This window comes from Stenotrophomonas sp. FR010, assembly GCF_047520755.2.
GTDB classification, from domain to species: Bacteria; Pseudomonadota; Gammaproteobacteria; order Xanthomonadales; family Xanthomonadaceae; genus Stenotrophomonas; species Stenotrophomonas sepilia.
Genome location: NZ_JAXBQT020000007.1, coordinates 43520 through 98931, shown reverse-complemented (window position 1 = coordinate 98931; position 55412 = coordinate 43520). Strand labels below are relative to the sequence as shown.

The following is a 55412-nucleotide window of genomic DNA, read 5'->3' as shown; positions in this document are numbered from 1 at the left end:
CGCAACCCGATCCTGCTGGCCCAGGCCGTGATGCAGAAGTCCAGGCACGTGATGATGGTCGGGCAGGGTGCCGAGGCATTCGCGGTGGAGCAGGGCATCGGCCTTGTCGATCCATCCTACTTCCGTACCGACAAGCGCTGGCAGCAACTGCAGCGCGCATTGAAGGAAGAGGCCAGTGGCCAGGCGCACGCCGACCTGGAGACCGCAAGGCACTTCGGCACGGTGGGCGCGGTTGCCCTGGATGCGCAGGGGCAGCTTGCCGCCGGCACCTCCACCGGTGGCATGACCAACAAGCGCTATGGCCGTGTGGGTGATTCGCCGATCATCGGCGCCGGTACCTGGGCCGACGCGGGCTGCGCGGTATCGGGCACCGGCTGGGGCGAGTACTACATCCGGACTGCGGCCGCGCACGAGATCTGTGCGCGCATGCGCTACCAGCGGCAGACGCCGGAGCAGGCCGGCAGGGGCGTGATCAACGAGATGATTCCGAAGATGGGCGGCGACGGCGGCGCGATCGTGCTTGCCGCAGACGGAAAAATGGCCATGCCGTTCAACACCCAGGGCATGTATCGGGGCTGGATCGGCGCCGATGGCGTCCCCCATGTCGCAATTTTCGCCAGCGAGACCCTGTCGGTCGCTGGGCAATAACCTTGCGTATCAATGGGTTTGCGACAACGTGTGAAAAAGATGGAAAAAAGCGTTGACAGCCCCCCGCCTGATCAGCAGAATAAGCGGCTCACCACCACACACCGCAACGCTTCGGCGGCAACGGGTTGGGGTGGTAAGGAGGGATACCCAAGCGGCCAACGGGGGCAGACTGTAAATCTGCTGGCTTACGCCTTCGGTGGTTCGAATCCACCTCCCTCCACCAGTTTCACGTTGTGACATTCCCGGCGCGGGAGTAGTTCAATGGTAGAACCTCAGCCTTCCAAGCTGATGGTGCGGGTTCGATTCCCGTCTCCCGCTCCATTGAATGAACTTTGAATATTATCGAGTTCATGTCATAATGCAAAACTCGGCTCACGTAGCTCAGTCGGTAGAGCACTTCCTTGGTAAGGAAGAGGTCGAAGGTTCGATTCCTTTCGTGAGCACCATCTTAAGCATCACCTCTCAGACGAATTCGAGATAAGCAGCCATGGCCAAGGGTAAGTTCGAGCGCACCAAGCCGCACGTCAACGTCGGCACCATCGGTCACGTCGACCACGGCAAGACCACGCTGACCGCCGCACTGACCAAGATCGGTGCCGAGCGCTTCGGTGGCGAGTTCAAGGACTACTCCTCGATCGACGCCGCGCCGGAAGAAAAGGCGCGTGGCATCACGATCTCGACCGCGCACGTCGAATACGAATCCCCGACCCGTCACTACGCCCACGTTGACTGCCCGGGCCACGCTGACTACGTCAAGAACATGATCACCGGTGCCGCCCAGATGGACGGCGCGATCCTGGTGTGCTCGGCCGCTGACGGCCCGATGCCGCAGACCCGTGAGCACATCCTGCTGTCGCGCCAGGTCGGCGTGCCGTACATCGTCGTGTTCCTGAACAAGGCCGACATGGTGGACGACGCCGAGCTGCTCGAGCTGGTCGAGATGGAAGTGCGCGAGCTGCTGAGCAAGTACGAGTTCCCGGGCGACGACACCCCGATCATCGCCGGTTCGGCCCGTCTGGCGCTGGAAGGCGACCAGAGCGATATCGGCGTGCCGGCCATCCTGAAGCTGGTCGACGCGCTGGACAGCTGGATTCCGGAGCCGGAGCGTGCGATCGACAAGCCGTTCCTGATGCCGGTGGAAGACGTGTTCTCGATCTCGGGCCGCGGTACCGTGGTGACCGGTCGTATCGAGCGCGGCGTGATCAAGGTTGGCGACGAAATCGAAATCGTCGGCATCCGTCCGGTGCAGAAGACCACCGTGACCGGCGTTGAGATGTTCCGCAAGCTGCTGGACCAGGGTCAGGCAGGCGACAACGCTGGCCTGCTGCTGCGCGGCACCAAGCGTGACGACGTCGAGCGTGGCCAGGTGCTGGCCAAGCCGGGCACGATCAAGCCGCACACCAAGTTCGAAGGTGAAGTGTACGTCCTGTCGAAGGATGAGGGCGGTCGCCACACCCCGTTCTTCAACGGCTACCGTCCGCAGTTCTACTTCCGCACCACCGACATCACTGGCGCCGCCAAGCTGCCGGAAGGCGTCGAAATGGTGATGCCGGGTGACAACGTCAAGATGGAAGTCACCCTGATCAACCCGGTGGCCATGGACGAAGGCCTGCGCTTCGCCATCCGCGAAGGTGGCCGTACCGTCGGCGCCGGCGTGGTCTCGAAGATCATCGAGTAAGCCTGCAGTACCGGTGGTTGCATAGCGCCGCCGGTTACGCGAATGGCGGGCCGGGAACCTCGGTCCGCCTTCGCCGTCTAAGGGAAGGCAAGTTTTCAAAGTACGCCAGTAGCTCAATTGGCAGAGCAGCGGTCTCCAAAACCGCAGGTTGGGGGTTCGAGTCCCTCCTGGCGTGCCATCTGCCCACCTTATCCAGCGGCCTGGGCCGCTAAAGCAGACACAGCCGGATGAATAGCAAGATCGAACACTCCAAGGACAACTCCGCCAACGGTGGAGATATCGTCAAGTATGTCGCCGCATCGCTGCTGGTGCTGGCCGGTCTGTTCGTCTGGTTCTGGTTCTCCGCCGACTCCGGTCGCGCCGCCCAGCTGGGTGCGTGGGCGGGTCAGCTGCGTGCATTGGCGGTCGTGGTCGGTCTGGTTGGCGGTATCGGCGTGTTCATGCTGACCGGCAAGGGGCGCGACACCCGCGAATTCCTCTCCGAGTCGCGCTTCGAACTGCGCAAGGTGGTCTGGCCGACGCGCCAGGAAGCCGTCCGCATGACTTGGGTCGTGATCGTCGTGGTGCTCATCCTCAGTCTTCTGCTGGGTGGCTTCGACTTCCTGATCCAGAAACTGACTCAGTGGTTCCTGAGCCGCTAAGGAGAATTGCATGAAGCGTTGGTACGTCGTTCACGCCTATTCGGGCTTCGAGAAGTCGGTGGCGCAGGCTCTGCGCGATCGCATCGTCCGTGACGGCATGGAAGAGCGCTTCGGCGACGTCCTGGTCCCGACCGAGGAAGTGGTCGAGATGCGCGCCGGCCAGAAGCGCCGTTCCGAGCGCAAGTTCTTCCCGGGTTACGTGCTGGTCCAGATCGAGACCCACGAGGAAGCCGGCATTCCGCGCATCGACAACGAAAGCTGGCATCTGGTCAAGGAAACCCCGCGGGTCATGGGCTTCATCGGCGGCACCGCCGATCGTCCGCTGCCGATCGCCGATTCCGAGGCCGAAGCCATCCTGAATCGCGTTCAGGAAGGTGTCGAGAAGCCGCGTCCGAAGGTGCTGTTCGAGCCGGGCCAGATGGTCCGCGTCACCGACGGTCCGTTCAACGATTTCAATGGCGTCGTCGAAGAAGTCAACTACGAGAAGAGCCGTCTGCGCGTCTCGGTGCTGATCTTCGGTCGTGCCACTCCGGTCGAGCTCGAGTTCGGCCAGGTCGAAAAGGCCGTCTGACCTGTCCTGTCGAGTCGAGCCATGCTCGACTCCGGGGTCTGGATGGTGCGGTAGTCGGGCATGGCTCGACTCTCCAAAGGGAACCGGGCCTAGCCCGGTTCCGTTCGTTTACCTGCCGATTCAGGCATGTGAAGAAAAAACCTGTTATAGTGCGCGGCTCCCCGCTGGGGAAGCCAGCAGGACGAGGCCGCCGCAAGGTGGCCTTCAGCATGATTTCAAAACGCGATGCCGGGACGCGTGATTCCCGGTCCGATGGGGAGCCTGTTGTCGAAAGGCGCTAGCACCCGGAGAGCACTCACATGGCAAAGAAAGTTGTCGGTTACATCAAGCTGCAGGTGAAGGCCGGTCAGGCCAACCCCTCGCCGCCGGTCGGTCCTGCGCTGGGTCAGCGTGGCCTGAACATCATGGAATTCTGCAAGGCGTTCAACGCTGCCACGCAGAAGCTCGAGCCGGGTCTGCCGGTTCCGGTGATCATCACGGCCTACTCGGACCGTACGTTCACCTTCATCACCAAGAGCACCCCGGCTACCACCCTGCTGAAGAAGGCCGCTGGCATCTCGTCGGGCTCCAAGCGCCCGAACACCGAGAAGGTCGGCAAGGTCACCCGTAAGCAGCTGGAAGAGATCGCCAAGGCGAAGGAACCGGATCTGACTGCCGCCGACCTGGACGCCGCCGTGCGTACCATCGCTGGCTCTGCCCGTTCCATGGGCCTCGTGGTGGAGGGTTAATAAGATGGCACAGACCAAGCGTGAGAAGGCCATCAAGGCCGCCGTCGTTCCGGGCAAGGCATACGCCTTCGAGGACGCGATCAACATCCTGAAGACCGCCACCAAGGCCAAGTTCGTCGAGTCGATCGACGTCGCTGTGCGCCTGGGCGTCGATGCGAAGAAGTCCGACCAGCAGGTCCGTGGCTCCACCGTGCTGCCGGCCGGTACCGGCAAGTCGGTCCGCGTCGCCGTGTTCGCTCCGGCCGGTGCCAAGGCTGACGAAGCCCTGGCTGCTGGCGCCGACGCCGTCGGTATGGATGACCTGGCCGAGAAGATGCAGGCCGGCGATCTGAACTACGACGTCGTCATCGCGACCCCGGACGCCATGCGCGTCGTCGGTAAGCTGGGCACCGTGCTGGGCCCGCGCGGCCTGATGCCGAACCCGAAGGTCGGCACCGTTTCCCCGAACCCGGGTGAAGCCGTGAAGAACGCCAAGTCGGGTCAGGTCCGTTACCGCACCGACAAGGCCGGCATCATCCACTGCACCATCGGCAAGGCCGACTTCGCCGAAGACGCGCTGAAGTCGAACCTGACCGCGCTGCTGCTGGACCTGATCAAGGCCAAGCCGGCCACCTCGAAGGGCACCTACCTGCAGAAGGTTTCGGTCAGCTCGACGATGGGCCCGGGCGTCACCGTCGACCAGTCGTCGCTGACCCTGAAGTAATTGTTTCAAGCGGTCACGGTGCCCCGGGTGCCGTGACCGTGACATTTGAAGGCATCGCTGGCAGTTCATCACCCGCGGTAGCCGTCAAAGACCGCAGGCGCGGTCGTGGCAATACCGGCGACGGGCATGGAAGCTCGATCTGGCAAGGAGTCGCCGCCGGAGCAGTCAGGAGCGCTTAATCGATTCCCCGGAATCACCCTGCGTAGATGGTGCCCTTCTGGAGTTTTTCTGGTTCACGCACGTCTGGGTTTCCCAGGTTGGCCCACTCCAGGTCTAGAACGGCCCACCCCCGGAACATCATCCCGATGTTCCCGGCGTCCAGGATGGATGCCGCACAGGACCGCACACGGCAGGAGCCGTAAGCGGAGTTCAATAGGAGGAGTGCAATGGCTCTCAATCTGTCCCAGAAGCAAGAAGTAGTCGCCGAGCTGGCAGACGTCGCCGCCAAGGCCCACTCCTTGATCGCAGCCGAATACGCTGGCACCACGGTCGCCCAGATGACCGCGATGCGCAAGCAGGCTCGTGAAACCGGTGTTTTCTTGAAGGTTGTCAAGAACACCCTGGCTTCGCGCGCCGTTGAAGGCACCGAGTTCGCAGTCGCCCAGGACCAGATGGTTGGTCCGCTGCTGTACGCGTTCTCGCTCGAGGAGCCCGGCGCTGCCGGTCGCCTGATCAAGGAAGCCGCCAAGGGCAACGACAAGCTGAAGGCTAAGGTCGTCGCCATCGGTGGTGAAGTGTTCCCGGCGAGCCACGTCGACGTGCTGGCATCGCTGCCGACCCGCGACCAGGCCCTGGCCATGCTGGCCCGCGTCCTGACCGAGCCGGTCACGATGTTTGCCCGCGCCATCAAGGCCGTTGGCGAGAAGCAGGGGGGTGGCGATGTCGCCGCTGACGCTGCCGAGCCGGCCGCCGAGACCGCCTGAGTTTCGACTTACCGTGGTTCCTGACGGAACCTCAATCCAGAAAATCATCCAAAGGTATTAATCATGTCCCTTACCAACGAACAGATCGTCGACGCCATCGCCGAGAAGTCCCTGATGGAAGTGATGGAGCTGGTCAAGGCCATCGAAGAGAAGTTCGGCGTCTCCGCCGCTGCTCCGGTTGCCGTGGCTGCTGCCGCTGGCCCGGCTGCTGCTGTTGAAGAGCAGACCGAATTCGTCGTCACCCTGAAGACTGCCGGCGAGAAGAAGGTCGAAGTCATCAAGGCCGTCCGCGCCATCACCGGCCTGGGCCTGAAGGAAGCGAAGGACCTGGCCGAAGCCGGCGGCGTCCTGAAGGACAACGCTTCGAAGGAAGAAGCCGAGAAGATGAAGAAGGACCTGGAAGCTGCTGGCGCGACTGTCGAAGTCAAGTAAGCAGTTACCTTGCATCGTCACCGATTCGCGGCGATGCAGCCAAGGCTGGGGGCGTAAGCCCCCGGCCTTTGGTCGTTGTTGCGGTGTTGTAGATCCGCACCATGCGTGGATGTGAAAAAAGCAGGAAAAAGCCCAACACGGGCTGCAGTCAAACCCCGGCAGGCCAGCGCCGAGCGCGGCAGCGGGGGAGTGGTAGCAGATGAGTTGGCAGTTGGAAGTAGCGGGAGAAGGCGTGCTGGTGCCGGCAATACCAGCGACTTCCAACTGACAATTTCAAGTTCCCTTCGGATCGTGGGCGCACGATCCGCACAACAAGGTGGAAGACCTCATGACGTCCTATTCGTTCACCGAAAAAAAGCGTATCCGCAAGGATTTCGGCAAGCAGCGCTCGATTCTCGAAGTGCCGTTCCTGCTCGCCATCCAGGTGGATTCCTATCGTGAATTCCTGCAGGAAAACGTCGATCCGGCCAAGCGCACGGACCACGGCCTGCACGCTGCGCTGAAGTCGGTCTTCCCGATCGCCAGCTACAGCGGCAACGCTGCCCTGGAATACGTCGGCTACAAGCTGGGCGAACCGGTCTTCGACGAGCGTGAGTGCCGCCAGCGCGGCATGAGCTACGGCGCCCCGCTGCGCGTGACCGTGCGCCTGGTGATCTACGACCGTGAGTCGTCGACCAAGGCCATCAAGTACGTGAAGGAGCAGGAGGTCTATCTGGGCGAAATCCCGCTGATGACCGAGAACGGCACCTTCATCGTCAACGGCACCGAGCGCGTCATCGTCTCCCAGCTGCACCGCTCGCCGGGCGTGTTCTTCGACCACGACCGTGGCAAGACCCACAGCTCGGGCAAGCTGCTGTACAGCGCCCGCATCATTCCCTACCGCGGCTCCTGGCTGGACTTCGAGTTCGACCCGAAGGACGCGCTGTTCACCCGTATCGACCGCCGCCGCAAGCTGCCGGTGTCGATCCTGCTGCGCGCGCTCGGCTACAGCAACGAAGAGATGCTGGCCGAGTTCTTCGAGATCAACACCTTCCACATCAACCCGGATGAAGGCGTCCAGCTGGAGCTGGTGCCGGAGCGCCTGCGTGGCGAGACCCTGGGCTTCGACCTCGCCGACGGCGACAAGGTCATCGTGGAAGCCGGCAAGCGCATCACCGCGCGTCACATCAAGCAGCTGGAAGCCTCGGGCATTGCCGCCCTGGCCGTGCCGGACGACTACATCGTCGGCCGCATCCTGTCGCACGACGTGGTCGATGCCTCGACCGGCGAACTGCTGGCCCAGGCCAACGACGAGATCACGGACGAGCAGCTGCAGGCCTTCCGCAAGGCCGGTGTGGATGCCGTGGGCACCCTGTGGGTGAACGACCTGGATCGTGGCCCGTACCTGTCCAACACCCTGCGTATCGACCCGACCAAGACCCAGCTGGAAGCCCTGGTCGAGATCTACCGCATGATGCGTCCGGGCGAGCCGCCGACCAAGGATGCCGCGCAGAACCTGTTCCACAACCTGTTCTTCACCTTCGAGCGCTACGACCTGTCCGCGGTCGGCCGCATGAAGTTCAACCGTCGCGTGGGCCGCAAGGAAACCACCGGCGAAGCCGTGCTGTACGACAGCAAGTACTTCGGCGAGCGCAACGACGAAGAGTCCAAGCGCCTGGTCGCTGCCCACGGCGAAAGCTCCGACATCCTGGACGTGATCAAGGTCCTGACCGAGATCCGCAACGGTCGCGGCGTGGTCGACGACATCGATCACCTGGGCAACCGTCGCGTGCGTTCGGTCGGCGAAATGGCCGAGAACGTGTTCCGCGTCGGCCTGGTCCGCGTCGAGCGTGCGGTCAAGGAGCGCCTGTCGATGGCCGAGTCGGAAGGCCTGACCCCGCAGGAACTGATCAACGCCAAGCCGGTCGCCGCTGCCATCAAGGAGTTCTTCGGCTCCTCGCAGCTGTCGCAGTTCATGGACCAGAACAACCCGCTGTCGGAAGTGACCCACAAGCGTCGCGTCTCGGCCCTGGGCCCGGGCGGCCTGACCCGTGAGCGCGCCGGCTTCGAAGTGCGCGACGTGCACCCGACCCATTACGGCCGCGTCTGCACCATCGAAACCCCGGAAGGCCCGAACATCGGCCTGATCAACTCGCTGGCCGTGTACGCCCGCACCAACAAGTACGGTTTCCTCGAGACCCCGTACCGCAAGGTCGTGGACGGCAAGGTCTATGACGAAGTCGAGTTCCTGTCGGCAATTGAAGAGAACGAGTACGTCATTGCGCAGGCCAACGCGCTGACCGACGCCAAGGGCACCCTGACCGAGCAGTTCGTTCCGTGCCGCTTCCAGGGCGAATCGCTGCTGAAGCCGCCGGCGGAAGTCCACTTCATGGACGTTTCGCCGATGCAGACCGTCTCTATCGCGGCCGCGCTGGTTCCGTTCCTGGAGCACGATGACGCGAACCGCGCACTGATGGGCGCCAACATGCAGCGTCAGGCCGTGCCGACCCTGCGTTCGCAGAAGCCGCTGGTCGGCACCGGCATCGAGCGCGCCGTGGCGCGTGACTCGGGTGTGACCGTGAACGCCCGTCGTGGTGGTGAGATCGTGCAGATCGACGCGGCCCGCATCGTGGTCAAGGTCAACGAGGAAGAGATCGTTGGCGCCACCGACGCCGGCGTGGACATCTACAACCTGGTCAAGTACACCCGGTCGAACCAGAACACCTGCATCAACCAGCGTCCGCTGGTCCAGGTGGGTGACGTCATCGCCCGCGGCGACGTGCTGGCCGACGGTCCGTCCACCGACATCGGCGAGCTGGCCCTGGGCCAGAACATGCTGATCGCGTTCATGCCGTGGAACGGCTACAACTTCGAAGACTCCATCCTGCTCTCCGAGCGCGTGGTGGAAGAGGATCGCTACACCACGATCCACATCGAAGAGCTGACCTGCGTCGCGCGTGACACCAAGCTGGGGCCGGAGGAAATCTCCGCCGACATCCCGAACGTCTCCGAGCAGGCGCTGAACCGCCTGGACGAGAGCGGCGTGGTGTACATCGGTGCAGAAGTGCGCGCTGGCGACATCCTGGTCGGCAAGGTCACCCCGAAGGGCGAAAGCCAGCTGACCCCGGAAGAGAAGCTGCTGCGCGCGATCTTCGGCGAGAAGGCTTCGGACGTTAAGGACAGCTCGCTGCGCGTTCCGCCGGGCATGGACGGCACCGTCATCGACGTGCAGGTCTTCACCCGCGACGGCATCGAGAAGGACAAGCGCGCGCGCCAGATCGAAGAGTCCGAAATCAAGCGCGTCAAGAAGGACTTCGATGACCAGTTCCGCATCCTGGAAGCGGCCATCTACATGCGTCTGCGTTCGCAGATCGTGGGCAAGGTGGTCAATGGTGGTGCTGGCCTGAAGAAGGGTGACGTGATCACCGACGCCTTCCTCGACGGCCTGAAGAAGTCTGACTGGTTCGCCCTGCGCATGAAGGACGAGGACGCCTCGGAAGCCATCGAGCGCGCCCAGAAGCAGATCCAGGCGCACGAGAAGGAATTCGAGCGTCGCTTCGCCGACAAGCGCGGCAAGATCACCGCGGGCGACGACCTCGCCCCGGGCGTGCTGAAGATGGTCAAGGTGTTCCTGGCGGTGAAGCGCCGCATCCAGCCGGGTGACAAGATGGCAGGCCGCCACGGCAACAAGGGTGTGGTGTCCAACGTGGTGCCGGTCGAGGACATGCCGTACATGGCCTCGGGCGAGACCGTGGACATCGTGCTGAACCCGCTGGGCGTGCCGTCGCGTATGAACATCGGCCAGATCCTGGAAGTGCACCTGGGCTGGGCCGCCAAGGGTCTGGGTCGCAAGATCCAGGCGATGCTGGAAGCCCAGGCGGCGGTCGCCGACCTGCGCAAGTTCCTGGACGACATCTACAACCACGACGACACCAACGTGGCCAACCGTGTCGACCTGTCGCAGTTCAGCGACGAGGAGCTGCTGCGCCTGGCCCGCAACCTGACCGACGGCGTGCCGATGGCCACCCCGGTGTTCGACGGCGCCACCGAAGCGGAAATCAAGCGCATGCTGGAACTGGCCGACCTGCCGAGCAGTGGCCAGACCCAGCTGTACGACGGCCGCACCGGTGAAGCCTTCGACCGCCATACCACCGTCGGTTACATGCACTACCTGAAGCTGAACCACCTGGTCGACGACAAGATGCACGCCCGTTCGACCGGTCCGTACTCGCTCGTCACCCAGCAGCCGCTGGGCGGCAAGGCGCAGTTCGGCGGCCAGCGCTTCGGTGAAATGGAAGTCTGGGCGCTGGAAGCCTACGGCGCGGCCTACACCCTGCAGGAAATGCTGACGGTGAAGTCCGATGACGTGCAGGGCCGCAACCAGATGTACAAGAACATCGTCGACGGCGAGCACGAGATGGTCGCGGGCATGCCGGAATCCTTCAACGTGCTCGTGAAGGAAATCCGCTCGCTGGCCATCAACATGGAACTGGAAGACAACTGATCCATGCCGGCGCGGCGGTCCGCCGCCGCGCCGCTGGCAGTGAACTGAAAGCCCATCGACACAGCATTCCTCCTTCTGGAGAACACCATGAAAGACCTGCTCAACCTCTTCAACCAGCAGCGCCAGACGCTGGACTTCGACGCGATCAAGATCGCGCTGGCCTCGCCGGACCTGATCCGTTCGTGGTCCTTCGGCGAAGTGAAGAAGCCGGAAACCATCAACTACCGTACCTTCAAGCCGGAACGCGACGGCCTGTTCTGCGCCGCCATCTTCGGCCCGGTGAAGGACTACGAGTGCCTGTGCGGCAAGTACAAGCGCATGAAGCACCGCGGCGTGGTCTGCGAAAAGTGCGGCACCGAAGTGACCCTGGCCAAGGTGCGTCGTGAGCGCATGGGCCACATCGACCTGGCGTCGCCGGTCGCGCACATCTGGTTCCTCAAGTCGCTGCCGTCGCGCATTGGCCTGATGCTGGACATGACCCTGCGCGACATCGAGCGCGTGCTGTACTTCGAAGCGTACGTGGTGACCGAGCCGGGCCTGACCGCCCTGGAGCGCCGCCAGCTGCTGACCGAAGAACAGTACCTGCAGGCCCGCCAGGAGCACGGCGACGACTTCGACGCCGCCATGGGCGCCGAGGCCGTCTACGAACTGCTGCGCACGATCGACCTGCAGTCGGAGATGACCCGCCTGCGCGAGGAGATCGCCGCTACCGGTTCGGAAACCAAGCTCAAGCGCCTCACCAAGCGCATCAAGCTGATCGAAGCCTTCCTGGAATCGGGCAACCGTCCGGAATGGATGGTCATGACCGTGCTGCCGGTGCTGCCGCCGGACCTGCGTCCGCTGGTTCCGCTGGATGGCGGCCGCTTCGCGACCTCCGACCTGAACGACCTGTACCGCCGCGTCATCAACCGCAACAACCGCCTGCGCCGCCTGCTCGAACTGAGCGCGCCGGACATCATCGTGCGCAATGAAAAGCGCATGCTGCAGGAATCGGTCGATGCGCTGCTGGACAACGGCCGTCGCGGCCGTGCCATCACCGGCACCAACAAGCGCCCGCTGAAGTCGCTGGCCGACATGATCAAGGGCAAGCAGGGCCGCTTCCGCCAGAACCTGCTCGGCAAGCGCGTCGACTACTCGGGCCGTTCGGTCATCGTGGTCGGCCCGTACCTGCGCCTGCACCAGTGCGGCCTGCCGAAGAAGATGGCGCTTGAGCTGTTCAAGCCGTTCGTCTTCGCCAAGCTGCAGCGTCGTGGCCTGGCCACCACCATCAAGGCCGCCAAGAAGCTGGTCGAGCGCGAAGAAGCCGAAGTCTGGGACATCCTGGAAGAGGTCATCCGCGAGCATCCGGTGATGCTGAACCGTGCGCCGACCCTGCACCGCCTGGGCATCCAGGCGTTCGAGCCGGTACTGATCGAGGGCAAGGCCATCCAGCTGCACCCGCTGGTCTGCACCGCGTTCAACGCCGACTTCGACGGTGACCAGATGGCCGTCCACGTGCCGCTCTCGCTGGAAGCCCAGCTGGAAGCGCGTGCGCTGATGATGTCGACCAACAACATCCTGTCGCCGGCCAACGGCGAGCCGATCATCGTGCCGTCGCAGGACGTCGTGCTGGGTCTGTACTACATGACCCGCTCGCTGGAGAACAAGAAGGGCGAGGGCATGGCCTTCGCCAACATCGCCGAAGTCAAGCGCGCCTACGACAACCGCGTGGTGGAACTGCACGCCAAGGTCAAGGTCCGCATCACCGAGGTGGTGACCGACGAAGACGGCAACAAGCAGAACAAGACCTCGATCGTGGACACCACGATCGGTCGCGCCCTGCTGGCTGAAATCCTGCCGGAAGGCCTGCCGTTCGCGCTGGCCAATGTCGAGCTGACCAAGAAGAACATCAGCCGCCTGATCAACTCCAGCTACCGCCAGCTCGGCCTGAAGGACACGGTCGTGTTCGCCGACAAGCTGATGTACACCGGCTTCGCCTATGCGACCCGCGCCGGCGTCTCGATCGGCATCGACGACATGCTGATCCCGGACGAGAAGAAGGGCATCCTCACCGAGGCCGAAGCCGAAGTGCTGGAAATCCAGGAGCAGTACCAGTCGGGCCTGGTCACCGCCGGCGAGCGCTACAACAAGGTGGTCGACATCTGGTCGCGCACCAACGAGCGCATCGCCAAGGCGATGATGGACACCATCGGTACCGAGAAGGTCGTCAATGCCAAGGGCGAGACCATCGACCAGAAGTCGATGAACTCGCTGTACATCATGGCCGACTCCGGTGCGCGTGGTTCGCAGGCGCAGATCCGTCAGCTGGCCGGCATGCGTGGCCTGATGGCCCGCCCGGACGGCTCGATCATCGAGACGCCCATCAAGGCGAACTTCCGCGAAGGCCTGAACGTGCAGGAGTACTTCAACTCCACCCACGGTGCCCGTAAGGGTCTGGCCGATACCGCGCTGAAGACCGCGAACTCGGGTTACCTGACCCGTCGCCTGGTCGACGTGGCGCAGGACGTGGTGATCACCGAAGTGGATTGCGGTACCACCGAAGGCCTGATCATGACCCCGATCGTGGAAGGCGGCGACGTGGTCGAGCCGCTGAAGGATCGCGTGCTGGGCCGCGTGGTTGCCGAGGACGTGTTCCTGCCGGGCAACGACGAAGATCCGATCGTCACCCGCAACACCCTGCTGGACGAAGCCTGGGTTGCCAAGCTGGAAGATGCCGGCGTGCAGACCATCAAGGTCCGCTCGACCATCTCCTGTGAATCGGCCTTCGGTGTCTGCTCGCGCTGCTACGGCCGCGACCTGGCGCGTGGCCACCTGGTCAACATCGGTGAAGCGGTCGGCGTCATCGCCGCCCAGTCCATCGGTGAGCCGGGTACCCAGCTGACCATGCGTACGTTCCACATCGGTGGTGCGGCGTCGCGAGCTGCTGCGGTCGACAACATCACCGTCAAGACCACCGGCTCGGTCAAGTTCAGCAACCTCAAGTCCGTGGAGCACGCCAACGGCTCGCTGGTGGCGGTGTCGCGCTCGGGCGAAATCTCGGTGCTCGATGCGCACGGCCGTGAGCGTGAGCGTTACAAGCTGCCGTACGGTGCGACCATCACGTCCAAGGACGGTGATGCGATCAAGGCTGGCCAGACCGTGGCCAACTGGGATCCGCATAACCACCCGATCGTGTCGGAAGTGGCCGGCTTCATCCGCTTCATCGACTTCGTCGACGGCGTCACCGTCATCGAGAAGACCGACGAGCTGACCGGCCTGGCCTCGCGCGAAATCACCGATCCGAAGCGTCGTGGTACCCAGGCCAAGGACCTGCGCCCGATCGTGCGCATCGTCGACGCCAAGGGCAACGACCTGTCGATCCCGGGCACCGACCTGCCGGCGCAGTACCTGCTGCCGCCGCGTTCGATCGTCAACCTGCAGGACGGCGCCCCGGTGGGCGTGGGCGACGTCGTCGCCAAGATCCCGCAGGAAGCGTCGAAGACCCGCGACATCACCGGTGGTCTGCCGCGCGTGGCCGACCTGTTCGAAGCGCGCAAGCCGAAGGATCCGGCGGTGCTGGCCGAGCGTTCGGGCATCATCAGCTTCGGCAAGGACACCAAGGGCAAGCAGCGCCTGATCATCAAGGACACTGATGGTTCGGAGCACGAAGAGCTGATCCCGAAGTACCGCCAGGTCATCGTGTTCGAAGGCGAGCATGTCACCAAGGGTGAAACCATCGTGGACGGCGAGCCGAGCCCGCAGGACATCCTGCGCCTGCTGGGTGTCGAGCCGCTGGCTGCCTACCTGGTCAAGGAAATCCAGGACGTGTACCGCCTGCAGGGCGTGAAGATCAACGACAAGCACATCGAGGTGATCACCCGCCAGATGCTGCGCAAGGTCGAGATCACCGACCAGGGCAGCAGCAAGTTCCTGAACGGCGAACAGGTGGAGCGCCAGCGCGTTATCGAGGAGAATGCGCGCCTGTCGACCCGCAACGAACTGCCGGCGCGCTTCGATCCGGTCCTGCTGGGTATCACCAAGGCCTCGCTGGCGACCGAATCGTTCATCTCGGCGGCCTCCTTCCAGGAGACCACCCGAGTGCTGACCGAGGCTGCCGTCCGCGGTACCAAGGACAACCTGCGTGGCCTGAAGGAAAACGTCATCGTCGGCCGCCTGATTCCGGCCGGTACCGGCCTGTCCTACCACAGTAGCCGCCGTCGCGGCGCTTCCGGTCTCACCGACTCGGAAATGCAGACCCTGGCCGGCACCCCGGCTGCGGTCGAGTCCCCGGTGGTTGAAGCCGAAGCTGAACAGGCCTCGGGCGAAGAATGAGGTATCCGGTCCGGCCGCAAGGCCGGACCACCCCGTCGGTCCATCGATGGGATTGGGAAAGGGCAGGGGAGATCGTCCGCGATCGACCCAGCCAACCTGAACGGGGTACATGGAGGCCCCCCAGTAACGTCCCGGGATCAGGGACGGGCTTGACAGGAGGCGTTTGACTGCTTTCCTTGCAGGTTGCTACAATCGTCTGTCTCAGCAGGCCAAAATTTCGGCCTGCTTTAACATTTCCGCATCTCTGGCCGGATTTTCCGGCCACCAATCAGAAGAACCTACTGATGGCGACGATCAACCAGCTGGTCCGCAAGCCGCGGCAAGCGACCACCTACAAGAGTGCCTCGCCGGCGCTCGACAAGTGCCCGCAGCGCCGTGGCGTCTGCACCCGTGTCTACACCACCACTCCGAAGAAGCCGAACTCGGCTCTGCGCAAGGTTGCCAAGGTCCGCCTGACTAACCAGGAAGAAGTGATTTCCTACATCGGTGGTGAAGGCCACAACCTGCAGGAGCACTCCGTGGTCCTGATCCGCGGCGGTCGCGTCAAGGACCTGCCGGGTGTGCGTTACCACACCGTTCGTGGCTCGCTCGACGCCGCCGGCGTTGCCAAGCGTCGCCAGGCCCGTTCCAAGTACGGCGCCAAGCGTCCGAAGGCATAAGGAGAGAGCACTATGTCGCGTAAGGGTAATACTCCGCAGCGTTCCGTCCTGCCCGATCCGAAGCACGGAAGCGAAACCATCGCCCGTTTCATCAACATGGTCATGCAGAGCGGCAAGAAGTCCGTCGCCGAAAAGATCGTGTACGGCGCCATGGACGTGATCACCGAGAAGAACAGCAGCGCCAACGCCATTGAACTGGTGCAGAAGGCTCTGGACAACGTCGCTCCGGCGGTCGAAGTCAAGTCGCGCCGCGTCGGTGGTGCCACCTACCAGGTGCCGGTCGAAGTGCGTTCGTCGCGCAAGATGGCCCTGGCCATGCGCTGGCTGATCGACTCCGCGCGCAAGCGTGGTGAGAACACCATGCCGAAGAAGCTGGCTGCTGAACTGATCGACGCCTCGGAAAACCGCGGCGGCGCCATCAAGAAGCGCGAAGAAACCCACCGCATGGCCGAAGCCAACAAGGCATTCGCGCACTACCGCTGGTGAGTTTGACGGCCTTGTAAAACAGGCAGGGCAGCACCACTTCGGTGCGTGCTGCCTCGCGGTCCCAGAAGGACTGCGCCAATCCGAAGGCCGCCGAAAGGCGGCGTTCGGCCATCCGAAATCCAAGAAATCTGAGAGGCTCCCGTGGCCCGTTCCACTCCCATCGAGCGTTACCGTAACTTCGGCATCATGGCTCACATCGATGCCGGCAAGACCACCACGTCCGAGCGCATCCTGTTCTACACCGGCAAGAGCCACAAGATCGGTGAAGTGCACGACGGCGCCGCCACCATGGACTGGATGGAGCAGGAGCAGGAGCGTGGCATCACGATCCAGTCCGCTGCCACCACCGCGTTCTGGAAGGGCATGGACAAGTCCCTGCCGGAGCACCGCTTCAACATCATCGACACCCCCGGGCACGTCGACTTCACCATCGAAGTGGAGCGTTCGCTGCGCGTGCTCGACGGTGCCGTCTTCGTCCTGTGCGCCGTCGGTGGCGTGCAGCCGCAGTCGGAAACCGTGTGGCGCCAGGCAAACAAGTACCACGTGCCGCGCATCGCGTTCGTCAACAAGATGGACCGCACCGGTGCCAACTTCCAGAAGGTCGTCGGCCAGCTGAAGGCCAAGCTGGGTGCGGTTGCCGTGCCGATGCAGCTTCCGATCGGCGCTGAAGACAACTTCAAGGGCGTCGTCGACCTGCTGAAGATGAAGGCCATCCACTGGGATGAAGCTTCGCAGGGCATGAAGTTCGAATACAGCGACATCCCGGCCGAACTGCAGGGCCCGGCTGAAGAGGCTCGCCAGTTCATGGTCGAGACCGCTGCCGAAGCCAGCGAAGAGCTGATGGAAAAGTACCTGGGCGGCGAAGAGCTGGCCGAGGCTGAAATCATCAACGCCCTGCGTACCCGCACCCTGGCCACCGAGATCGTGCCGATGTACTGCGGCTCGGCCTTCAAGAACAAGGGCGTGCAGGCCATGCTGGACGGCGTGATCCAGCTGCTGCCGTCGCCGGTCGACGTGCCGGACGTGAAGGGCGTGGACGTTGACGACGACACCGTCGAAATGACCCGCAAGTCGGACGACAAGGCTCCGTTCTCGTCGCTGGCCTTCAAGATCATCACCGACCCGTTCGTCGGCGCGCTGACCTTCTTCCGTGTCTACTCGGGCACCCTGAACGGTGGCGACACCGTGCTGAACTCGGTGAAGGGCAAGAAGGAGCGCATCGGCCGCATCCTGCAGATGCACTCGAACAACCGCGAGGAAATCAAGGAAGTTCTGGCTGGTGACATCGCCGCTGCCGTGGGCCTGAAGGACACCACCACCGGTGACACCCTGTGCGCCGTGGACGCCCCGATCATCCTGGAGCGCATGACGTTCCCGGAGCCGGTGATCACGATGGCCGTCGAGCCGAAGACCAAGTCGGACCAGGAAAAGATGGGCCTGGCCCTGGGCCGCCTGGCGCAGGAAGATCCGTCGTTCCGCGTCAAGACCGACGAAGAATCCGGCCAGACCATCATCTCGGGCATGGGCGAGCTGCACCTGGACATCATCGTTGACCGTCTGAAGCGCGAGTTCAACGTTGAAGCCAACGTCGGCGCGCCGCAGGTGGCCTACCGCGAAACCATCACCCTGGCCGACGTCAAGTCGGACTACAAGCACGCCAAGCAGTCCGGTGGTAAGGGTCAGTACGGTCACGTCGTGATCGAGCTGTCGCCGATCACCGCTGCCGACCGTGCCGATCCGAAGATCGCTCCGATGATCAAGGACGACTTCCTGTTCATCAACGACATCACCGGCGGCGTGATCCCGAAGGAATTCATCCCGTCGGTCGAGAAGGGCCTGCGCGAAACCATCACCAGCGGCCCGCTGGCTGGCTTCCCGGTCGTGGACGTCAAGGTGAAGCTGGTGTTCGGTTCGTACCACGACGTCGACTCCTCGGAAATGGCGTTCAAGCTGGCTTCGTCGATGGCCTTCAAGCAGGGCTTCGCCAAGGCCAAGCCGGTGCTGCTGGAGCCGATCATGAAGGTCGAGATCGTGACCCCGGAGGATTACCAGGGTGACGTGATGGGCGACGTCAGCCGTCGTCGCGGCGTGCTGCAGGGTTCCGACACCACCGGTGACGGTTCGGCCAGCATCATCAACGCGATGATCCCGCTGGGTGAAATGTTCGGCTACGCCACTGCGCTGCGTTCGCAGACCCAGGGCCGCGCCACCTTCACCATGGAATTCGATCACTACGAGCCGGCTCCGAGCAACATCGCCGAAGCCGTCATGAAGAAGGGCTGAGCCTCGCTCAGCCTCTCTTGAAACCACTTACGAACAATCAAGGTATAGAACAATGGCAAAGGGTAAGTTCGAACGCACCAAGCCGCACGTCAACGTCGGCACCATCGGTCACGTCGACCACGGCAAGACCACGCTGACCGCCGCACTGACCAAGATCGGTGCCGAGCGCTTCGGTGGCGAGTTCAAGGACTACTCCTCGATCGACGCCGCGCCGGAAGAAAAGGCGCGTGGCATCACGATCTCGACCGCGCACGTCGAATACGAATCCCCGACCCGTCACTACGCCCACGTTGACTGCCCGGGCCACGCTGACTACGTCAAGAACATGATCACCGGTGCCGCCCAGATGGACGGCGCGATCCTGGTGTGCTCGGCCGCTGACGGCCCGATGCCGCAGACCCGTGAGCACATCCTGCTGTCGCGCCAGGTCGGCGTGCCGTACATCGTCGTGTTCCTGAACAAGGCCGACATGGTGGACGACGCCGAGCTGCTCGAGCTGGTCGAGATGGAAGTGCGCGAGCTGCTGAGCAAGTACGAGTTCCCGGGCGACGACACCCCGATCATCGCCGGTTCGGCCCGTCTGGCGCTGGAAGGCGACCAGAGCGATATCGGCGTGCCGGCCATCCTGAAGCTGGTCGACGCGCTGGACAGCTGGATTCCGGAGCCGGAGCGTGCGATCGACAAGCCGTTCCTGATGCCGGTGGAAGACGTGTTCTCGATCTCGGGCCGCGGTACCGTGGTGACCGGTCGTATCGAGCGCGGCGTGATCAAGGTTGGCGACGAAATCGAAATCGTCGGCATCCGTCCGGTGCAGAAGACCACCGTGACCGGCGTTGAGATGTTCCGCAAGCTGCTGGACCAGGGTCAGGCAGGCGACAACGCTGGCCTGCTGCTGCGCGGCACCAAGCGTGACGACGTCGAGCGTGGCCAGGTGCTGGCCAAGCCGGGCACGATCAAGCCGCACACCAAGTTCGAAGGTGAAGTGTACGTCCTGTCGAAGGACGAGGGCGGCCGCCACACCCCGTTCTTCAACGGTTACCGTCCGCAGTTCTACTTCCGCACCACCGACATCACCGGCGCCGCCAAGCTGCCGGAAGGCGTCGAAATGGTGATGCCGGGTGACAACGTCAAGATGGAAGTCACCCTGATCAACCCGGTGGCCATGGACGAAGGCCTGCGCTTCGCCATCCGCGAAGGTGGCCGTACCGTCGGCGCCGGCGTGGTCTCGAAGATCATCGAGTAATCTGGTAGTATCTGCGCCCCGATGTTGCCTGGGTAGGGCATCGGGGCGTATCAAATGGGAAAGCAGGCACAGGATGTGCCTTGTGTTCCCCGGACCAGGAAGGGTCAATGCCATTCAGGCGGCGTCAACAGGTGACTGTTGACAGCTGCCTTGCGTGCCATTATGCTTCTACGTCTGGGCAGGCCGGGTAACTGGTCTGCCTACGTTTTTGAGGTCCACGGATTGACCTTGGCGGCCTGCAGGACTGCGGGCCGTCCGTATTCAGGAATTTCATGGGGCAAAGCAACCCAGAGGCTTTGTCTGTCGCTCTTTTAACGAAGGAACCTACCGCCATGGCGGACCAAAAGATCCGGATCCGGCTGAAAGCGTTCGATCATCGTCTGATCGACCGTTCGGCCAGCGAGATCGTTGAAACGGCAAAGCGGACCGGCGCGCAAGTGCGTGGCCCGATCCCGCTGCCGACCAAGATCGAGCGTTACACCGTTCTCGTTTCCCCGCACGTCGACAAGGACGCGCGTGACCAGTACGAGACCCGCACGCACAAGCGCGTGCTCGATATCGTTGACCCGAATGACAAGACCGTGGACGCGCTGATGAAGCTCGAACTGGCTGCCGGCGTCGACGTTCAGATCAAGCTGACCTGAGGACTACGACCATGACGAAGAAGTATTCGTTGGGCTTCGTGGGCCGCAAGGCCGGCATGAGCCGCGTGTTCACTGAAGATGGCCGCTCCATCCCGGTGACCCTGATCGAAGCAACCCCGAACCGCATCGCGCAGATCAAGACCGTCGAAACCGACGGCTACAGCGCCGTGCAGGTGACCGTCGGCGCGCGTCGCGCCGCCCTGGTCAACAAGCCGGAAGCCGGCCACTTCGCCAAGGCGAAGGTGGAAGCGGGTCGTGGCCTGTGGGAATTCCGCGTTGAAGACGCGCAGCTCGGCGATTTCGCCGTTGGCGGCGAAGTCAAGGCGGACATCTTCGAAGTCGGCCAGATCGTCGACGTCCAGGGTGTCACCAAGGGTAAGGGCTTCCAGGGCACCATCAAGCGCCACAACTTCCGTATGGGCGATGCAACCCACGGTAACTCGCTGTCGCATCGCGCGCCGGGTTCGCTGGGTCAGCGCCAGACCCCGGGTCGCGTTTTCCCGGGCAAGAAGATGTCGGGCCACATGGGCGCGGTGCAGCAGAGCACCCAGAACCTGGAAGTGGTCAAGGTCGACGTCGAGCGCGGTCTGATCGCGGTTCGCGGCGCCGTTCCGGGCGCGGCGGGTGGCGATGTGATCGTCCGTCCGGCGAGCAAGGCATAAGGAGAGATGACGATGGAACTCGTTATCACGGGTAGCAACAACAAGGTCTCGGTCTCCGAAGCCGTGTTCGGTCGCGATTTCAGCGAAGATCTGGTCCACCAGGTCGTCGTTGCTTACCGCAACGCCGGTCGCGCCGGCACCAAGGCACAGAAGACTCGCTCCGAAGTGGCTGGTACCACCAAGAAGTCGAAGAAGCAGAAGGGCGGCGGCGCGCGTCATGGCGCACTGACGGCTCCGATCTTCGTCGGCGGCGGTGTCACCTTCGCGGCCAAGCCGCGCAGCTTCGAGCAGAAGGTCAATCGCAAGCAGTACCGTGCCGCCATGTGCGCGATCCTGTCCGAGCTGAACCGTCAGGGCCGTCTGACCATCGTGGAGGCCTTCGACGTCGAAGCCACCAGCACGAAGGGTCTGATCGCCAAGCTGGCCGGCCTGGAAGTGGGCAAGCGCCCGCTGATCGTCACCGAGGAAGCGTCCGAGCACCTGTACCTGTCCGCCCGCAATCTGCCGTACGTGCAGGTGCGTGACGTGCAGGGTCTGGACCCGGTCTCGCTGGTGGGTGCCGACACGGTCGTCATCACCGCTGACGCGGTCAAGAAGGTCGAGGAGTGGCTGGCATGAACAGCAACGAAAAAATCTTCAGCGTGCTGCGTGCCCCGCGTGTCTCGGAAAAGACCGCGCGCCTGCAGGAACTCTCCAATCAGTATGTCTTCGAAGTTTCGAACGAAGCCACCAAGGCCGATGTAAAGGCCGCGGTTGAGCAGCTGTTCGACGTCAAGGTCGAAGCCGTCAACGTGGTCAACGTCAAGGGCAAGAACAAGTCCTTCCGTAACCGTGCTGGCCGCCGCGGCGATTGGCGCAAGGCGTACGTTCGCCTGGCCGACGGCCAGTCGATCGATGTAACGGCCAAGGCCTGAGGTACATCCCATGCCATTGATGAAATTCAAGCCCACCTCCCCCGGCCGCCGTTCGGCCGTGCGCGTGGTCACCCCCGACCTGCACAAGGGTGCTCCGCACGCCGCGCTGGTCGAGTCGCAGAGCCGCTCGGGTGGTCGTAACCACCACGGTCGCATCACCGTGCGTCACGTCGGTGGTGGTGCCAAGCAGCACTACCGCATCATCGACTTCAAGCGCAACAAGCTGGGCATCCCGGCGCGCGTGGAACGCATCGAATACGATCCGAACCGCACCGCCCACATCGCTCTGCTGTGCTACGTCGACGGTGAGCGTCGCTACATCATCGCCCCGAAGGGCCTGAAGGCTGGTGATCAGGTGATCGCTGGTTCGGACGCCCCGATCAAGGCTGGCAACACCCTGCCGCTGCGCAACATCCCGGTCGGCACCACCATCCACTGCATCGAACTGAAGCCGGGCAAGGGCGCTCAGATCGCTCGTGCCGCTGGTGCGGCCGTGCAGCTGGTGGCTCGTGAAGGCATCTACGCCACCCTGCGCCTGCGCTCGGGTGAAATGCGCAAGGTTCCGGTCGAGTGCTGCGCCACCATCGGCGAAGTCGGCAACGACGAGCACAGCCTGGAAAAGCTGGGCAAGGCCGGTGCCAAGCGTTGGCGCGGCGTCCGCCCGACCGTTCGTGGTGCTGCCATGAACCCGGTTGACCACCCGCACGGTGGTGGTGAGGCCAAGGCCGGCCAGGGTAACCCGCATCCGGTCACCCCGTGGGGTGTCCCGACCAAGGGTTACAAGACGCGCCATAACAAGCGCACTCAGCAGTTCATCGTCCGCGATCGTAGGGGCTAATCGACCATGGCACGTTCACTCAAGAAGGGCCCGTTCGTCGATCACCACCTCGTCAAGAAGGTGGAGGCCGCTGCGGGCAGCAAGAAGCCGATCAAGACCTGGTCGCGCCGTTCGATGATCCTGCCTGACATGGTAGGCATCACCATTGCCGTGCATAACGGCAAGAACCACATCCCGGTTCTCGTCAACGAGAACATGGTCGGCCACAAGCTCGGCGAATTTGCCATCACCCGGACCTTCAAGGGTCACGGTGGTGACAAGAAGTCGGGCAAGTAAGGAGAGATGACAATGGAAGCGAAAGCCATCCTGCGCACTGCGCGCATCTCCCCGCAGAAGGCTCGTCTGGTCGCTGACCAGGTGCGCGGTCTGCCGGCCGAACGTGCGGTCAACCTGCTGAAGTTCTCGGACAAGAAGGCTGCCCACCTGATCAAGAAGGTGGTGGAGTCGGCAATTGCCAACGCCGAGAACAACCAGGGCGCCGACGTCGACGAGCTGAAGGTTCAGACCATCATGGTTGATGAAGGTCCGACCCTGAAGCGTTTCATGGCGCGGGCGAAAGGCCGCGGTACCCGCATCCTCAAGCGCACCAGCCACATCACTGTGGTTGTGGGCGCCGCCAAGTAAGCGGATAAGGAAAAGACCATGGGTCATAAAGTTCATCCGATTGGTATCCGCCTCGGCATTTCCAAGGACTGGAACTCCAAGTGGTACGCCAACAAGGCCGAGTTCGCCGGTTACCTGGCAGCCGACCTGAAAGTGCGCGACATGCTGCGCAAGAAGCTGGCTCAGGCCGGCATCAGCAAGATCCTGATCGAGCGTCCGGCCAAGACCGCTCGCGTGACGATCCACACCGCCCGTCCGGGCGTGGTGATCGGCAAGCGCGGTGAGGACATCGAGAAGCTGCGCAAGGAAGTGAGCGAGATGATGGGCGTCCCGGCGCACATCAACGTCACCGAAGTGCGCAAGCCGGAACTGGACGCGCAGCTCGTTGCCGAGTCGATCGCCCAGCAGCTGGAGCGTCGCATCATGTTCCGCCGTGCAATGAAGCGCTCGGTCGGCAACGCGATGCGCCTGGGTGCCCTGGGCATCAAGGTCAACGTCGGTGGCCGCCTCAACGGTGCAGAAATCGCCCGTTCGGAGTGGTACCGCGAAGGCCGCGTGCCGCTGCACACCCTGCGTGCCGACATCGACTATGGCTTCGCTGAAGCCAAGACGACCTACGGCATCATCGGCATCAAGGTCTGGATCTACAAGGGCGAGGTCTTCGATTTCTCCCAGGTTGGCCAGGAAAAGCAGGACGACACCCCGTCGCGCAACGATCGTCACGATCGCGGCGACCGTGGTGACCGTCAGCGCCCGGCCCGTGAAGCGAGGTAACGACAATGTTGCAACCCAAGCGAACCAAGTACCGCAAGGTACACAAGGGCCGTAACGATGGCCTGAGCTGGAGCGCCAACGCTGTCAGCTTCGGCGAATACGGCCTGAAGGCAACCGCACACGGTCAGCTGACCGCGCGCCAGATCGAAGCGGCCCGCCGCTCGATCAGCCGCTACGTCAAGCGCGGCGGCAAGATGTGGATCCGCGTGTTCCCCGACAAGCCCATCACCAAGAAGCCCATCGAAGTCCGAATGGGTTCGGGTAAGGGTAACGTGGAATACTGGGTGGCCCAGATCCAGCCCGGCCGCATGATCTATGAAATCGAGGGTGTTTCCGAGGAAGTGGCTCGCGAGGCGTTCCGCCTGGCCGCCGCCAAGCTCTCGGTCACCACCACTTTCGTGACCCGTACGGTGCGCTGATGGATATCAAAACTCTCCGTGAAAAGTCGGCTGACGAACTCAAGGCCCACCTGAGCGACCTGCGTAAGGAACAGTTCTCTGTCCGTATGCAGCAGGTCACCGGCCAGCTGCCGAAGACCCACGACATTCGCCGGGTCCGTCGCGAGATTGCTCGCGTCAAGACCCTGCTCGGCAGCACGAAGTAAGGATGGCCGCTATGAGCGACAATACTGAAAAGAAGACGCTGCGCACGGTCGAAGGCCGTGTCGTCAGCAACAAGATGGACAAGACGGTTACCGTCCTGGTTGAGCGTCAGGTCAAGCACGCGCTGTACGGCAAGTACATCAAGCGCTCGACCAAGCTGCACGCCCACGATGCCGACAACGCCTGCAAGGAAGGCGACGTCGTCCGCGTGACCGAGATTGCTCCGATGTCCAAGACCAAGAACTGGCGCGTGGTGGAAGTCATCACGCGTGCGGCTGAATAAGGAGTCTGAATCATGATCCAGATGCAGAGCTACCTTGACGTCGCGGACAATTCGGGTGCCAAGCAGGTGATGTGCTTCAAGGTGCTGGGTGGTTCCAAGCGCCGTTACGCCGGTATCGGCGACATCATCAAGGTCACCGTGAAGGATGCGATTCCGCGCGGCAAGGTCAAGAAGGGTGAAGTGTATGACGCCGTCGTGGTGCGTACCCGCAAGGGTGTGCGTCGCGCCGACGGTTCGCTGATCCGCTTCGACGGCAACGCTGCCGTCCTGCTGAACAACAAGCAGGAGCCGATCGGTACCCGTATCTTCGGGCCGGTGACCCGTGAACTTCGTTCGGAGAAGTTCATGAAGATCGTCTCGCTCGCTCCCGAAGTGCTGTGAGCGACAGGAGATAATCATGGCTAACCGTATCAAGAAGGGCGACCAGGTTGTCGTCAACGCTGGCAAGGACAAGGGCAAGCAGGGCGAAGTCGTCCGCGTCGACGGCGACCGCGTGGTCGTCGCCAACGTGAACATCGTCAAGCGCCACACCAAGCCGAACCCGCAGGCAGGTGTTGCCGGCGGCGTGGTCGAGCGCGAAGCTTCGATCCATATCTCCAACGTGAACGTGCTGAACCCGGCTTCGGGCAAGGGCGAACGCGTTGGCTTCAAGGTGCTGGAGGATGGACGCAAACTGCGTGTGTTCCGCTCCAGCGGTGAGGCGCTCGACGCCTGAGGAATGTGAAGATGACTTCCCGTCTCGAAAAGATCTACAAGGAAGAAGTGGTGCCGGCGCTGATGAAGCAGTTCGGCTACACCAATCCGATGGAAGTACCGAAGCTCGTCAAGGTCACCCTGAACATGGGTGTCGGCGAGGCTGCCACCAACAAGAAGATCCTGGAAAACGCCGTCGCGGACATGACCAAGATTTCCGGCCAGAAGCCGGTTGTCACCAAGTCGCGTATCTCGGTTGCGTCGTTCAAGATCCGTGATGGTTGGCCGATCGGCTGCAAGACCACGCTGCGTCGCCACAAGATGTACGAGTTCCTGGACCGCCTGATCAACATCTCGCTGCCGCGCGTGCGCGACTTCCGTGGTGTTTCCGGTCGTTCCTTCGACGGCCGCGGCAACTTCAACATGGGTGTGAAGGAGCAGATCATCTTCCCGGAAATCGACTTCGACGCCGTCGACGCGATCCGCGGTATGGATATCGCCATCACCACCACTGCGAAGACCGACGCGGAAGCGAAGGCGCTGCTGGCAGCGTTCAAGTTCCCGTTCCGTAACTGATCTGTCGAGGAAACCGAAATGGCAAAGACCTCCATGGTCAACCGCGACATCAAGCGGGAAAAGCTGGCCAAGAAGTACGCTGAGAAGCGTGCGGCTCTGAAGAAGATCGTGTCCTCCGTGGACGCGACCTACGAAGAGAAGATCGACGCCGCAACCAAGCTGGCCAAGCTGCCGCGCGATTCGTCGCCGAGCCGTCAGCGCAACCGTTGCGAGCTGTCGGGTCGTCCGCGTGGCGTGTACAGCAAGTTCGGCCTCGGCCGCAACAAGCTGCGCGAAGCCACCATGCGTGGCGACGTCCCGGGCCTGCGCAAGGCCAGCTGGTAATCCCAGCCGGCCCGGCGATCAGGAGCCCCCTCGGGGGCTTCTGAACCGGGGAGGGAGGCGTTCAGCTTCCTTTCTGCGAAAAAACCCGAAGAGCCCGGCGCAAGTCGGGCTCTTTTGGCGTATACTCCCGCGTCTTGCCCTGCGCAAACGGGGTTGTAGGAGTGGGCCCTGGCCCGCTGCATCAAGGGACCTGGCCCGTTTCCAGGAGACAACAGATTTTCGCGAAAGCGGATATCGGTGCACTCAAAGGTACTCATATGAGCATGACTGATCCCATCGCCGACCTGCTGGTCCGCATCAAGAATGCGGCTGCGGTTGGCAAGCAGACGGTGAAAGCCCCGTCGTCCAAGATCAAGGTTGCGATCGCCCAGGTCCTGAAGGACGAGGGTTACATCACCGACCTGCGCGTGACCCAGCTGGAAAACAACAAGTCCGAGCTGGAAATCGTGCTGAAGTATTTCGAAGGCAAGCCGGTCATCGCGACCCTGAAGCGCTTCTCGCGTTCGGGCCTGCGCCAGTACCGCGGCAAGAGCGAGCTGCCGAAGGTCATGAATGGCCTGGGCATCTCCATCATTTCCACCTCCAAGGGCATCATGACTGATGCGCAGGCGCGCCAGCTGGGCGTCGGCGGCGAAGTCCTGTGCTTCGTGGCCTAAGGCGAAAGGAGTAGAACTATGTCCCGCGTAGCCAAGAAGCCCGTCACCCTGGGTAAGGTCGAACTGAACGTCCAGTCGGAAAGCATCACCGTCAAGGGCCCGAAGGGCACCCTGTCGCTGGTCAAGCCGGCCGGTATTGCCATCAACGTCGACAGCGGCGTTGCCACCCTGAGCACCGAGAGCGCCGACCTGGTCGCGCTGACCGGTACCGTGCGCGCGATCCTGGCCAACATGGTCAAGGGCGTGTCCGAAGGCTTCGAGCGCAAGCTGGAGCTGGTCGGCGTGGGTTACCGTGCTGCCATGCAGGGCAAGGATCTGAGCCTGTCGCTCGGTTTCTCGCATCCGGTCGTGTTCGTGGCGCCGGAAGGCATCACCATCTCCACCCCGACCCAGACCGAGATCCTGGTCCAGGGCGCTGACAAGCAGGTCGTCGGTGAAGTCGCCGCCAAGATCCGTGCGTTCCGCAAGCCGGAGCCGTACAAGGGCAAGGGCGTGAAGTACTCCGACGAAGTCATCATCCGTAAGGAAGCCAAGAAGGCCTAATTAGGCGCTTCCGCTTTCAAGGAAAAAACATCATGAACAAGAACATCGCCCGCCTGCGTCGCGCCAAGTCGACCCGCGCCCACATCCGTGAGCTCGGCGTCGCCCGCCTGTCGGTGCTGCGCACCGGCCAGCACCTGTACGCCCAGGTCTTCACCGCTGACGGTTCGAAGGTGCTGGCTGCCGCCAACACCACCCAGACCGACGTCAAGGAAGGCCTGAAGAACGGCAAGAACGCCGATGCCGCTGCCAAGGTCGGCCGCATCGTTGCCGAGCGCGCCAAGGCCGCCGGCATCGAGAAGGTTGCCTTCGATCGTTCGGGCTACCGCTACCACGGCCGCATCAAGGCCCTGGCAGAAGCCGCCCGCGAAGCCGGCCTGCAGTTCTAAGGGATCAGGGCAGGGGGCCGATGGCCTCCTGCCCACCTGCTCGCCAGCCTGAGCGAGGCTGGACGGCGCCGCTCTTCTGCAGCGGCCCACCGGAACAACGCGTCACTCCACAACCATAAGCGGCCCCGAGCCGTACATACCCAAACAACCAAGGAATCAACATGGCAGAAGAGCGTCAGCAGCGGGGTCGCGATCGCGACCGTAACCGCGAAGAGAAGATCGACGACGGCATGATCGAAAAGCTGGTCGCGGTCAACCGCGTCAGCAAGACCGTCAAGGGTGGCCGCCAGTTCACCTTCACCGCCCTGACCGTTGTCGGCGACGGCGAAGGCAAGGTCGGTTTCGGTTATGGCAAGGCCCGCGAAGTGCCGGTCGCCATCCAGAAGTCGATGGAACAGGCCCGCAAGAACCTGGTCAGCGTTGACCTGAACAACGGCACCCTGTGGCACACCATCAAGGATGGTCACGGCGCAGCCCGCGTGTTCATGCAGCCGGCTTCGGAAGGTACTGGCGTCATCGCCGGCGGTGCGATGCGCGCCGTGCTGGAAGCCGTTGGCGTGAAGAACGTGCTGGCCAAGGCCACCGGTTCGCGCAACCCGATCAATCTGGTGCGCGCCACCGTGAAGGGCCTGACTGCTGCGCAGTCGCCGGCCCGCATCGCGGCCAAGCGTGGCAAGAAGGTGGAGGAACTCAACCATGGCTAATGAGTCCAACAAGACTGTGAAGGTCCGCCTGGTGCGTGGCCTGCGTGGCACCCAGTCGCGTCACCGCCTGTCGGTGCGTGCCCTGGGCCTGAACAAGCTCAACGATGTGCGTGAACTGAAGGACAGCCCGCAGGTGCGCGGCCTGATCAACAAGGTTCAGTACCTCGTCCAGGTTGAGGAGTAATCGACCATGACTCTGCGTCTCAATGAACTGAGCCCGGCACCGGGCGCCCGCACCGAGCGCACCCGCGTCGGCCGCGGTATCGGCTCGGGCCTGGGCAAGACTGCCGGCCGCGGCCACAAGGGTTCGTTCGCCCGCAAGGGTGGCGGCAAGATCAAGGCTGGCTTCGAAGGCGGCCAGACCCCCATGCAGCGTCGTCTGCCGAAGATCGGCTTCCGTTCGCCGATCGCCAAGGACACCGCTGAAGTGCTGCTGTACGCGCTGGACAAGCTGCCGGCCGGTGAGATCGACTTCGCCGCCCTGCGTGCTGCCAAGCTGGTCCCGAGCACTGCCAAGAAGGCCAAGGTCGTCGTCAAGGGCGAAGTGACCAAGGCGTTCACCCTGAAGGGTATTGCTGCCACGGCTGGTGCCAAGGCTGCGATCGAAGCTGCCGGCGGCAGCGTAACGGAGTAAGAAAATCATGGCGCAAGCTGGCATCGGTAACCTCGCGGGCGGAATGGGCAAGTTCACTGAACTTCGCCAACGTTTGCTGTTCGTCGTCGGGGCTTTGATCGTCTATCGCATCGGCTGCTACGTGCCGGTGCCGGGCGTCAATCCCGATGCCATGCTTGCCATGATGCAACAGCAGGGCGGCGGCATCGTGGACATGTTCAACATGTTCTCGGGCGGCGCCCTGCACCGTTTCAGCATCTTTGCGCTGAACGTGATGCCGTACATCTCGGCATCGATCGTGATGCAGCTGGCCGTACACATCTTCCCCGCCCTGAAGGCGATGCAGAAGGAAGGTGAGTCCGGCCGCCGCAAGATCACCCAGTATTCGCGCATCGGCGCCGTGCTGCTGGCAGTGGTGCAGGGCGGTTCGATCGCGCTGGCCCTGCAGGGGCAGGTTTCGCCGTCGGGCGCTCCGGTCGTGTACGCCCCCGGCATGGGCTTCGTGCTCACCGCGGTGGTCGCACTGACTGCCGGCACCATGTTCCTGATGTGGGTCGGTGAGCAGGTCACCGAACGCGGTATCGGCAACGGCGTGTCGCTGATCATCTTCGCCGGTATCGTCGCCGGCCTGCCGGGTGCGGTCATCCACACCTTCGACGCCTACCGCGACGGCAACATCCAGTTCATCCAGCTGCTGCTGATCGCTATCGTCGTGCTCGCTTTCACCTTCTTCGTGGTGTTCGTGGAGCGCGGCCAGCGCCGGATCACGGTCAATTACGCGCGCCGCCAGGGCGGTCGCAACGCGTACATGAACCAGACCTCGTTCCTGCCGCTGAAGCTCAACATGGCCGGCGTCATCCCGGCGATCTTTGCCTCGAGCCTGCTGGCCTTCCCGGCCACCCTGGCCATGTGGTCCGGCCAGGCTGCCAACCAGAGCAGCTTCGGTCAGGTCCTGCAGAAGGTCGCCAATGCCCTGGGCCCGGGCGAGCCGCTGCACATGATCGTGTTCGCTGCGCTGATCACCGGTTTCGCGTTCTTCTATACCGCGCTGGTGTTCAATTCGCAGGAAACCGCCGACAACCTGAAGAAGTCGGGCGCTTTGATTCCGGGCATCCGTCCGGGCAAGGCCACCGCCGACTACATCGACGGCGTGCTGACCCGCCTGACCGCGGCCGGCTCGGCCTACCTGGTGATCGTCTGCCTGCTGCCGGAACTGATGCGCACGCAGCTGAATGCCTCGTTCTACTTCGGTGGCACGTCGCTGCTGATCGTGGTGGTGGTGGTGATGGACTTCATCGCCCAGGTGCAGGCACACCTGATGTCCCACCAGTACGAGAGCCTGCTGAAGAAGGCCAACCTGAAGGGCGGCAACCGCGGCGGTTTTGCCCGCGGCTGATAGGCCTGTTATACTTTCGTCTTCCTGACGTGATGGTCCCTCCGCTTCGCGGATTCCGGCCACACAAACGAAGGGCGGCCCCCGCAGCGGTTCCGGGTGGGGGTGTGATGAGGTGGTCCCGCGCTGGAGTAGCGCGGGCGGCCCCGGGGGAAACCCCAGGTCCAACCCCATCCGGCGCCGGAGCCTGGGCACACTCCCCAGGCCGGGTTCATGAAACCAATGGTTTCACGGGCTTCCATGTAAACCGGAACCTTGTTAGTATCGCTAGTTCACTTTTTTGATCCATCCTGCCGGATTGGCGTGCCCGAGGCGCGCTGTCGGCCATCACTCAGCTGGAGAACCGCGTCATGGCGCGTATTGCAGGCGTCAACCTGCCAGCCCAGAAGCACGTCTGGGTCGGGTTGCAAAGCATTTACGGCATCGGCCGTACCCGTTCGAAGAAGGTCTGCGAAGTCGCAGGCGTTGCTTCGACCACCAAGATCCGCGATCTGTCGGAGCCGGAAATCGAGCGCCTGCGCGCCGAAGTCGGCAAGTACATCGTGGAAGGCGATCTGCGCCGTGAGATCGGCATCGCGATCAAGCGCCTGATGGACCTGGGCTGCTACCGCGGCCTGCGTCACCGTCGTGGCCTCCCGCTGCGTGGCCAGCGCACCCGTACCAACGCCCGCACCCGCAAGGGTCCGCGCAAGGCGATCAAGAAGTAAGGGACTGAGAAATGGCTAAGCCCGCTGCTAAGACCAAGAAGAAGATCAAGCGCGTCGTCACCGACGGCGTTGCCCACGTCCACGCTTCGTTCAACAACACCATCGTCACCATCACCGACCGCCAGGGCAACGCTCTGTCGTGGGCGACCTCCGGTGGCGCTGGCTTCCGCGGTTCGCGCAAGTCGACCCCGTTCGCTGCCCAGGTGGCTGCTGAAAAGGCCGGTCGTGCTGCGCTGGACTACGGCGTGAAGTCGCTGGAAGTCCGCATCAAGGGCCCGGGTCCGGGCCGTGAGTCGGCCGTGCGTTCGCTGAACAACGTCGGCTACAAGATCACCAACATCATCGACGTGACGCCCATCCCGCACAACGGGTGCCGTCCGCCGAAGAAGCGTCGCGTCTAAAGGGAGCGATAAGAAATGGCTCGTTATATCGGTCCTACCTGTAAGCTCGCCCGCCGCGAAGGCGCCGACCTGTCCCTGAAGAGCCCGGCGCGTGCGCTGGACTCCAAGTGCAAGCTGGAGCAGAAGCCCGGCCAGCACGGCGCCACTGCCCGCAAGGGCAAGCTGTCCGACTACGCCACCCAGCTGCGTGAAAAGCAGAAGGTCAAGCGTATCTACGGCCTGCTGGAGCGTCAGTTCCGCAACTACTACAAGAAGGCCTCGACCAAGAAGGGCAACACCGGCGAGAACCTGCTGCAGCTGCTGGAAACCCGCCTGGACAACGTCGTCTACCGCATGGGCTTCGCCGTGACCCGTCCGGCTGCCCGTCAGCTGGTGTCGCACCGCGGCGTCACCGTGAATGGCAAGTCGGTCAACCTGGCTTCGTACCAGGTCAAGGCTGGCGACGCCATCGCTCTGTCCGAAAAGGCTGCCAAGCAGCTGCGCGTCCAGGAAGCCCTGACCGTCGCCGCCCAGCATGACCTGAGCCCGTCGTGGGTTGAAGTGGATTCCGGCAAGTTCACCGGCATCTTCAAGGCTGTTCCGGATCGTTCGGATCTGCCTGCGGACATCAACGAAGCGCTGATCGTCGAGCTGTATTCGAAGTAATTCACATTGGAGAGCCCCCGGCGACGGCCGGGGGTTCACTAGGAGAACCCGCAACATGACGGTTACCGCCAACCAGGTTCTGCGTCCTCGCGGTCCGCAGATCGAACGCCTTACCGACACCCGTGCAAAGGTCGTTATCGAACCTTTGGAGCGGGGTTACGGGCATACGCTGGGCAACGCCCTGCGTCGCGTGCTGCTGTCGTCCATCCCGGGCTTCGCCATCACGGAAGTCGAAATCGACGGCGTGTTGCATGAGTACACCACGGTCGAAGGTCTGCAGGAGGACGTGCTCGAAGTCCTGCTCAACCTGAAGGATGTGGCCATCCGTATGCACTCCGGCGACAGCGCCACCCTGTCCCTGTCCAAGCAGGGCCCGGGCGTTGTCACCGCTGCCGACATCAAGGTCGACCACAATGTGGAGATCCTGAACGGCGACCATGTGATCTGCCACCTGACCAAGGACACGGCAATCAACATGCGTCTGAAGATCGAACGTGGTTTCGGCTACCAGCCGGCTGCCGCGCGTCGTCGTCCGGACGAAGAAACCCGTGCCATCGGCCGCCTGGTCCTGGATGCCTCGTTCTCGCCGGTCCGCCGTGTCGCCTATGCCGTGGAAGCGGCGCGTGTCGAACAGCGCACCGACCTGGACAAGCTGGTCATCGATATCGAGACCAACGGCACCATCGATGCCGAGGAAGCCGTGCGCACCGCCGCCGACATCCTCAGCGACCAGCTGTCGGTGTTCGGTGACTTCACCCACCGCGACCGCGGTGCGGCCAAGCCGGCCAACAACGGCGTGGATCCGGTGCTGCTGCGCCCGATCGACGATCTGGAGCTGACCGTGCGTTCGGCCAACTGCCTGAAGGCTGAAAGCATCTACTACATCGGCGATCTGATCCAGAAGACCGAAGTGGAGCTGCTGAAGACCCCGAACCTGGGCAAGAAGTCGCTCACCGAGATCAAGGAAGTGCTGGCTCAGCGCGGCCTGTCGCTCGGCATGAAGCTGGAGAACTGGCCGCCGGCCGGCGTCGCCAGCCACGGCATGCTGGGCTGATATCGGCAATGCCTGAAGGCTCCACCGTTCGCGGTGGGGCCTTCAACGCAACACAACATGCCACGACGAACCCCAGGTTCGCGGGCAGGTCGTCCAGGACGGGCGGCCAGGACCATCCGCAGTCCGCGCAGCAACGCCAGGATGGCGACAACGATCCGCACAGCCTCATCATTAACCAAGGAATATCACCATGCGTCACCAGAAGTCTGGCCGTAAGTTCAGCCGCACCAGCGCCCACCGCGAAGCGATGTTCAAGAACATGGCCGCCTCGCTGTTCAAGCACGAGCTGATCAAGACCACCCTGCCGAAGGCCAAGGAACTGCGCCGCGTTGCCGAGCCGCTGATCACCCTGGCCAAGGTCGACTCCGTCGCCAACCGCCGTCTGGCTTTCGCTCGCCTGCGCGACAACGAAGCCGTGGGCAACCTGTTCACCATCCTGGGCCCGCGCTACGCGAACCGTCCGGGCGGCTACCTGCGCCTGCTGAAGTGTGGCTTCCGCGCTGGCGACAACGCGCCGATGGCCTACGTCGAGCTGGTTGACCGTCCGGTCGTGGCCGAGGAAGTGGCCGAGTAATCGGACCGCTCCAACGCGACACAGCGAAAGCCCGGCCTCTGCCGGGCTTTTGCGTTTCTGCGGGATCTGACCCGCACCGTTCCGACAGGCGTCACCTGTGGCGGTTCGAATGGCATGCACTCTCGGTTACGCTTGGCGCCTTGATCCATTCGAGCGTTGACGATGAATCCACTGCGCTGGCCCTTCCGCGCCCAGTTCTTCCTGGGCTTCCTGATCTGCGCGGGCCTGCTGGGCTACGCGATCTTCCTGCAGCTGAAGATGGGCCTGGAGCCGTGCCCGCTGTGCATCTTCCAGCGGCTGGCGTTCGCCGCGCTGGGCCTGCTGTTCCTGATCGGTGCACTGCACGGGCCCTCCAACCGTCCTGGCCGGGCAACCTACGGCGTGCTTGCCTTCATTGCCGCCGCGGTCGGCGTAGGCATCGCTGCGCGCCACGTCTACGTGCAGATGCTGCCACCGGAGATGGGTGCGACCTGCGGCCCGCCGCTGAGCTTCCTGCGCGAGACCATGGGGCCGCTGGAAGTATTCCGCACGGTGCTGACCGGTACCGGCAACTGCGGCAATATCGACTGGACGTTCCTGGGCCTGACCATGCCGATGTGGTCGGGCGTGTGGTTCGTGCTGCTGGCGCTGTGGGCGTTGGTGGTGTCGCTGCGCAAGGTCAAGCGCTGAACTAAGGCGGGGTCGGAGCCCTCTCCTGCGGAAAGGGGTCCGACCCCAGGCACCCTGGCGTCCTCAGAAATCCTGCTGCAGGCTCAGGTAGGCGCCACGGCGCGGTCCCCACTGCGGGGCGAACACGCCGACGCCACCGCCATCGCGCAGTTGGTAGCTGCGGTCCAATGCATTGATGACCGCCAGCTGCACATGCAGCGGATGGCCGCTGCCGGCATTGAAGTCATGCCCGGCGCTGAGGTTCACCTGCAGGTAGGACGGCAGCTCGCCGCCGTTGGGCACGCCCTCGATGTCCGAACGCAGGCCGCTACCGAACACGTAGTTGGCGCCGACCCGGTTGTGTCCGGCAAAGGCGTAGCTGAAGCCACCCGATGAGGTCAGCTTCTGGTCGTGGTCGAGGTGGATCCAATAGTTGGCCACATAGGCCAGCGCGTCCGGATCGAGGTTGTACTGGCTGGTGATGACCTGGGTGCCGATGGCCTTGTTGTACGCCGCGTTGACGTAGGCGCTGAACGGACCGTCGCTGTAGTCGGCACTGAACTCCAGGCCATGGATATGGCCGCGGCGGTAGTTGAACGTCGAGTAGATGTAGGCGGCACCGAACTGGCCTTCGTCCTGCAGGCGCGCGACGCGTCGGTCATAGGCATCCAGGCCCAGGGTCAGGTGTTCGCCCACCTGCTGCGACACGCCGATGTCGTAGTAGTCGCTGCGCTCGGCCAGTGGCGTGTTGTTGCCGCCGCTGGGTTGCTGGTTGGTGGTGCCGTCGTACAGCGCGATGTCGCTGCTGGCGATCAGCTCACTGGCCGGTGGCGTGAAGTAACGCGAATAGCCGGCATGCACGGTGGTGCTGTCGCTGGCATTCCAGGCCACGCCCACGCGGGGGCTGAGCTGGCCCTCGGTGTGGCCAAAGGCCTTGTAGCGATCTCCGCGCAGGCCGTAGTTGACGGTCCAGTCGTCGCCGATCTTCCATTCATCCTGCACGTACAACGCCTGCGTGCTGGCATGGAAGGCACTGTGGTCAGGTATCAGCAGCGGCGTGGTGCTGGATTGCTGGCCGGCGTCATCGACCGGAAACACCCAGCTGCTGTTGTTCGCACGCGCGTTCTCGTAATTGCCGTACAGGCCATAGCGCAGCGTGTGGTCGCTGCCCAGCGGGGTGGAGAAATCGGCCTGCAGCGTGTTGGCGCGGTTGCTGCGCTGCACCTGCGAGGCGACGCCACTGAATACCAGGTCGCCGATGACATCCGGGTTGAACGCCACATCGCTGTAGCGCTGCCCGGCTGACAGCTGGTAGGCGGTGCTGCCCAGCGCGCCCTGCAGCACCAGCATGCCGAAGCGGGTGGTCTCGCGCTGGGTTTCATCCAGCTGGCTGGAGTCGAAGGTGGTGGTGTCCAGGTAACCGAACTGCGGGGTCTGCCCGGGGTTGACCGGGATCTGGAAGCGATTGTTGGCGAAGCCGGCGAACACGCTCAGGCGCGTGTTCTCGTTGACCAGGTAGGTGAGGTCAGCGAACGCTTTGCCTTGGTGGGTGTCGTCGTGCAGCGGCTTGCGCGAGCGGGTCGGGTTCTCCAGACCAACCTCGTTCTGGTCGTAGTTGCCAGTAAGGAACCAGCTCCATCGCCCCTGGTTGCCCCACCACGAGGCATTCGGATTGATCTTGCCGAACGAGCCTGCGGTCAGACCGGCGCTGCCGCCATTGCCGAGCTCGGCGCCATTGCGGGTGGTGATGTCGACCACTGCAGCGGTGCGCTCGCCGAACTGCGCCGGCAGCGCGCCATCCATCAGGCGGATGCTCTTGATGGTGCGGGCATCCAGTGTCTGGCCGAAGCCGGAGATCGATTCGGGCAACAGCACGCCATTGATGCGGTACTGCAGATTGGCGTGGTCGCCGCGCACGTGCACGCCGCCATAGGAATCCTGGACCACGCCCGGGGCCTGCAGCAGTACCTGGCTGAGCGGCGCGGAGGCACCCAGCGGCTGCTTCTGGATGTCCTCGGCGGTGATCTGGTACTGGCTGCTGCCGATGTCCGGCGACAGCGCGTTGCGGGCCTGGTCGAGCTGGGCGTGGACGGTGACTGCGTCCAGATCCTTGACGGAGGAAGAGGTGTCGTCGGTCGTTGCGGCGAAGGCGGGCAGGCTGGCCAAGGCCAGGGCGAAGGCAATGCCGGTAGCGAGGGGTGAGAGCTTCATGGTGAGAGAGGGGGCGGCTGGGCGTGGAAGGGGCCGGTCCATGACGTGGAAGTGTTACTCCGTAACAAATCATGCGCCTGTCCCGTGCGGCTGACCATGCTGGATCTGGCTGCCGGCGCTGGCCTTTCCCTGCCGTTCAGGTGGCTGGGGCGGTGGGTGTGGGCCTTTGCGTCAGCGGCTGGCTCTGCGACCATGACCGCCCCCCACCCCGGAAGTCTGCAATGAGCCTGTCCGCCGTTCCACCCGCGTCCGATCCCGCCGCGACCACCGCTGGCGCTGCCTGGTCGCCGGAGAGCTGGCGTGGCAAGACCGCGCTGCAGATGCCGACCTACCCGGACCCGGTGGCATTGGACGCCGCTCTGCACGAGCTGAAGCGGCTGCCGCCGCTGGTCACCTCGTGGGAGATCCTGGCGTTGAAGCAGCAGCTGGCCGAGGCCCAGGAAGGCAAGCGCTTCCTGCTGCAGGGCGGCGACTGCGCCGAGAACTTCAGCGACTGCGAATCGGGCACCATCTCCAACCGCCTGAAGGTACTGCTGCAGATGAGCCTGGTGCTGGTGCACGGCCTGCGCCAGCCGGTGATCCGCGTGGGCCGCTTCGCCGGCCAGTACGCCAAGCCGCGCTCGGCCGACACCGAGACCCGCGACGGCGTGACCCTGCCCAGCTACCGCGGTGATGTGATCAACGCACCGGCGTTCACCGAAGCGGCGCGCCTGCCGGACCCGAAGCGGATGCTGCAGGCCCACGCGCATTCGGCGATGACGATGAACTTCGTGCGTGCGCTGATCGACGGCGGTTTCGCCGACCTGCACCACCCCGAATACTGGAATCTGGAGTGGGTAAGCCACTCGCCGCTGGCGGCCGAGTACCAGAAGATGGTGGCCTCGATCGGCGATGCGGTGCACTTCATGGAGACCCTGGCCGGGGCCCGCGTGCACAACCTCAACCGCATCGACTTCTACACGTCGCACGAAGCCCTGCTGCTGCCCTACGAGCAGGCGTTGACCCGCCAGGTGCCGCGCCAGCAGGGCTGGTTGAACCTGAGCACGCATTACCCGTGGATCGGCATGCGCACGGCCGCGCTCGATGGCGCGCACGTGGAGTACCTGCGTGGCGTGCGCAATCCGATTGCGATCAAGGTGGGCCCGTCGGTGACGCCGGACCAGCTGCTGCGCCTGATCGATGTGCTCAACCCACATGACGAGCCGGGCCGCCTGAGCTTCATCCACCGGATGGGCGCAACGCAGATCGCAGAGAAACTGCCGCCGCTGCTGGACGCGGTCAAGCGTGATGGTCGCCGCGTGCTGTGGGTGTGCGATGCGATGCATGGCAATACCGAAAGCACCGCCAACGGTTTCAAGACACGCCGCTTCGACAACGTGCGTGGCGAGGTGGAGATGTCGTTCGACCTGCATGCCGCCGCCGGTACGCGCCTGGGCGGTGTGCACCTGGAACTGACCGGCGAGGACGTGACCGAGTGCATCGGCGGCGCGCGCGAACTGACCGAGCGCGACCTGGAGCGTGCGTATCGTTCGACGGTGGACCCGCGGTTGAACTACGAGCAGTCGCTGGAGATCGCGATGGCGATCGTGCGCAAGCAGGAGCAAGTGCGGTAAGGATTTTTCGGCAGGGCTTGCAGCCCTGCACCTGCTACGAGCCAGAGCAACGTCAACGTCAACGTCAAAAGCGGGCTATCCGTGGGTTGGCGGGACGGTGTCGGAGTGCGGGGACGCCGCAAGTACGTCCTTGTAGGCTTGGCAGCCGCATCCATGCGGCTGACACCCCGCACCCCGACACCGCCCCACCTTCGACAGGTTCACTCGGCTGCTGGTAGGTGTCGACCTTGGTCGGCACGGTAGATCCACGCCATGCGTGGATGCTTTTGGAATCCAATTCGAAATATTCGATTCCGATGGAGATTCATCCACGCATGGCGTGGATCTACTGCAGATCGCGGAGATCTGTCGTAGGCGGGGGGGGGGGGCGGTTGCGGGGGCGTGAGCCGCATGGATGCGTCGACCGAGCTTACATGGGTGAGGGCGCTTTGCTTGCGAAGCACTGCTTCGCAAGCGCCCGAACGCACAGCCGCCAGCGGCTGGGCCGGGCCCCGGAGGGGTACTTGCAGCGCCCCCCGCAACCGGACCCACCCCGCCATCCCACAGCAAACCCGCTTCTGCTTCGGCTGTTGCTGTTGCCGTTGCTGTTGCTTCGGCTTCTGGGCAGGTGCAGGGCTACAAGCCCTGCCGACCAACACCCTCCTTACAAACGACTGACGTGACGCTCATGCGCCATGCGCGAGGCTGTCCACTTGCTTGTCCGACTGGAGGTGGCAACGGTGCACTGGCAGAGCGCACAGGCCTACGCATGGCCGTTGGGTTTGGCCGCATTGGTGGGCGGTATCGGCGCGTGGCTGATCCTGTGGATCTACCATCGGCTGAAAGGGCGTGATCGGCGGCGCGCGCGCATCGGGCGTGTGCTCGGGCTGCCAATGGCCACCGCGTGGCCGCTGCTGCTGTTGATCCCTGCATTGCAGGCCACGCCGCTGCAGGATCCCCTTCTGGGCAACCTGCAACGGGTGCTGCATATCGCACTGACCGCCTGCTTCATCTGGTTGCTGGTACGCGCAGTGGCAGCGGGTGAGCGGGCCATCCTGCGCAGCCATCCCATCGATGTCTCCGATAATCTGGAAGCGCGCCGCATCCAGACCCAGACGCGGGTGCTCAGCCGTGTGCTGATGGGCGGCATCATCGTGCTGGGCACTTCGCTGGTGCTGCTGACCTTCCCCATGGTGCAGAAGATCGGCACCGCGCTGCTGGCCTCGGCGGGCCTCATCGGCCTGGTGGCCGGTATCGCCGCAAAGCCGGTGTTCGGCAACCTGATCGCTGGCCTGCAGATTGCAGTGACCCAGCCGATCCGGCTGGACGATGTGGTGATCGTCGAGGGCGAGTGGGGACGCATCGAGGAGATCGGCAGCAGCTACGTGGTGGTACGCATCTGGGACGAGCGGAGGATGGTGGTGCCGCTGACCTGGTTCATCGAGAACCCCTTCCAGAACTGGACCCGGCGCAGCGCCGATCTGCTTGGTACGGCGTTTCTGTGGCTGGACTATCGTGCCCCGATCGCGGCGATCCGCGCTGAGCTGGAGCGCATCTGCCGGGGTGAGGCATTGTGGGATGGCCGGGTCTGCGTGACCCAGGTGACCGAAACCAGCGAGCGTGCGATCCAGGTGCGCCTGCTGGTGAGTGCGCGCAGCTCTGGCGACGCGTTCGACCTGCGTTGCCTGGTACGCGAGCGCATGCTCGATTTCCTCGCACGTGAGCATCCGCAGTCGCTGCCGCAGCTGCGTGCGCGGCTGCAGCATGCTGACGAGCTGGACATGCCGCGTGGTCCACGCGCACGTACTGCAGATGTGCGTTCGCCGGGGGCTGAAGACGGTGAGGCGGCAATCGTGCCGATGGAGCCGGAACCCGAACGGTAGCGCCGGCCAGCGGCCGGCACTACCGGATCAAGGCTCGCCGGCGTCGATCAGCGTGTCGGTGCCGATGTGCGGTGGCCGCCGCGCGCGGGTGCGCTGTTCGTAGGCGTACGCCATTTCGATCAGCTTCGGTTCGCTCCAGGCGGTGCCCATGAACAGCAGGCCGACCGGCAGGCCATCGATCTGGCCCATCGGCACGCTGAGGCTGGGATAGCCGGCGACGGCGGCGGCACTGTAGCTCTCGCCGGGGAAGTCGTCGCCTTCGCTGCGGATCGGCCACGCCACGCCGGTGGTCGGCGCGACCAGGGCGTCGAGCTGGTGGGCGGCGAGGGCGGCATCGATGCCTTCCGGGCCCGCCAACCGGCGCGCATCGCTGCGTGCGCGGATATAGGCGGGGTCGGCCAAGCCAGCGGTAGCGTCAGCTTCCACCAGCAGTTCCTGGCCGAACAGGCCCAGTTCCTGCTTGCTGTGCGCCCGGTTGAAGGCGATCAATTCGGCCAGGCTGTGCAGGGGAGCGCGGTGGGTGCTGAAGTAACGCTCCAGCCCGGCCTTGAACTCGTACAGCAGTACCTTGCGTTCGGCGTCGGCCCAGGCGCCCTGGTTGGGCAGCTCCACCGGCACCACGACGGCGCCGGCCCGACGCAGCTCGGTGGCGGCGTGTTCGATCAGTGGCGGCATGCCGCGGTATTTCAGCAGCGGCGTCTGCAGCAGGCCGATGCGCTTGCCACGCAGTCCCTGCGGATCCAGCCGCGCGGTGTAGTCGTACACCGCACGGCCGGGCATGGTTGCGGTGGCCGGGTCGGCATCATCGCGGCCGGCAATTGCGGTCAGTACGGCCGCAGCGTCGGCGACGCTGCGTGTCATCGGCCCCGCAGTATCCTGGCTGAAGGAAATCGGGATGATGCCATCGCGGCTGACCAGGCCGACGGTCGGCTTGAGGCCGACGATGCCATTGATCGCCGCAGGGCAGACGATGCTGCCGTCGGTTTCGGTGCCGATCGCCACGCTGGCCAGGTTGGCGGCGACCGCTACCGCGCTGCCGCTGCTGGAGCCGCAAGGCGAGTGGCTGAGGCGATAGGGATTGCGGGTCTGGCCGCCGCGCGCGCTCCAGCCGGACACCGAATCGTTGCCGCGGAAATTGGCCCATTCGCTGAGATTGGTCTTGCCCAGCACCACGGCCCCGGCCTCGCGCAGGCGCCGCACCAGATACGCATCGTCAGGGCGGAACCCCTGCAGGGCCAGAGAGCCGGCACTGGTGGCCATCGGCGCCGCGTTGATGTTGTCCTTCAGCAGTACCGGGATGCCGTGCAGCGGGCCACGCAGGCGTCCATCGCGGCGCTCGCGGTCGCGCGCCGCGGCTTCCTTCAGGGCATCGGGGTTGAGCTCGATCACCGCGCGCAGGCGGGGGCCGGCCCGATCCAAGGCGGCGATGCGCTGCAGGTAGGCCTGGGTCAGGGTGGTGCTGTCCAGTTCACCGGCGGTCATCCGCGCCTGCAGGTCGGCAACATCGGTTTCAGCGTACGGGAACGGCACGTTGCGGCTCGCAGGTTCGGCCGCATGCGCGCTGGGCGTGGCCGGGCTGCAGCCAGCCGAAAGCAGCGCAGGCAGCGCGGCGAGCAGGCAGGTCAGCAGAGGCGGCAAGGACGGGCGCATGGGGCGGCTTGGTCGGCTCCAATCCCCAGTGTAGCCGGTGCTCAGCGGTGGCGCTTGCGCAGGTCGCGGGCGAGAACGTAGACCACGATCAGGTTGATCGCCAGGATCGTCCACGACGGCCAGCCGGGGTGGCGGATGATCGCGAAGATGTCGAAGGGCAGGTACAGCGAGGCAGTCAGGCAGCCCAGCCAGGAGGCCCAGGCCTTGGCCCGCCACAGGCCCCAGGCTTCGACCAGGTGCAGCAGGCCGTAGCCGATCATCCCTGCCGCGGCCAGGTGGACCGCGTCGGGGCTGATCATATGCAGCAGCGAGGGCAGGGTGCCATGGTCCGGATCCAGGCTGAAACGCCGGATCAGGACCATGATGCCGTGCCGAAGCGGCTGCGGTCCGAGCACTTCCAGCCCGGTGGCGGCCAACAGCGCCAGCATCGCCTTGCTCGCTTCGAGCAGGGCGATGACGTGCAGACCCGGATGCCGGTGTGGATCCGGGTTGTAGCCGCTCTGGTTCACGGGGTGCTGGCTCAGCCGCCGCGCGAAGCCTTCTTGCGGTCGCTCTCGGTCAGGAACTTCTTGCGCAGGCGGATCTCCTTCGGGGTGATCTCGACCAGCTCGTCGTCTTCGATGAAGTCCAGGGCCTGTTCCAGCGAGTACTTGATCGCCGGGGTCAGCTGGATCGCATCGTCCTTGCCGGAAGCGCGCATGTTGGTCAGCGGCTTGGTCTTGATCGCGTTGACGGTCAGGTCGTTGTCCTTGGAGTGGATGCCGACCAGCTGACCTTCATACACGTTGTCGCCTTCGGCAGCGAAGAGCTTGCCGCGTTCCTGCAGCGGGCCCAGCGAGTAGGCCGGGGTGACGCCCGGCGCATTGGCGATCATCACGCCGTTGATGCGCTTGGCGATGGCGCCCTGTTCCTTCGGGCCGTAGTGGTCGAACACATGGAACAGCAGGCCCGAACCCTGGGTCAGGGTCTTGAACTCGTTCTGGAAGCCGATCAGGCCACGCGCCGGGATCTGGTACTCCAGGCGCACGCGGCCCTTGCCGTCCGATTCCATGTTCTTCAACTGGCCCTTGCGGGTGCCCAGCTTTTCCATCACGCCGCCCTGGTGGACTTCTTCGATGTCCACCACCAGCTGCTCGATCGGCTCCATCAGCTGGCCGTCGATTTCCTTGATGATCACTTCCGGGCGCGACACGGCCAGCTCGTAGCCTTCGCGGCGCATGTTCTCGATCAGCACCGACAGGTGCAGTTCGCCACGGCCCGAGACCAGGAACTTGTCGGCGTCTTCCAGCTGCTCGACCTTCAGGGCCACGTTGTGGACCTTTTCACGGTCCAGGCGGTCCTTGATCTGGCGGCTGGTCAGGAACTTGCCACCGGACAGGTCCTTGTTGCCGGCGAACGGCGAATTGTTCACCTGGAAGGTCATCGAGATGGTCGGCTCGTCGACGGTCAGCGCAGGCAGGGCTTCCGGGAAGTCCGGTGCGCAGATGGTGTCGGAGATGGTCAGCTCCTGGATGCCGGAGATGGCCACGATGTCGCCGGCCTCGGCCGAATCCTGCTCGATGCGCTCCAGGCCCATGAAGCCCAGCACCTGCAGCACCTTGCCGTTGCGCTTCTTGCCTTCACGGTCGATGACCGCGACCTGCATGTTCTTCTTCAGGGTGCCGCGCTGGATGCGGCCAATGCCGATCACGCCCACGAAGTTGTTGTAGTCCAGCTGGCTGATGCGCATCTGGAACGGGCCTTCCGGGTCCACTTCCGGCTTCGGCGCGTGCTGCATGATCGCTTCGTACAGCGGGGTCATGTCGCCGTCGCGCACGGTGTCTTCCAGGCCCGCGTAGCCGTTCAGGCCCGAGGCGTAGACGATCGGGAAGTCCAGCTGCTCGTTGGTGGCACCGAGCTTGTCGAACAGGTCGAAGACCTGGTCGATCACCCACTCCGGACGGGCGCCCGGACGGTCGACCTTGTTGACCACGACGATCGGCTTGAAGCCCATCGCGAAGGCCTTCTGGGTCACGAAGCGGGTCTGCGGCATCGGGCCGTCCATCGCATCGACCAGGATCAGCACGGTGTCGACCATCGACAGCACGCGCTCGACCTCACCGCCGAAGTCGGCGTGGCCGGGGGTGTCGACGATGTTGATCCGGTTCTTGATGCCGGTCTTCTTGTCTTCCCAGGTGATGGCGGTGTTCTTGGCCAGGATGGTGATGCCGCGTTCCTTTTCCTGGTCGTTGCTGTCCATCACGCGCTCGGCGAGGACGGTGCGCTCGGACAGGGTGCCGGACTGCTTCAGCAGCTGGTCGACCAGGGTGGTCTTGCCATGGTCGACGTGGGCGACGATGGCGATGTTGCGAAGATTTTCGATGGACATACGAAAGGGGGCCAGTCGGCGCCGGATTTGGAAAAAGAAGTCCAACATTATACGTCGAACTTGACGATTCGCGAAAAGGTGGATTTCACGCCGGCCAAACGGCCCATTCAGCTGGCTGTCCACCGCTTCGGCCGAGGTCGCCAGGACGGCCCCTCGGCTCACCTTCCCCTGGCTGAAGGCGGGGGCTCCACCGATGGTCGAAGGCACCGCCGCCACGAGGCAGGTGTAAACTAGGTGGCTAGACGCATTCCCCTTTGCACCAAGGATCTTCATGTCCCTCATCGCCACTTTCGACACCACCCAGGGCCCGATCAAGGTCGAGCTGTTCGCCGACAAGGCGCCACTGACCGTGGCCAACTTCGTGAACCTGGTCAAGCACGGCTTCTATGACGGCCTGATCTTCCATCGCGTGATCGCCGACTTCATGATCCAGGGCGGCTGCCCGCAGGGCCGTGGCACCGGCGGCCCGGGCTACAAGTTCGAAGACGAGAAGAATGGCGTGAAGCACGAGGTCGGCTCGCTGTCGATGGCCAACGCCGGCCCGAACACCAACGGCAGCCAGTTCTTCATCACCCACATCAAGACCGATTGGCTGGACGGCCGCCACACCGTCTTCGGCAAGGTCCTGGAAGGCCAGGCCATCGTCGATTCGGTCAAGCAGGGCGACGTGATCCATTCGATCACCCTGGAAGGCGACGTCGACGCCGTGCTGGCCGCCCAGGCCGAGCGCGTCGCGGAGTGGAACAAGCACCTCGCCGCCTGACCCCCTTTCGAAACGGCCACCCACGGGTGGCCGTTTCCCTGTTCCCCGCCGCCCGCCCGGCCTGCGTGGCCATGCCCGCGGCGCCCCATCAAACGCTTGCAAGCAAGAGGAAACCCCCATGAAAGCACCCGTTCGTGTTGCCGTGACCGGCGCCGCCGGCCAGATCGGTTATGCCCTGCTGTTCCGCATCGCCTCCGGCGAAATGCTGGGCAAGGACCAGCCGGTCATCCTGCAGCTGCTGGAACTGCCGGTCGACAAGGCCCAGGCCGCCCTGAAGGGCGTGATGATGGAGCTGGAAGACTGCGCGTTCCCGCTGCTGGCCGGCATGGTTGGCACCGATGACGCCGAAGTCGCGTTCAAGGACGCCGACATCGCCCTGCTGGTCGGCGCACGTCCGCGTGGCCCGGGCATGGAGCGCAAGGACCTGCTGCTGGAGAACGCCAAGATCTTCACCGCCCAGGGCGCCGCGCTGAACAAGGTCGCCAGCCGTGACGTGAAGGTGCTGGTGGTCGGCAACCCGGCCAACACCAATGCCTACATCGCGATGAAGTCGGCTCCGGACCTGAAGCCGGAGAACTTCACCGCCATGCTGCGCCTGGACCACAACCGCGCGCTGAGCCAGCTGTCGGCCAAGCTGGGCAAGCCGGTCGGTGGCATGGAGAAGCTGGTGGTGTGGGGCAACCACAGCCCGACCATGTACCCGGACTACCGTTTCGCCACCGCCGACGGCGCCTCGATCGCCGATGCGATCAACGACCAGGAGTGGAACGCCAACACGTTCATCCCGACCGTCGGCAAGCGCGGCGCGGCGATCATCGAAGCCCGTGGCTCGTCCTCGGCCGCTTCGGCCGCCAATGCCGCCATCGACCACGTGCGTGACTGGGTGCTGGGCAGCAACGGCAAGTGGGTCACCATGGGCGTGCCGTCCGACGGTTCCTACGGCATTCCGGAAGGCGTGATCTTCGGTTTCGCGGTGACCACCGAGAACGGCAAGTACACCCTGGTCAAGGATCTGCCGATCGACGACTTCAGCCAGAAGTACATCGACAAGACCCTGGCCGAGCTGGAAGAAGAGCGCGCCGGCGTCGCCCACCTGCTGGGCTGATGCAGGCGGTACCGGCTCCGGTCGGTACGCAGAAAACGGGGAGGCTTCGGCTTCCCCGTTTTCATTTGGAATTCCTGGAACCGCATGATCCACCTGCACTACATCGACGACGCGCTGCTGGTGGCTGAAAAGCCCGCCGGCCTGCTGTCCGTGCCCGGCCGCAGCGCCGAGAACCAGGACTGCGTCGTCGCGCGCCTGCAGTCGCTGTACCCGGATGCGTTGACCGTGCACCGCCTGGACCAGGTGACTTCCGGGCTGCTGCTGCATGCGCGTGGCAAGGACATGCAGGCGGCGTTGTCGATGCAGTTCGAGCAGCGCCGGGTTGGCAAGCGCTATGAAGCGATCGTGGAGGGACTGCTTGAAGGCGATGCCGGCGACGTGGATCTGCCGCTGATTGTGGACTGGCCGAACCGGCCGAAGCAGACGGTCGATCACGAACGCGGCAAGCCGGCGCTGACGCGCTGGCGCGTAATGGCGCGTGATGTGGAAGCGCAGCGTACCCGCGTGGAGCTGGAACCGATCACCGGCCGCAGCCATCAGCTGCGGTTGCACATGGCCAGTATTGGCCATCCGATTGTTGGCGACGTGCTGTATGACGCGGCACCGGCGCAGCGCGTGCACCTGCATGCGCGCAGCCTGCGGTTCACGCATCCGCTGACGGGCGAGGCGCTCGCGTTCGAGTCCGCGGCTCCGTTCTAGGGGGTCGGCAGGGCTTGCAGCCCTGCACCTGCTACGAACCGGAGCAACGTCAAACATCAAAGGCGGGCTATCCGTGGGTTGGCGGGACGGTGTCGGAGTGCGGGGCCGCCGCAAGTACGTCCGTGTAGGCTTGGCAGCCGCATCCATGCGGCTGACACCCCGCACTCCGACACCGCCCCACCTTCGACAGGTTCACTCGGCTGTTGGTAACGGTGGCCGTTGTTCCGCGCAGCTGTTGGTAGGTGTCGACCTTGGTCGACACGATTTTTCTGTCAGATATCGAATGAATCATCCACGCATGGCGTGGATCTACCGTGTCGACCGAGGTCGACACCTACCAGAACAATATGCCGTTCCGACAGATCGCGGAATCTGTCGAAGGTGGGGTGGGGCCGGTGGCGGGAGTGTCCGCGGCATGGATGCCGCGGCCAAGCCCCCACGGACGGGTTTACGGCGTCTCCCGCCACCGGACCCACCCCGCCATCCCCAAGTAAGCCAGCTTCTGCTGTTGCTTCGGCTTCGGCCTCTGCAGGTGCAGGGCGCAGCCCTGCATGAAAAACCCACCCCCCTACCAAGGTAGGGCGGCCCGCGCGCCAGCGCCGGACTATCCTCGAACCCATGACTTTGTCTGGGAGGGCTGCGTCATGAACTACGAGGAAACCTACCGTCGCTCGATCGACGAGCCGGAGGCGTTCTGGGGCGAGGAAGCCAAGCGCATCCATTGGCACAAACCGCCGCAGCAGGTGCTCGATTACAGCAACCCGCCGTTCCGGCGCTGGTTCGTCGGTGGTGAAACCAATCTCTGCTACAACGCCGTCGACCGCCACCTGGGAACGCGCGCCGACCAGCTCGCGCTGGTTGCGATTTCCACCGAAACCAACAGCACCCGCGAGATCACCTATCGCCAGCTGTATCGCGAAGTGAACGACTTCGCCGCCGTGCTCAAGCATCTCGGCGTCGGCCACGGTGACCGCGTGGTGATCTACATGCCGAACATGGCCGAAGCCGTGTTCGCGATGCTGGCCTGCGCGCGCATCGGTGCGGTGCACTCGGTGGTGTTCGGTGGCTTCGCCGCGCACAACCTGGCGCTGCGCATCGACGATGCGAAGCCGAAGTTGCTGATCGCAGCGGATGCCGGCATGCGCGGTGGCAAGCTGATTCCGTACAAGCCGATGGTCGACGCGGCCTGCGCCGAAGCGGCGTCGCCTCCGCCACACGTGCTGATCGTCTCGCGTGGGCTGGATGCCGCCGAACCCCGCGTGCCGGGTCGCGACGTGGACTACGCCGCGCTGCGTGCACAGGTTGGTGAAGTCGATGTGCCGGTGCAGTGGCTTGAAGCGAGCGAGCCGAGCTACCTGCTGTACACCTCCGGCACCACCGGCAAGCCGAAGGGCGTGCAGCGCGATGTCGGTGGTTACGCGGTGGCGATGGCGCAGTCGATGGAGACCGTGTTCGACTGCAAGCCGGGCCAGGTGATGTTCTCCACTTCCGACGTCGGCTGGGCGGTGGGCCACTCGTACAACGTGTACGGCCCGCTGATCGGTGGCTGCACCTCGTTGCTGTACGAGGGGCTGCCGACGAATCCGGACCCGGGCATCTGGTGGGCGCTGTGCGAACAGTACAACGTGCGCACCATGTTCTCCTCACCCACCGCCATCCGCGTGCTGAAGAAGCACGACGCGGACTTCATCCATCGCCACGACCTGAGCGCCCTGAAGTACCTGTTCCTGGCCGGCGAGCCGCTGGACGAACCCACCGCGCACTGGATCAGCGAAGCGCTGGGCAAGCCGATCATCGACAACTACTGGCAGACCGAAACCGGCTGGCCGGCACTGACCCTGCTGCCGGGCCTGGAGATGAAGCCGGTGCGCTTCGGTTCACCGGGCTTCCCCAATCTCGGCTATCGGATGAAGGTGATCGACGAGAACACCGGCGAGGAAGTGGCGCCGGGGCAGAAGGGCGTGCTGGTGGTGTCGCCGCCCTTGCCGCCGGGTTGCATGAGCACGGTGTGGAACGACGACAACCGATTCCTGCAGAGCTACTTCAGCCACTTCAAGGAACTGCTGTACAGCTCGCTGGACTGGGCGATCCGCGATGACGATGGCTATACCTTCATCCTCGGCCGTACCGACGATGTGATCAACGTGGCCGGGCATCGTCTGGGTACGCGCGAGATCGAGGAGGCCATCTCCAGCCACCCGCGCGTGGCCGAGGCTGCCGTGATCGGGGTCAAGGACGAGCTGAAGGGGCAGGTGCCGCTGGTGTTCGTCACCCTCAAGCAGGGGCTTGAGGGCGAGGATCCGGCGCCGGTGGTGGCCGAGATGATGGCGACGGTGACGACTTCGCTTGGTGCGGTCGCGCGCCCGGCGCATGTGCACGTGGTCAATGCGCTGCCCAAGACCCGTTCGGGCAAGCTGCTGCGGCGCTCGTTGCAGGCGTTGGCCGAGCAGCGCGACCCGGGCGACCTGTCGACGCTGGACGACCCCAGCGCGCTGGAGGAGATTCGCCGCGCGCTGGGCCGTTGATCCGGTAGCGCCGGCCGCTGGCCGGCCCCCCCCATCAATCCCGAGGTTGCCGGCCAGCGGACGGCACTACCCGCGGCACTTGCGCTAAGCTCGGCCTGTCATCGACCTGCAACACGCGGTGCGCGCCGGGGAACGCGCGCGCCGCCCGGGGATGGCAATAAGGGGGGCGTGCCCGCACACGGCACGCTGGCATGGCGCATCAAGGGAGGGGGGCAATGGCATTGCTGCACGCCAAGACGGCTGCTGGCCGTCAGGAAATCGAAGACCGTGGCCGGCGCCTGCCGGCGGCACTGCGTTCAATCCTGCTGATGGTCGATGGCCATCGCGATGACACCGAACTGCGCGGCCTGTTCGATGGCCTGCGCGCGCCTCCGGATGCACTGGAGCAGCTGGCCGCACAGGGACTGATCGAGGTGATCGGCGGGAGCGTAGAGGCCGCTCCGGCGCGTGGCATCAGCACCGGCCGCGAACAGGACCCGGCGCTGTACCAGCAGTTGTACGACGCGATGAGCGAGGCGGTGCGGCGCCATCTGGGGCTGAAGGGCTACTTCATGCAGTTGAAGATCGAACGCTGCACCGATGCGCTGGCGCTGGAACGCCTGTGCCCGGAACTGCTGGCGGCGGTGGGCAAGGCGCGCAGCCCGGCGCTGGCCCAGCGCTGGTGGCAGGAAACCCAGTCCGCCGTAGTAAACGCTGGCAAAGAGGTCGTGCAGGCCTGAGCCACCGCGTAAAGTGATCGGTTCACTTTCCCACAAGGAGTCCCGCGTGCAGGACGACCACGATGACACCGACACCCCCGGCTGGGACGCGATCAATGCGGCGCTGGCGCCGCTGTATGCCGGGCAGGAGCCGCGACACTACGGCACCGCGCTTCCCTACACGCTCGGCGGCCAGGATCCGCTGGATGGCATCAGCGTGTACTGGGCGGATGCGCCGGTTCCGCATTGGCACTACATCACCTACGGTTTCTCCGAGCTGTATGCCAAGGAGAGCAGTGATGCTGCCGCCAGCGGCTATGGTTTCGAGCTGACGTTCCGTCTTGCTGCCGAAGCCGCTGAGAACGCCGACAGCACGCCGCCGGTGTGGCCGATGAACCTGCTGCAGAACCTGGCGCGCTATGTGTTCGGCAGCGGCAACGTGTTCGAGGATGGCCACCATCTGAATGCGAACGGCCCGATCGCACTGGAGACCGACACGCGGTTGTGCCACTTGGCCTTCATTGCCGACCCGCAGTTGCCGGCACGCGACACCGCCAATGGCCACCTGCAGTTCCTGCAGCTGGTCGGGCTGACCGATGAGGAGATGGAGGCGGTCAAGCGCTGGTCGACACGTGGCGTGCTGCAGGCACTGCAGCCGGCGATGCCGCTGTGGATCAGCGACCTGCATCGCGGCAACCTGCTGGAAGATCCGGCATTGGCCGAACGGGTGAGGGCCGGCAGCGAGCGCGAGGGCTCCAGCACCGGCATGCTGTTCGTCGAGACGTTGGACTGGCGGCAGGAGGCGGGCGTCACCACGCTGGTGCTCGGCGCGGGCCAGGTCGCCAGCGTGTGCGAACTGCTACCGCTGCGCCTGCGCCACGGAAAGTCGCTGGAACTGGTCAGTCGCGAGCGGCAATGGGCGTTCATTCCAGCCGGGCATGGTGACGTGGGCGAACTGTCGGCGGACAGCGCGCGCTGGGCGCTGAGCGAGGCGGGGCTGCGGGCCCTGGCCGGCGTGCGTGCCGAACGTGGCATCTACCCGTTGACGGAGGCGCTGCGCATCGACGTGGTGCCGACCTATCTGCGCGATGCCAAGGGCGAAGTGATCCGCCAGATCGGCTGAGTGTGAGGATGCAACGGATGGGGTCAGAGCCGCCTGCGGTACAGGCGGATCCGACCCCGCGTTTGGCAACCAGCGGGGTCAGATCCGTTCGACACGCAAACGGCCCTGACCCCCGGGTCATCCTCAGGCCAGGCCTTCGGCCTTCAGCGCGGCCTGCACGCCGGCATCGGCGTCCATGCGTGCCTTGTAGGCGGCCAGGTTGTCCAGGCCGGACAGATCAACCTTGGTACCGGCGGCCCAGCGCAGGGTGATGTAGAAGTACGGGTCGGCGAAGCTGCGGAAGCCGGCCAGCCACGGCTTGTCGGCCAGCTGCCTGTCAGCGGTCTCGAACAGGCCACGCAGACGCTTGTGCGCGGCGGCGCGGATCGCATCGAACTGGCTCTCGTCGGCGATGAACTTGCCCGGCGCGAACAGCGGCGAGAAGGCCGGATGCACGTCGGAATTGACGAAGGCCAGCCAGCGGGTGGCTTCGGCGCGCTGGCGCGGGCTGCCGTCACCGCCGAGGCCGGCCTGCGGGAAGCGATCGGCGATATAGCCCATGATCGCGGCGTTCTGCAGCAGCACGAAGTCGCCGTCGACCAGCGCGGGCACCGCACCGGCCGGATTGATCTTGAGGAATTCCGGACCCTTCAGGGTGTCCTTGTTCAGCAGTTCAACCTCGAACGGCTGGCCGGTCCACTGCAGGGCGATGTGGTCGGCGGTGGAACAGGCACCGGGCTTGCTGTACAGCTTCATGGGAACTCCAGGTGATGCGGGCGGGAAACGCCCACTATCCCAGAGCCCGGCGGCGGCCGGCAACGCTGCCGCCAGCACGGATCGTTACGATTGCCGCGGCTTGAGGTTCTGCACCTTGTAGAAGGTGTGATCGCCGATGGTCGCCACCTGGTAGGCGTTGCGCCAGTTCGGGCTGGCGATGGACAGCGCGGCGAAGTGGCTGGCACCGGGCACGATCTCGCGGCGTTCGCCGGCCGGCAGCGCCCAGTTGCGCTCGGCGTCGAAGGCCACGTTCATCGCTTCGCTCCACGCCGCGTCATTGCCCAGCTGGGTGCCGGGGGAGACGATGGTCGGTGCGAACTGCTTGCGCGCGGTGACCACCTGGCACATCGAGTCGCCCCACAGGCCACTGTCGAGACGGCGCAGGGCGACCTCGGCAACAGCCTGCTGGCCGCGCAGGGTCTGGTCGCGGGCTTCCAGGTAGACGGTGGTGCTCAAACACAGTGAATCAGCGGCCGGCTGAGGCAACAACTGCGACAGCCAGAGAATCCAGGCCAGTTTCATATAACTCCTTGCTCCGTATGGGCCGCACCCTCCGGTTCCGGCCGCGGGGCGACAGGAGGTGGGGGACGACTTGGCGTCATGGGGAGGCGGCCATCGGGGCCGCCCCGTGGGCGGCCCCAAAAGAAACGATCAGTACCGATCGTGGGGACTGCGCCGGCTCACCGGAAACTGGCTGGTGAGCGGAAAGATGGCGCAAGGTAGGGGGGCATAGCCGAACGCATCGTGAACCGCTCGGCTTGACATTCAGGTTCAACCGGGGTGACGGAAATCACATTCCGTCACCCATTCAGGCGCTCATCAGAGCGCGGCGGCGACCCGGCTGCCCTGGTCGATGGCGCGTTTCGCATCGAGTTCGGCGGCCACGTCGGCACCACCGATCAGCTGCGCGTTGATGCCGGCCGCCTGCAGTTCGGCCTGCAGCGTGCGGTTCGGTTCCTGCCCGGCGCAGATCACCACATGGTCGACCGGCAGCAGCTGTTCGCTGCCGTCCACGCGGATGCGCAGGCCCTCGTCGTCCACCCCCAGGTACTCGACGCCACCGAGCATGCGCACGCCCTTGGCCTTCAGCGTGGCGCGATGGATCCAGCCGGTGGTCTTGCCCAGCCGCGCGCCCGGCTTGCCCGGGCTGCGCTGCAGCAGCCACAAGCGCCGCGGTGACGGCTCGACCTCGGGCTGGCCCAGCGAGCCGCGTGCCTCGAAGCTGGCATCCACGCCCCATTCGGCCATCCAGCGCTGCGGATCCAGCGAGGGGGATTCACCGGCGTGGCTGAGGAATTCGCCGACATCGAAGCCGATGCCGCCGGCGCCGATGATCGCCGCATTGGCGCCCACTTCGACCCGTCCCAGCAGCACGTCCAGGTAGCTCACCACCTTGGCGTGATCGGCACCGGGGAAATCGACCTTGCGCGGGGTGATGCCGGTGGCCAGCACCACCTCGTCGAAGCCAGCCAGTTGGGAAGCGTCGACGCGGGTACCCAGGCGCAGCTGTACGCCGGTCTCCTGCAGCGCGTGGCGGAAGTAGCGCAGGGTCTCGTGGAACTCTTCCTTGCCGGGGATGCGCTTGGCCACGTTGAACTGGCCGCCGATCTCATCATTGGCATCGAACAGGGTGACCTGGTGGCCACGCTGGGCAGCGACTGTGGCGCAGGCCAGGCCGGCGGGGCCGGCACCGACCACCGCGACCTTCTTCGGCGTAGCCGTGGGACGATAGACCAGCTCGGTCTCGTGGGCGGCGCGCGGATTGACCAGGCAGCTGGCCAGCTTGTTCTCGAACACGTGGTCCAGGCAGGCCTGGTTGCAGGCGATGCAGGTGTTGATCGCCTCCGCGCGGCCGGCACGGGCCTTGTTCGGCCACTGCGGGTCGGCCAGCAGCGGGCGTGCCAGCGACACCATGTCGGCGCCGCCACCGGCCAGGATGCGTTCGGCAACGTCGGGCATGTTGATGCGGTTGGTCGCCACCAGCGGTACCTTCACATGCGGCTTGAGCTTGGCGGTGACGCCGGCAAAGGCCGCGCGCGGCACCGAGGTGGCGATGGTCGGAATGCGCGCTTCGTGCCAGCCGATGCCGGAATTGATGATCGTTGCGCCAGCCGCCTCGATCGCCTGCGCCTGCTGAACGATCTCGTCCCAGTCGCTGCCGTCGTCGACCAGATCCACCAGTGACAGGCGGTAGATGATGATGAAGTCCGGGCCGCAGGCCTCGCGGATGCGGCGCACGATCTCGACCGCGAAGCGCATGCGCTGGCGCGCGTCGCCGCCCCAGGCATCGGCGCGCTTGTTGGTGCGCGGGGCGATGAACTCGTTGATGAGGTAGCCCTCCGAGCCCATCACTTCCACGCCGTCGTAGCCGGCCTCGCGGGCCAGCTTGGCACTGCGAGCGTAGTCGGCGATATGGCGCTCTACGCCGCTGGCCGACAATGCGCGCGGGGTGAACGGGTTGATCGGTGCCTTCAGCTTCGACGGTGCCACCGACAACGGGTGGTAGGCATAGCGGCCGGCATGCAGCAGCTGCAGGCAGATCTTCGCGCCGTGCTGGTGCGCGGCGGCGGTGAGCTGGCGGTGCGGCCGCACTTCCCAGGGCCAGGACAGCTTGCCACCGAATGGCTTCAACCAACCGACCACATTGGGCGCGAAGCCGCCGGTGACGATCAGGCCGACGCCGCCCTCGGCGCGCTTGGCGAAGTAGGCCGCCAGCCGCGGGAAGTCGCGGGCGCGATCTTCCAGGCCGGTGTGCATCGAACCCATCAGGACGCGATTGCGCAGCTGGGTGAAGCCCAGGTCCAGCGGGGCGAACAGGTGAGGATAGGCGCTTTCGTTGGCTGGCGACATGGTCGATACGCTTGCGTACGGAAGCGCGAAGCGTGCCGCGAAACGGCGGCCGGGGCAAGGGCCGCTTCTTTGGAAGGGGTGGCCGCTGTCTGACGGTTTGGCAGTGCCGGCCGCTGGCCAGGCGCTGATGCGCGATGTCCAGGTTGGCCGCATTGATCGTGCC

At 64.4% G+C, this 55412-nt stretch carries 57 protein-coding genes and 4 tRNA genes (1 of these 61 cut by a window edge); 54 read left to right on the top strand and 7 right to left on the bottom strand.

Features of this window, described 5'->3' with window-relative positions:
• The 46 genes from ACM0PK_RS08500 to ACM0PK_RS08275 form a co-directional block, all read left to right on the top strand.
• Positions 1-648 carry the 3' portion of an isoaspartyl peptidase/L-asparaginase family protein gene (locus ACM0PK_RS08500; protein WP_414607166.1) on the top strand. 369 nt of this gene lie to the left of the window's left edge, so only the last 648 of its 1017 coding nucleotides appear in the window; its start codon lies beyond the left edge, outside the window; it ends in the stop codon at positions 646-648.
• A gap of 137 nt (positions 649-785) precedes the next feature.
• Positions 786-871 (top strand) — tRNA-Tyr (locus tag ACM0PK_RS08495).
• A 24-nt stretch (positions 872-895) separates the two neighbouring features.
• Positions 896-969: transfer RNA gene (locus ACM0PK_RS08490), tRNA-Gly, on the top strand.
• A gap of 49 nt (positions 970-1018) precedes the next feature.
• Positions 1019-1094 (top strand) — tRNA-Thr (locus tag ACM0PK_RS08485).
• 41 nt (positions 1095-1135) lie between these two features.
• Positions 1136-2326 (top strand): elongation factor Tu, encoded by a 1191-nt coding sequence (tuf, locus tag ACM0PK_RS08480; protein WP_065178958.1) that lies wholly within the window; start codon positions 1136-1138, stop codon positions 2324-2326.
• A 102-nt stretch (positions 2327-2428) separates the two neighbouring features.
• Positions 2429-2504: transfer RNA gene (locus tag ACM0PK_RS08475), tRNA-Trp, on the top strand.
• A gap of 49 nt (positions 2505-2553) precedes the next feature.
• Complete coding sequence (gene secE, locus ACM0PK_RS08470; RefSeq protein ID WP_004145202.1) at positions 2554-2967, top strand: preprotein translocase subunit SecE; 414 nt, start codon at positions 2554-2556, stop codon at positions 2965-2967.
• A gap of 10 nt (positions 2968-2977) precedes the next feature.
• Positions 2978-3538 (top strand): transcription termination/antitermination protein NusG, encoded by a 561-nt coding sequence (gene nusG, locus ACM0PK_RS08465; protein ID WP_004154362.1) that lies wholly within the window; start codon positions 2978-2980, stop codon positions 3536-3538.
• A 299-nt stretch (positions 3539-3837) separates the two neighbouring features.
• Positions 3838-4266, top strand: a complete 429-nt coding sequence (rplK, locus tag ACM0PK_RS08460) for a 50S ribosomal protein L11 (protein ID WP_004145248.1) — start codon at positions 3838-3840, stop codon at positions 4264-4266.
• 4 nt (positions 4267-4270) lie between these two features.
• Complete coding sequence (gene rplA, locus ACM0PK_RS08455; RefSeq protein WP_005415407.1) at positions 4271-4969, top strand: 50S ribosomal protein L1; 699 nt, start codon at positions 4271-4273, stop codon at positions 4967-4969.
• A gap of 386 nt (positions 4970-5355) precedes the next feature.
• Positions 5356-5892, top strand: a complete 537-nt coding sequence (gene rplJ / locus ACM0PK_RS08450) for a 50S ribosomal protein L10 (RefSeq protein ID WP_005408203.1) — start codon at positions 5356-5358, stop codon at positions 5890-5892.
• A 63-nt stretch (positions 5893-5955) separates the two neighbouring features.
• The gene (rplL, locus tag ACM0PK_RS08445; RefSeq protein WP_005415408.1) at positions 5956-6324 is read left to right on the top strand and encodes a 50S ribosomal protein L7/L12; all 369 of its coding nucleotides are present in this window, start codon (positions 5956-5958) and stop codon (positions 6322-6324) included.
• A 328-nt stretch (positions 6325-6652) separates the two neighbouring features.
• On the top strand, positions 6653-10807 hold the full coding sequence (gene rpoB, locus ACM0PK_RS08440) for a DNA-directed RNA polymerase subunit beta (RefSeq protein WP_005415409.1): 4155 nt from the start codon (positions 6653-6655) through the stop codon (positions 10805-10807).
• 87 nt (positions 10808-10894) lie between these two features.
• On the top strand, positions 10895-15118 hold the full coding sequence (gene rpoC, locus ACM0PK_RS08435; protein ID WP_061480645.1) for a DNA-directed RNA polymerase subunit beta': 4224 nt from the start codon (positions 10895-10897) through the stop codon (positions 15116-15118).
• 284 nt (positions 15119-15402) lie between these two features.
• Complete coding sequence (rpsL, locus tag ACM0PK_RS08430; RefSeq protein ID WP_004145320.1) at positions 15403-15777, top strand: 30S ribosomal protein S12; 375 nt, start codon at positions 15403-15405, stop codon at positions 15775-15777.
• 12 nt (positions 15778-15789) lie between these two features.
• Positions 15790-16263 (top strand): 30S ribosomal protein S7, encoded by a 474-nt coding sequence (gene rpsG, locus ACM0PK_RS08425; RefSeq protein WP_004145321.1) that lies wholly within the window; start codon positions 15790-15792, stop codon positions 16261-16263.
• Between the two features lie 141 nt (positions 16264-16404).
• Positions 16405-18546: an elongation factor G gene (fusA, locus tag ACM0PK_RS08420; protein ID WP_414607167.1), complete on the top strand. Its 2142-nt coding sequence runs from the start codon at positions 16405-16407 to the stop codon at positions 18544-18546.
• A gap of 52 nt (positions 18547-18598) precedes the next feature.
• Complete coding sequence (gene tuf / locus ACM0PK_RS08415; RefSeq protein ID WP_065178958.1) at positions 18599-19789, top strand: elongation factor Tu; 1191 nt, start codon at positions 18599-18601, stop codon at positions 19787-19789.
• Positions 19790-20121: 332 nt separating this feature from the next.
• Entirely contained in the window at positions 20122-20433 is a 312-nt protein-coding gene (rpsJ, locus tag ACM0PK_RS08410; protein WP_005408208.1) for a 30S ribosomal protein S10, read from the top strand.
• A gap of 11 nt (positions 20434-20444) precedes the next feature.
• Complete coding sequence (gene rplC, locus ACM0PK_RS08405; RefSeq protein WP_004145336.1) at positions 20445-21095, top strand: 50S ribosomal protein L3; 651 nt, start codon at positions 20445-20447, stop codon at positions 21093-21095.
• Positions 21096-21107: 12 nt separating this feature from the next.
• Positions 21108-21713 (top strand): 50S ribosomal protein L4, encoded by a 606-nt coding sequence (gene rplD, locus ACM0PK_RS08400; protein ID WP_005415412.1) that lies wholly within the window; start codon positions 21108-21110, stop codon positions 21711-21713.
• Positions 21710-22009: a 50S ribosomal protein L23 gene (gene rplW, locus ACM0PK_RS08395; protein ID WP_004145338.1), complete on the top strand. Its 300-nt coding sequence runs from the start codon at positions 21710-21712 to the stop codon at positions 22007-22009. The genes rplD and rplW overlap by 4 nt, the downstream gene beginning before the upstream one ends.
• A gap of 10 nt (positions 22010-22019) precedes the next feature.
• Positions 22020-22847, top strand: a complete 828-nt coding sequence (rplB, locus tag ACM0PK_RS08390; protein ID WP_004145339.1) for a 50S ribosomal protein L2 — start codon at positions 22020-22022, stop codon at positions 22845-22847.
• Between the two features lie 6 nt (positions 22848-22853).
• Positions 22854-23123 (top strand): 30S ribosomal protein S19, encoded by a 270-nt coding sequence (gene rpsS / locus ACM0PK_RS08385; RefSeq protein WP_005415413.1) that lies wholly within the window; start codon positions 22854-22856, stop codon positions 23121-23123.
• A 12-nt stretch (positions 23124-23135) separates the two neighbouring features.
• Entirely contained in the window at positions 23136-23471 is a 336-nt protein-coding gene (gene rplV, locus ACM0PK_RS08380; RefSeq protein WP_004145348.1) for a 50S ribosomal protein L22, read from the top strand.
• 18 nt (positions 23472-23489) lie between these two features.
• Positions 23490-24224, top strand: a complete 735-nt coding sequence (rpsC, locus tag ACM0PK_RS08375) for a 30S ribosomal protein S3 (RefSeq protein ID WP_005415414.1) — start codon at positions 23490-23492, stop codon at positions 24222-24224.
• Between the two features lie 5 nt (positions 24225-24229).
• Positions 24230-24643: a 50S ribosomal protein L16 gene (gene rplP, locus ACM0PK_RS08370; RefSeq protein ID WP_004154486.1), complete on the top strand. Its 414-nt coding sequence runs from the start codon at positions 24230-24232 to the stop codon at positions 24641-24643.
• The gene (rpmC, locus tag ACM0PK_RS08365; protein ID WP_414607168.1) at positions 24643-24828 is read left to right on the top strand and encodes a 50S ribosomal protein L29; all 186 of its coding nucleotides are present in this window, start codon (positions 24643-24645) and stop codon (positions 24826-24828) included. The genes rplP and rpmC overlap by 1 nt, the downstream gene beginning before the upstream one ends.
• A gap of 11 nt (positions 24829-24839) precedes the next feature.
• Positions 24840-25109 (top strand): 30S ribosomal protein S17, encoded by a 270-nt coding sequence (gene rpsQ / locus ACM0PK_RS08360; RefSeq protein WP_004154489.1) that lies wholly within the window; start codon positions 24840-24842, stop codon positions 25107-25109.
• Between the two features lie 12 nt (positions 25110-25121).
• Entirely contained in the window at positions 25122-25490 is a 369-nt protein-coding gene (gene rplN / locus ACM0PK_RS08355) for a 50S ribosomal protein L14 (RefSeq protein WP_010483978.1), read from the top strand.
• A 16-nt stretch (positions 25491-25506) separates the two neighbouring features.
• Positions 25507-25824, top strand: a complete 318-nt coding sequence (rplX, locus tag ACM0PK_RS08350) for a 50S ribosomal protein L24 (protein ID WP_004154490.1) — start codon at positions 25507-25509, stop codon at positions 25822-25824.
• Between the two features lie 11 nt (positions 25825-25835).
• Positions 25836-26378, top strand: a complete 543-nt coding sequence (gene rplE, locus ACM0PK_RS08345; RefSeq protein ID WP_005415416.1) for a 50S ribosomal protein L5 — start codon at positions 25836-25838, stop codon at positions 26376-26378.
• 18 nt (positions 26379-26396) lie between these two features.
• Positions 26397-26702 carry a 30S ribosomal protein S14 gene (gene rpsN / locus ACM0PK_RS08340; RefSeq protein WP_005408209.1) on the top strand — a complete coding sequence of 102 codons (306 nt, stop codon included), beginning with the start codon at positions 26397-26399 and terminating at the stop codon, positions 26700-26702.
• Positions 26703-26959: 257 nt separating this feature from the next.
• Positions 26960-27358 (top strand): 30S ribosomal protein S8, encoded by a 399-nt coding sequence (rpsH, locus tag ACM0PK_RS08335; protein WP_005408210.1) that lies wholly within the window; start codon positions 26960-26962, stop codon positions 27356-27358.
• Positions 27359-27376: 18 nt separating this feature from the next.
• Positions 27377-27901: a 50S ribosomal protein L6 gene (rplF, locus tag ACM0PK_RS08330; protein ID WP_049416175.1), complete on the top strand. Its 525-nt coding sequence runs from the start codon at positions 27377-27379 to the stop codon at positions 27899-27901.
• 32 nt (positions 27902-27933) lie between these two features.
• A complete protein-coding gene (gene rplR, locus ACM0PK_RS08325) occupies positions 27934-28287 on the top strand; it encodes a 50S ribosomal protein L18 (protein WP_004154495.1) in 354 nt (117 codons plus the stop codon).
• Between the two features lie 161 nt (positions 28288-28448).
• Positions 28449-28991 carry a 30S ribosomal protein S5 gene (gene rpsE, locus ACM0PK_RS08320; protein ID WP_005415419.1) on the top strand — a complete coding sequence of 181 codons (543 nt, stop codon included), beginning with the start codon at positions 28449-28451 and terminating at the stop codon, positions 28989-28991.
• On the top strand, positions 28984-29175 hold the full coding sequence (gene rpmD, locus ACM0PK_RS08315; protein ID WP_005408214.1) for a 50S ribosomal protein L30: 192 nt from the start codon (positions 28984-28986) through the stop codon (positions 29173-29175). Before rpsE ends, rpmD begins: the two co-directional genes overlap by 8 nt.
• Positions 29176-29181: 6 nt before the next feature.
• Entirely contained in the window at positions 29182-29625 is a 444-nt protein-coding gene (gene rplO / locus ACM0PK_RS08310; RefSeq protein WP_004154498.1) for a 50S ribosomal protein L15, read from the top strand.
• A 7-nt stretch (positions 29626-29632) separates the two neighbouring features.
• On the top strand, positions 29633-31000 hold the full coding sequence (secY, locus tag ACM0PK_RS08305; protein ID WP_005415420.1) for a preprotein translocase subunit SecY: 1368 nt from the start codon (positions 29633-29635) through the stop codon (positions 30998-31000).
• A gap of 347 nt (positions 31001-31347) precedes the next feature.
• A complete protein-coding gene (rpsM, locus tag ACM0PK_RS08300) occupies positions 31348-31704 on the top strand; it encodes a 30S ribosomal protein S13 (protein WP_004154500.1) in 357 nt (118 codons plus the stop codon).
• A gap of 11 nt (positions 31705-31715) precedes the next feature.
• Positions 31716-32105: a 30S ribosomal protein S11 gene (gene rpsK / locus ACM0PK_RS08295; protein ID WP_004145443.1), complete on the top strand. Its 390-nt coding sequence runs from the start codon at positions 31716-31718 to the stop codon at positions 32103-32105.
• A 15-nt stretch (positions 32106-32120) separates the two neighbouring features.
• Complete coding sequence (gene rpsD, locus ACM0PK_RS08290; RefSeq protein ID WP_004145446.1) at positions 32121-32750, top strand: 30S ribosomal protein S4; 630 nt, start codon at positions 32121-32123, stop codon at positions 32748-32750.
• A 55-nt stretch (positions 32751-32805) separates the two neighbouring features.
• On the top strand, positions 32806-33804 hold the full coding sequence (locus tag ACM0PK_RS08285) for a DNA-directed RNA polymerase subunit alpha (RefSeq protein ID WP_005408216.1): 999 nt from the start codon (positions 32806-32808) through the stop codon (positions 33802-33804).
• Between the two features lie 190 nt (positions 33805-33994).
• On the top strand, positions 33995-34378 hold the full coding sequence (gene rplQ, locus ACM0PK_RS08280; protein ID WP_005408217.1) for a 50S ribosomal protein L17: 384 nt from the start codon (positions 33995-33997) through the stop codon (positions 34376-34378).
• A 162-nt stretch (positions 34379-34540) separates the two neighbouring features.
• Positions 34541-35047 (top strand): disulfide bond formation protein B, encoded by a 507-nt coding sequence (locus ACM0PK_RS08275; RefSeq protein WP_005415421.1) that lies wholly within the window; start codon positions 34541-34543, stop codon positions 35045-35047.
• 63 nt (positions 35048-35110) lie between these two features.
• Here the strand turns inward: ACM0PK_RS08275 and ACM0PK_RS08270 are convergent, their stop codons facing one another.
• The gene (locus ACM0PK_RS08270; RefSeq protein WP_414607169.1) at positions 35111-37237 is read right to left on the bottom strand and encodes a TonB-dependent receptor; all 2127 of its coding nucleotides are present in this window, start codon (positions 37235-37237) and stop codon (positions 35111-35113) included.
• 221 nt (positions 37238-37458) lie between these two features.
• Between ACM0PK_RS08270 and ACM0PK_RS08265 the strand changes: the two genes are divergently transcribed.
• Together ACM0PK_RS08265 and ACM0PK_RS08260 are read left to right on the top strand one after the other, a co-directional pair.
• Positions 37459-38850, top strand: coding sequence for a class II 3-deoxy-7-phosphoheptulonate synthase (locus ACM0PK_RS08265; protein ID WP_072169160.1), 1392 nt, complete (start codon positions 37459-37461; stop codon positions 38848-38850).
• 674 nt (positions 38851-39524) lie between these two features.
• Positions 39525-40712, top strand: a complete 1188-nt coding sequence (locus tag ACM0PK_RS08260; protein ID WP_194433967.1) for a mechanosensitive ion channel family protein — start codon at positions 39525-39527, stop codon at positions 40710-40712.
• Between the two features lie 27 nt (positions 40713-40739).
• Here the strand turns inward: ACM0PK_RS08260 and ACM0PK_RS08255 are convergent, their stop codons facing one another.
• From ACM0PK_RS08255 to typA, 3 genes are read right to left on the bottom strand one after another with little or no spacing between them, the layout of a single operon-like run.
• Entirely contained in the window at positions 40740-42362 is a 1623-nt protein-coding gene (locus ACM0PK_RS08255; protein ID WP_414607170.1) for an amidase, read from the bottom strand.
• Positions 42363-42403: 41 nt separating this feature from the next.
• The gene (locus ACM0PK_RS08250) at positions 42404-42871 is read right to left on the bottom strand and encodes a DUF2127 domain-containing protein (protein ID WP_005415426.1); all 468 of its coding nucleotides are present in this window, start codon (positions 42869-42871) and stop codon (positions 42404-42406) included.
• Between the two features lie 11 nt (positions 42872-42882).
• The gene (typA, locus tag ACM0PK_RS08245) at positions 42883-44730 is read right to left on the bottom strand and encodes a translational GTPase TypA (RefSeq protein WP_061480552.1); all 1848 of its coding nucleotides are present in this window, start codon (positions 44728-44730) and stop codon (positions 42883-42885) included.
• Between the two features lie 271 nt (positions 44731-45001).
• On the opposite strand from typA, the gene ACM0PK_RS08240 reads away from it, so the two are divergent.
• The 6 genes from ACM0PK_RS08240 to ACM0PK_RS08215 all read left to right on the top strand — a co-directional run bounded on the left by ACM0PK_RS08240 (position 45002) and on the right by ACM0PK_RS08215 (position 51643).
• Positions 45002-45493: a peptidylprolyl isomerase gene (locus ACM0PK_RS08240; protein WP_004153629.1), complete on the top strand. Its 492-nt coding sequence runs from the start codon at positions 45002-45004 to the stop codon at positions 45491-45493.
• A gap of 118 nt (positions 45494-45611) precedes the next feature.
• The gene (locus ACM0PK_RS08235) at positions 45612-46598 is read left to right on the top strand and encodes a malate dehydrogenase (RefSeq protein WP_005415428.1); all 987 of its coding nucleotides are present in this window, start codon (positions 45612-45614) and stop codon (positions 46596-46598) included.
• Positions 46599-46682: 84 nt separating this feature from the next.
• A complete protein-coding gene (locus tag ACM0PK_RS08230; protein WP_088496498.1) occupies positions 46683-47297 on the top strand; it encodes an RluA family pseudouridine synthase in 615 nt (204 codons plus the stop codon).
• 644 nt (positions 47298-47941) lie between these two features.
• The gene (gene prpE, locus ACM0PK_RS08225; protein ID WP_111200632.1) at positions 47942-49822 is read left to right on the top strand and encodes a propionate--CoA ligase; all 1881 of its coding nucleotides are present in this window, start codon (positions 47942-47944) and stop codon (positions 49820-49822) included.
• A 215-nt stretch (positions 49823-50037) separates the two neighbouring features.
• Positions 50038-50541, top strand: a complete 504-nt coding sequence (locus ACM0PK_RS08220; RefSeq protein WP_005415431.1) for a hypothetical protein — start codon at positions 50038-50040, stop codon at positions 50539-50541.
• Between the two features lie 46 nt (positions 50542-50587).
• On the top strand, positions 50588-51643 hold the full coding sequence (locus ACM0PK_RS08215; RefSeq protein WP_061480596.1) for a suppressor of fused domain protein: 1056 nt from the start codon (positions 50588-50590) through the stop codon (positions 51641-51643).
• A 123-nt stretch (positions 51644-51766) separates the two neighbouring features.
• On the opposite strand, the gene ACM0PK_RS08210 is transcribed toward ACM0PK_RS08215, so the two are convergent.
• The 3 genes from ACM0PK_RS08210 to ACM0PK_RS08200 form a co-directional block, all read right to left on the bottom strand.
• Positions 51767-52378, bottom strand: coding sequence for a glutathione S-transferase N-terminal domain-containing protein (locus tag ACM0PK_RS08210; protein ID WP_019659563.1), 612 nt, complete (start codon positions 52376-52378; stop codon positions 51767-51769).
• Positions 52379-52462: 84 nt separating this feature from the next.
• Positions 52463-52921: a cell wall hydrolase gene (locus tag ACM0PK_RS08205; RefSeq protein ID WP_004154513.1), complete on the bottom strand. Its 459-nt coding sequence runs from the start codon at positions 52919-52921 to the stop codon at positions 52463-52465.
• A 297-nt stretch (positions 52922-53218) separates the two neighbouring features.
• Positions 53219-55249: an NADPH-dependent 2,4-dienoyl-CoA reductase gene (locus ACM0PK_RS08200; protein ID WP_414607171.1), complete on the bottom strand. Its 2031-nt coding sequence runs from the start codon at positions 55247-55249 to the stop codon at positions 53219-53221.
• Between the last annotated feature and the right edge of the window lie 163 nt (positions 55250-55412).

What these genes read in the sequence shown, in the direction of transcription:
- rpoC (WP_061480645.1), top strand. Translation starts at nt 10,895, where the DNA reads ATGAAAGACCTGCTCAACCTCTTCAACCAGCAGCGCCAGACGCTGGAC.
- rpsG (WP_004145321.1), top strand. Translation starts at nt 15,790, where the DNA reads ATGTCGCGTAAGGGTAATACTCCGCAGCGTTCCGTCCTGCCCGATCCG.
- ACM0PK_RS08270 (WP_414607169.1), bottom strand. Translation starts at nt 37,237, where the DNA reads ATGAAGCTCTCACCCCTCGCTACCGGCATTGCCTTCGCCCTGGCCTTG.
- rpsQ (WP_004154489.1), top strand. Translation starts at nt 24,840, where the DNA reads ATGAGCGACAATACTGAAAAGAAGACGCTGCGCACGGTCGAAGGCCGT.
- typA (WP_061480552.1), bottom strand. Translation starts at nt 44,730, where the DNA reads ATGTCCATCGAAAATCTTCGCAACATCGCCATCGTCGCCCACGTCGAC.
- ACM0PK_RS08285 (WP_005408216.1), top strand. Translation starts at nt 32,806, where the DNA reads ATGACGGTTACCGCCAACCAGGTTCTGCGTCCTCGCGGTCCGCAGATC.
- ACM0PK_RS08200 (WP_414607171.1), bottom strand. Translation starts at nt 55,249, where the DNA reads ATGTCGCCAGCCAACGAAAGCGCCTATCCTCACCTGTTCGCCCCGCTG.
- rplW (WP_004145338.1), top strand. Translation starts at nt 21,710, where the DNA reads ATGAACAGCAACGAAAAAATCTTCAGCGTGCTGCGTGCCCCGCGTGTC.
- rpmC (WP_414607168.1), top strand. Translation starts at nt 24,643, where the DNA reads ATGGATATCAAAACTCTCCGTGAAAAGTCGGCTGACGAACTCAAGGCC.
- ACM0PK_RS08205 (WP_004154513.1), bottom strand. Translation starts at nt 52,921, where the DNA reads ATGAAACTGGCCTGGATTCTCTGGCTGTCGCAGTTGTTGCCTCAGCCG.
- rpsH (WP_005408210.1), top strand. Translation starts at nt 26,960, where the DNA reads ATGAGCATGACTGATCCCATCGCCGACCTGCTGGTCCGCATCAAGAAT.
- ACM0PK_RS08240 (WP_004153629.1), top strand. Translation starts at nt 45,002, where the DNA reads ATGTCCCTCATCGCCACTTTCGACACCACCCAGGGCCCGATCAAGGTC.
- rplL (WP_005415408.1), top strand. Translation starts at nt 5,956, where the DNA reads ATGTCCCTTACCAACGAACAGATCGTCGACGCCATCGCCGAGAAGTCC.
- rplA (WP_005415407.1), top strand. Translation starts at nt 4,271, where the DNA reads ATGGCACAGACCAAGCGTGAGAAGGCCATCAAGGCCGCCGTCGTTCCG.
- rplF (WP_049416175.1), top strand. Translation starts at nt 27,377, where the DNA reads ATGTCCCGCGTAGCCAAGAAGCCCGTCACCCTGGGTAAGGTCGAACTG.
- prpE (WP_111200632.1), top strand. Translation starts at nt 47,942, where the DNA reads ATGAACTACGAGGAAACCTACCGTCGCTCGATCGACGAGCCGGAGGCG.
- rplK (WP_004145248.1), top strand. Translation starts at nt 3,838, where the DNA reads ATGGCAAAGAAAGTTGTCGGTTACATCAAGCTGCAGGTGAAGGCCGGT.
- rplP (WP_004154486.1), top strand. Translation starts at nt 24,230, where the DNA reads ATGTTGCAACCCAAGCGAACCAAGTACCGCAAGGTACACAAGGGCCGT.
- ACM0PK_RS08235 (WP_005415428.1), top strand. Translation starts at nt 45,612, where the DNA reads ATGAAAGCACCCGTTCGTGTTGCCGTGACCGGCGCCGCCGGCCAGATC.
- rplC (WP_004145336.1), top strand. Translation starts at nt 20,445, where the DNA reads ATGACGAAGAAGTATTCGTTGGGCTTCGTGGGCCGCAAGGCCGGCATG.
- rplQ (WP_005408217.1), top strand. Translation starts at nt 33,995, where the DNA reads ATGCGTCACCAGAAGTCTGGCCGTAAGTTCAGCCGCACCAGCGCCCAC.
- secE (WP_004145202.1), top strand. Translation starts at nt 2,554, where the DNA reads ATGAATAGCAAGATCGAACACTCCAAGGACAACTCCGCCAACGGTGGA.
- rpsE (WP_005415419.1), top strand. Translation starts at nt 28,449, where the DNA reads ATGGCAGAAGAGCGTCAGCAGCGGGGTCGCGATCGCGACCGTAACCGC.
- rplB (WP_004145339.1), top strand. Translation starts at nt 22,020, where the DNA reads ATGCCATTGATGAAATTCAAGCCCACCTCCCCCGGCCGCCGTTCGGCC.
- rpsJ (WP_005408208.1), top strand. Translation starts at nt 20,122, where the DNA reads ATGGCGGACCAAAAGATCCGGATCCGGCTGAAAGCGTTCGATCATCGT.
- rplE (WP_005415416.1), top strand. Translation starts at nt 25,836, where the DNA reads ATGACTTCCCGTCTCGAAAAGATCTACAAGGAAGAAGTGGTGCCGGCG.
- rpsC (WP_005415414.1), top strand. Translation starts at nt 23,490, where the DNA reads ATGGGTCATAAAGTTCATCCGATTGGTATCCGCCTCGGCATTTCCAAG.
- rplX (WP_004154490.1), top strand. Translation starts at nt 25,507, where the DNA reads ATGGCTAACCGTATCAAGAAGGGCGACCAGGTTGTCGTCAACGCTGGC.
- ACM0PK_RS08230 (WP_088496498.1), top strand. Translation starts at nt 46,683, where the DNA reads ATGATCCACCTGCACTACATCGACGACGCGCTGCTGGTGGCTGAAAAG.
- rpsN (WP_005408209.1), top strand. Translation starts at nt 26,397, where the DNA reads ATGGCAAAGACCTCCATGGTCAACCGCGACATCAAGCGGGAAAAGCTG.
- rplJ (WP_005408203.1), top strand. Translation starts at nt 5,356, where the DNA reads ATGGCTCTCAATCTGTCCCAGAAGCAAGAAGTAGTCGCCGAGCTGGCA.
- rpsD (WP_004145446.1), top strand. Translation starts at nt 32,121, where the DNA reads ATGGCTCGTTATATCGGTCCTACCTGTAAGCTCGCCCGCCGCGAAGGC.
- rplN (WP_010483978.1), top strand. Translation starts at nt 25,122, where the DNA reads ATGATCCAGATGCAGAGCTACCTTGACGTCGCGGACAATTCGGGTGCC.
- rpsK (WP_004145443.1), top strand. Translation starts at nt 31,716, where the DNA reads ATGGCTAAGCCCGCTGCTAAGACCAAGAAGAAGATCAAGCGCGTCGTC.
- secY (WP_005415420.1), top strand. Translation starts at nt 29,633, where the DNA reads ATGGCGCAAGCTGGCATCGGTAACCTCGCGGGCGGAATGGGCAAGTTC.
- rplV (WP_004145348.1), top strand. Translation starts at nt 23,136, where the DNA reads ATGGAAGCGAAAGCCATCCTGCGCACTGCGCGCATCTCCCCGCAGAAG.
- ACM0PK_RS08275 (WP_005415421.1), top strand. Translation starts at nt 34,541, where the DNA reads ATGAATCCACTGCGCTGGCCCTTCCGCGCCCAGTTCTTCCTGGGCTTC.
- rplR (WP_004154495.1), top strand. Translation starts at nt 27,934, where the DNA reads ATGAACAAGAACATCGCCCGCCTGCGTCGCGCCAAGTCGACCCGCGCC.
- rplD (WP_005415412.1), top strand. Translation starts at nt 21,108, where the DNA reads ATGGAACTCGTTATCACGGGTAGCAACAACAAGGTCTCGGTCTCCGAA.
- nusG (WP_004154362.1), top strand. Translation starts at nt 2,978, where the DNA reads ATGAAGCGTTGGTACGTCGTTCACGCCTATTCGGGCTTCGAGAAGTCG.
- rpsM (WP_004154500.1), top strand. Translation starts at nt 31,348, where the DNA reads ATGGCGCGTATTGCAGGCGTCAACCTGCCAGCCCAGAAGCACGTCTGG.
- rpmD (WP_005408214.1), top strand. Translation starts at nt 28,984, where the DNA reads ATGGCTAATGAGTCCAACAAGACTGTGAAGGTCCGCCTGGTGCGTGGC.
- tuf (WP_065178958.1), top strand. Translation starts at nt 1,136, where the DNA reads ATGGCCAAGGGTAAGTTCGAGCGCACCAAGCCGCACGTCAACGTCGGC.
- ACM0PK_RS08260 (WP_194433967.1), top strand. Translation starts at nt 39,525, where the DNA reads ATGCGCGAGGCTGTCCACTTGCTTGTCCGACTGGAGGTGGCAACGGTG.
- rpsL (WP_004145320.1), top strand. Translation starts at nt 15,403, where the DNA reads ATGGCGACGATCAACCAGCTGGTCCGCAAGCCGCGGCAAGCGACCACC.
- rpoB (WP_005415409.1), top strand. Translation starts at nt 6,653, where the DNA reads ATGACGTCCTATTCGTTCACCGAAAAAAAGCGTATCCGCAAGGATTTC.
- ACM0PK_RS08265 (WP_072169160.1), top strand. Translation starts at nt 37,459, where the DNA reads ATGAGCCTGTCCGCCGTTCCACCCGCGTCCGATCCCGCCGCGACCACC.
- ACM0PK_RS08255 (WP_414607170.1), bottom strand. Translation starts at nt 42,362, where the DNA reads ATGCGCCCGTCCTTGCCGCCTCTGCTGACCTGCCTGCTCGCCGCGCTG.
- rplO (WP_004154498.1), top strand. Translation starts at nt 29,182, where the DNA reads ATGACTCTGCGTCTCAATGAACTGAGCCCGGCACCGGGCGCCCGCACC.
- rpsS (WP_005415413.1), top strand. Translation starts at nt 22,854, where the DNA reads ATGGCACGTTCACTCAAGAAGGGCCCGTTCGTCGATCACCACCTCGTC.
- tuf (WP_065178958.1), top strand. Translation starts at nt 18,599, where the DNA reads ATGGCAAAGGGTAAGTTCGAACGCACCAAGCCGCACGTCAACGTCGGC.
- ACM0PK_RS08210 (WP_019659563.1), bottom strand. Translation starts at nt 52,378, where the DNA reads ATGAAGCTGTACAGCAAGCCCGGTGCCTGTTCCACCGCCGACCACATC.
- ACM0PK_RS08220 (WP_005415431.1), top strand. Translation starts at nt 50,038, where the DNA reads ATGGCATTGCTGCACGCCAAGACGGCTGCTGGCCGTCAGGAAATCGAA.